The organism is Timonella senegalensis JC301, from assembly GCF_000312125.1.
In the GTDB taxonomy this organism is placed as follows: Bacteria; Actinomycetota; Actinomycetes; order Actinomycetales; family Cellulomonadaceae; genus Timonella; species Timonella senegalensis.
This window is the reverse complement of record NZ_HE978643.1, coordinates 379,546-433,921: the sequence shown is the minus strand read 5'-3', so window position 1 is coordinate 433,921 and position 54,376 is coordinate 379,546. Positions and strand designations below refer to the sequence as shown.

Annotated in this window: 45 protein-coding genes and 2 tRNA genes; 20 read left to right on the top strand and 27 right to left on the bottom strand. The window is 61.8% G+C overall.

What is annotated here, in order from left to right; genetic code table 11:
- The 12 genes from HGSM_RS09885 to ileS form a co-directional block, all read right to left on the bottom strand.
- On the bottom strand, window positions 1-316 hold a 316-nt coding region (locus HGSM_RS09885), incomplete at its 3' end, for a P-II family nitrogen regulator (protein WP_019148598.1).
- Entirely contained in the window at window positions 313-1,587 is a 1,275-nt protein-coding gene (locus HGSM_RS09880) for an ammonium transporter (protein WP_019148597.1), read from the bottom strand. The genes HGSM_RS09880 and HGSM_RS09885, both read right to left, overlap by 4 nt.
- Before the next feature lie 262 nt (window positions 1,588-1,849).
- Complete coding sequence (gene ftsY / locus HGSM_RS09875) at window positions 1,850-3,037, bottom strand: signal recognition particle-docking protein FtsY (RefSeq protein WP_019148596.1); 1,188 nt, start codon at window positions 3,035-3,037, stop codon at window positions 1,850-1,852.
- 81 nt (window positions 3,038-3,118) lie between these two features.
- On the bottom strand, window positions 3,119-3,577 hold the full coding sequence (locus tag HGSM_RS09870; protein WP_154646310.1) for a hypothetical protein: 459 nt from the start codon (window positions 3,575-3,577) through the stop codon (window positions 3,119-3,121).
- A gap of 109 nt (window positions 3,578-3,686) precedes the next feature.
- Window positions 3,687-7,295 carry a chromosome segregation protein SMC gene (gene smc / locus HGSM_RS09865; RefSeq protein WP_019148594.1) on the bottom strand — a complete coding sequence of 1,203 codons (3,609 nt, stop codon included), beginning with the start codon at window positions 7,293-7,295 and terminating at the stop codon, window positions 3,687-3,689.
- 467 nt (window positions 7,296-7,762) lie between these two features.
- On the bottom strand, window positions 7,763-8,188 hold the full coding sequence (gene ndk, locus HGSM_RS09860) for a nucleoside-diphosphate kinase (protein ID WP_019148593.1): 426 nt from the start codon (window positions 8,186-8,188) through the stop codon (window positions 7,763-7,765).
- A 187-nt stretch (window positions 8,189-8,375) separates the two neighbouring features.
- Window positions 8,376-8,810, bottom strand: a complete 435-nt coding sequence (locus HGSM_RS09855) for a DUF4233 domain-containing protein (RefSeq protein ID WP_019148592.1) — start codon at window positions 8,808-8,810, stop codon at window positions 8,376-8,378.
- 22 nt (window positions 8,811-8,832) lie between these two features.
- Window positions 8,833-9,564, bottom strand: a complete 732-nt coding sequence (gene dhaM / locus HGSM_RS09850; protein WP_019148591.1) for a dihydroxyacetone kinase phosphoryl donor subunit DhaM — start codon at window positions 9,562-9,564, stop codon at window positions 8,833-8,835.
- A gap of 9 nt (window positions 9,565-9,573) precedes the next feature.
- Complete coding sequence (gene dhaL / locus HGSM_RS09845) at window positions 9,574-10,206, bottom strand: dihydroxyacetone kinase subunit DhaL (protein ID WP_019148590.1); 633 nt, start codon at window positions 10,204-10,206, stop codon at window positions 9,574-9,576.
- A gap of 47 nt (window positions 10,207-10,253) precedes the next feature.
- The gene (gene dhaK / locus HGSM_RS09840; RefSeq protein ID WP_019148589.1) at window positions 10,254-11,249 is read right to left on the bottom strand and encodes a dihydroxyacetone kinase subunit DhaK; all 996 of its coding nucleotides are present in this window, start codon (window positions 11,247-11,249) and stop codon (window positions 10,254-10,256) included.
- A 176-nt stretch (window positions 11,250-11,425) separates the two neighbouring features.
- Window positions 11,426-12,817 (bottom strand): bifunctional folylpolyglutamate synthase/dihydrofolate synthase, encoded by a 1,392-nt coding sequence (locus tag HGSM_RS09835; protein WP_019148588.1) that lies wholly within the window; start codon window positions 12,815-12,817, stop codon window positions 11,426-11,428.
- On the bottom strand, window positions 12,814-16,080 hold the full coding sequence (ileS, locus tag HGSM_RS09830; protein ID WP_019148587.1) for an isoleucine--tRNA ligase: 3,267 nt from the start codon (window positions 16,078-16,080) through the stop codon (window positions 12,814-12,816). The genes HGSM_RS09835 and ileS overlap by 4 nt, the downstream gene beginning before the upstream one ends.
- Before the next feature lie 488 nt (window positions 16,081-16,568).
- On the opposite strand from ileS, the gene proC reads away from it, so the two are divergent.
- The 5 genes from proC (at window position 16,569) to HGSM_RS09805 (ending at window position 21,412) form a co-directional block, all read left to right on the top strand.
- Window positions 16,569-17,375: a pyrroline-5-carboxylate reductase gene (gene proC, locus HGSM_RS09825; protein ID WP_019148586.1), complete on the top strand. Its 807-nt coding sequence runs from the start codon at window positions 16,569-16,571 to the stop codon at window positions 17,373-17,375.
- 336 nt (window positions 17,376-17,711) lie between these two features.
- Window positions 17,712-18,827 carry a putative F420-0 ABC transporter substrate-binding protein gene (locus HGSM_RS09820; protein ID WP_019148585.1) on the top strand — a complete coding sequence of 372 codons (1,116 nt, stop codon included), beginning with the start codon at window positions 17,712-17,714 and terminating at the stop codon, window positions 18,825-18,827.
- A gap of 65 nt (window positions 18,828-18,892) precedes the next feature.
- Window positions 18,893-19,945, top strand: coding sequence for a putative F420-0 ABC transporter permease subunit (locus HGSM_RS09815; RefSeq protein ID WP_195891370.1), 1,053 nt, complete (start codon window positions 18,893-18,895; stop codon window positions 19,943-19,945).
- A complete protein-coding gene (locus tag HGSM_RS09810; RefSeq protein WP_019148583.1) occupies window positions 19,945-20,856 on the top strand; it encodes an ABC transporter ATP-binding protein in 912 nt (303 codons plus the stop codon). The genes HGSM_RS09815 and HGSM_RS09810 overlap by 1 nt, the downstream gene beginning before the upstream one ends.
- 127 nt (window positions 20,857-20,983) lie before the next feature.
- Window positions 20,984-21,412, top strand: a complete 429-nt coding sequence (locus HGSM_RS09805; protein ID WP_019148582.1) for a hypothetical protein — start codon at window positions 20,984-20,986, stop codon at window positions 21,410-21,412.
- 61 nt (window positions 21,413-21,473) lie between these two features.
- Here the strand turns inward: HGSM_RS09805 and HGSM_RS09800 are convergent, their stop codons facing one another.
- Both HGSM_RS09800 and HGSM_RS09795 read right to left on the bottom strand, forming a co-directional pair.
- Window positions 21,474-22,079 (bottom strand): response regulator transcription factor, encoded by a 606-nt coding sequence (locus tag HGSM_RS09800; RefSeq protein ID WP_019148581.1) that lies wholly within the window; start codon window positions 22,077-22,079, stop codon window positions 21,474-21,476.
- Window positions 22,079-23,293, bottom strand: coding sequence for a sensor histidine kinase (locus HGSM_RS09795; RefSeq protein WP_019148580.1), 1,215 nt, complete (start codon window positions 23,291-23,293; stop codon window positions 22,079-22,081). Before HGSM_RS09795 ends, HGSM_RS09800 begins: the two co-directional genes overlap by 1 nt.
- Window positions 23,294-23,457: 164 nt before the next feature.
- On the opposite strand from HGSM_RS09795, the gene HGSM_RS09790 reads away from it, so the two are divergent.
- Window positions 23,458-24,039: a hypothetical protein gene (locus HGSM_RS09790; protein WP_019148579.1), complete on the top strand. Its 582-nt coding sequence runs from the start codon at window positions 23,458-23,460 to the stop codon at window positions 24,037-24,039.
- 126 nt (window positions 24,040-24,165) lie between these two features.
- On the opposite strand, the gene HGSM_RS09785 is transcribed toward HGSM_RS09790, so the two are convergent.
- Together HGSM_RS09785 and cofE are read right to left on the bottom strand one after the other, a co-directional pair.
- Window positions 24,166-24,540, bottom strand: coding sequence for a hypothetical protein (locus HGSM_RS09785; RefSeq protein ID WP_019148578.1), 375 nt, complete (start codon window positions 24,538-24,540; stop codon window positions 24,166-24,168).
- An 88-nt stretch (window positions 24,541-24,628) separates the two neighbouring features.
- Window positions 24,629-25,390 (bottom strand): coenzyme F420-0:L-glutamate ligase, encoded by a 762-nt coding sequence (gene cofE / locus HGSM_RS09780; protein WP_040594932.1) that lies wholly within the window; start codon window positions 25,388-25,390, stop codon window positions 24,629-24,631.
- A gap of 185 nt (window positions 25,391-25,575) precedes the next feature.
- Between cofE and valS the strand changes: the two genes are divergently transcribed.
- The 5 genes from valS (at window position 25,576) to HGSM_RS09755 (ending at window position 32,839) form a co-directional block, all read left to right on the top strand.
- The gene (gene valS / locus HGSM_RS09775) at window positions 25,576-28,284 is read left to right on the top strand and encodes a valine--tRNA ligase (RefSeq protein ID WP_019148576.1); all 2,709 of its coding nucleotides are present in this window, start codon (window positions 25,576-25,578) and stop codon (window positions 28,282-28,284) included.
- A gap of 79 nt (window positions 28,285-28,363) precedes the next feature.
- On the top strand, window positions 28,364-30,181 hold the full coding sequence (locus HGSM_RS09770) for an AMP-dependent synthetase/ligase (RefSeq protein WP_019148575.1): 1,818 nt from the start codon (window positions 28,364-28,366) through the stop codon (window positions 30,179-30,181).
- A gap of 266 nt (window positions 30,182-30,447) precedes the next feature.
- Window positions 30,448-31,245 (top strand): ABC transporter substrate-binding protein, encoded by a 798-nt coding sequence (locus tag HGSM_RS09765; protein ID WP_195891369.1) that lies wholly within the window; start codon window positions 30,448-30,450, stop codon window positions 31,243-31,245.
- Window positions 31,245-32,084, top strand: a complete 840-nt coding sequence (locus tag HGSM_RS09760) for an amino acid ABC transporter permease (RefSeq protein WP_019148573.1) — start codon at window positions 31,245-31,247, stop codon at window positions 32,082-32,084. Before HGSM_RS09765 ends, HGSM_RS09760 begins: the two co-directional genes overlap by 1 nt.
- A complete protein-coding gene (locus HGSM_RS09755; protein ID WP_019148572.1) occupies window positions 32,081-32,839 on the top strand; it encodes an amino acid ABC transporter ATP-binding protein in 759 nt (252 codons plus the stop codon). Before HGSM_RS09760 ends, HGSM_RS09755 begins: the two co-directional genes overlap by 4 nt.
- Before the next feature lie 180 nt (window positions 32,840-33,019).
- Here HGSM_RS09755 and HGSM_RS09750 read toward each other — a convergent pair whose 3' ends face one another.
- From HGSM_RS09750 to HGSM_RS09720, 7 genes are all read right to left on the bottom strand, one after another.
- Window positions 33,020-34,312, bottom strand: a complete 1,293-nt coding sequence (locus HGSM_RS09750) for a polysaccharide deacetylase (RefSeq protein WP_081581409.1) — start codon at window positions 34,310-34,312, stop codon at window positions 33,020-33,022.
- Between the two features lie 191 nt (window positions 34,313-34,503).
- The gene (locus HGSM_RS09745; protein WP_019148570.1) at window positions 34,504-34,866 is read right to left on the bottom strand and encodes a chorismate mutase; all 363 of its coding nucleotides are present in this window, start codon (window positions 34,864-34,866) and stop codon (window positions 34,504-34,506) included.
- 5 nt (window positions 34,867-34,871) lie between these two features.
- Complete coding sequence (gene clpX, locus HGSM_RS09740; RefSeq protein WP_019148569.1) at window positions 34,872-36,155, bottom strand: ATP-dependent Clp protease ATP-binding subunit ClpX; 1,284 nt, start codon at window positions 36,153-36,155, stop codon at window positions 34,872-34,874.
- A gap of 186 nt (window positions 36,156-36,341) precedes the next feature.
- Window positions 36,342-37,052: an ATP-dependent Clp protease proteolytic subunit gene (locus HGSM_RS09735; RefSeq protein ID WP_040594931.1), complete on the bottom strand. Its 711-nt coding sequence runs from the start codon at window positions 37,050-37,052 to the stop codon at window positions 36,342-36,344.
- A 28-nt stretch (window positions 37,053-37,080) separates the two neighbouring features.
- Window positions 37,081-37,698: an ATP-dependent Clp protease proteolytic subunit gene (locus HGSM_RS09730; protein ID WP_040595065.1), complete on the bottom strand. Its 618-nt coding sequence runs from the start codon at window positions 37,696-37,698 to the stop codon at window positions 37,081-37,083.
- Window positions 37,699-37,976: 278 nt separating this feature from the next.
- On the bottom strand, window positions 37,977-39,317 hold the full coding sequence (gene tig, locus HGSM_RS09725) for a trigger factor (RefSeq protein WP_019148566.1): 1,341 nt from the start codon (window positions 39,315-39,317) through the stop codon (window positions 37,977-37,979).
- Window positions 39,318-39,844: 527 nt separating this feature from the next.
- Window positions 39,845-39,921: transfer RNA gene (locus HGSM_RS09720), tRNA-Pro, on the bottom strand.
- A 281-nt stretch (window positions 39,922-40,202) separates the two neighbouring features.
- Here HGSM_RS09720 and HGSM_RS09715 point away from each other — a divergent pair.
- From HGSM_RS09715 to HGSM_RS09685, 7 genes are all read left to right on the top strand, one after another.
- Window positions 40,203-40,276 (top strand) — tRNA-Gly (locus tag HGSM_RS09715).
- Window positions 40,277-40,897: 621 nt separating this feature from the next.
- On the top strand, window positions 40,898-41,833 hold the full coding sequence (cysK, locus tag HGSM_RS09710) for a cysteine synthase A (RefSeq protein ID WP_019148565.1): 936 nt from the start codon (window positions 40,898-40,900) through the stop codon (window positions 41,831-41,833).
- A gap of 226 nt (window positions 41,834-42,059) precedes the next feature.
- Window positions 42,060-42,647 carry a serine O-acetyltransferase EpsC gene (gene epsC, locus HGSM_RS09705; RefSeq protein ID WP_019148564.1) on the top strand — a complete coding sequence of 196 codons (588 nt, stop codon included), beginning with the start codon at window positions 42,060-42,062 and terminating at the stop codon, window positions 42,645-42,647.
- Between the two features lie 175 nt (window positions 42,648-42,822).
- Complete coding sequence (locus tag HGSM_RS09700; protein ID WP_019148563.1) at window positions 42,823-43,176, top strand: GntR family transcriptional regulator; 354 nt, start codon at window positions 42,823-42,825, stop codon at window positions 43,174-43,176.
- Entirely contained in the window at window positions 43,173-44,156 is a 984-nt protein-coding gene (locus HGSM_RS13810; RefSeq protein ID WP_019148562.1) for a DUF1648 domain-containing protein, read from the top strand. The genes HGSM_RS09700 and HGSM_RS13810 overlap by 4 nt, the downstream gene beginning before the upstream one ends.
- Before the next feature lie 194 nt (window positions 44,157-44,350).
- On the top strand, window positions 44,351-45,433 hold the full coding sequence (locus tag HGSM_RS09690; protein ID WP_019148561.1) for an LLM class F420-dependent oxidoreductase: 1,083 nt from the start codon (window positions 44,351-44,353) through the stop codon (window positions 45,431-45,433).
- Window positions 45,434-45,473: 40 nt separating this feature from the next.
- Window positions 45,474-46,772, top strand: coding sequence for a GNAT family N-acetyltransferase (locus HGSM_RS09685; RefSeq protein ID WP_019148560.1), 1,299 nt, complete (start codon window positions 45,474-45,476; stop codon window positions 46,770-46,772).
- A gap of 171 nt (window positions 46,773-46,943) precedes the next feature.
- Here HGSM_RS09685 and HGSM_RS09680 read toward each other — a convergent pair whose 3' ends face one another.
- Complete coding sequence (locus HGSM_RS09680) at window positions 46,944-47,966, bottom strand: Fpg/Nei family DNA glycosylase (RefSeq protein WP_019148559.1); 1,023 nt, start codon at window positions 47,964-47,966, stop codon at window positions 46,944-46,946.
- On the bottom strand, window positions 47,967-48,419 hold the full coding sequence (locus tag HGSM_RS09675; RefSeq protein WP_019148558.1) for a ribose-5-phosphate isomerase: 453 nt from the start codon (window positions 48,417-48,419) through the stop codon (window positions 47,967-47,969).
- A gap of 303 nt (window positions 48,420-48,722) precedes the next feature.
- Between HGSM_RS09675 and HGSM_RS09670 the strand changes: the two genes are divergently transcribed.
- Window positions 48,723-50,723 carry a M13 family metallopeptidase gene (locus HGSM_RS09670; protein WP_019148557.1) on the top strand — a complete coding sequence of 667 codons (2,001 nt, stop codon included), beginning with the start codon at window positions 48,723-48,725 and terminating at the stop codon, window positions 50,721-50,723.
- Between the two features lie 103 nt (window positions 50,724-50,826).
- Here the strand turns inward: HGSM_RS09670 and HGSM_RS13805 are convergent, their stop codons facing one another.
- Together HGSM_RS13805 and HGSM_RS09660 are read right to left on the bottom strand one after the other, a co-directional pair.
- On the bottom strand, window positions 50,827-51,489 hold the full coding sequence (locus tag HGSM_RS13805) for a hypothetical protein (RefSeq protein ID WP_019148556.1): 663 nt from the start codon (window positions 51,487-51,489) through the stop codon (window positions 50,827-50,829).
- Between the two features lie 130 nt (window positions 51,490-51,619).
- Window positions 51,620-52,225 carry a mycothiol-dependent nitroreductase Rv2466c family protein gene (locus HGSM_RS09660; protein ID WP_019148555.1) on the bottom strand — a complete coding sequence of 202 codons (606 nt, stop codon included), beginning with the start codon at window positions 52,223-52,225 and terminating at the stop codon, window positions 51,620-51,622.
- A 198-nt stretch (window positions 52,226-52,423) separates the two neighbouring features.
- Between HGSM_RS09660 and pepN the strand changes: the two genes are divergently transcribed.
- The coding region (gene pepN, locus HGSM_RS09655) for an aminopeptidase N (RefSeq protein ID WP_040594930.1) at window positions 52,424-54,376 on the top strand (1,953 nt) is incomplete at its 3' end.

Below are 54,376 nucleotides of genomic sequence, written 5' to 3'. Positions count from 1 at the left end.
CCCCCGTGCGGACGCGCGCAACGTCCTCAACCGGGATGGTCCAGACCTTGCCGTCCCCGATCTTGCCGGTCGCGGCCGCCTTGATGATGATCGCCGTGACGACCTGCGCATCAGGGTCGTCAGTCAGGATCTCGAGGCGGATCTTTGGCACCAGGTCGATCGTGTACTCAGCACCTCGGTACACCTCAGTGTGGCCCTTCTGGCGGCCGTAGCCGGACGCCTCGGACACTGTCATGCCGCGAACGCCAGCGGCCTCCAGAGCGGACTTCACGTCATCGAGACGGTGTGGAGCGATGATTGCAGTGACGAGCTTCATGACCGTACCTCCGGGGTTATGCGGGTTGCACCGAGGCTCTCGTAGGCGCTTTCGCCGTGTTCGTTGAGGTCGATTCCGGCAACCTCAACAGCCTCTGAAACGCGCCAACCGATCGTCTTCTTGATCGCGATGGCAATGATGAAAGTGAGAATTGCGGTGAAGGCGAGAGCCGCGATCGCGATGATTGCCTGGACCGCAAGCTGGGACAGACCGCCGCCGTAGAACAGGCCGCCATCAGCCGCGAGCAGACCAATTGCGAGCGTTCCCCATAGACCCGAGACTAGGTGGACACCCACCACGTCAAGCGAGTCGTCGTAACCGAACTTGTATTTCAAGCCCACAGCGAGAGCCGACAGAACACCGGCAACCGCACCCAGCAGAATCGAGCCGACAGGCGAGACCGAACCCGCCGCAGGAGTGATCGCGACAAGGCCAGCGACGATACCGGACGCTGCACCCAGCGAGGTGGCGTGGCCATCGCGCAAACGCTCCGTGAGCAGCCATCCGCACATCGCAGCACACGTAGCCACCGTGGTGTTGACCCAAGCAAGGCCGGCCAGGCCATTCGCGCCGTACGCCGAACCAGCGTTGAAACCAAACCAACCGAACCACAGCAGCGCTGCACCCAGCATCACGAAGGGCAGGTTGTGCGGGCGCATCGCCTCCTTGCCAAAGCCCTTGCGCTTGCCAATGACGAGCGCGAGGACCAGGGCCGCCATACCGGCGTTAATGTGGACAACCGTTCCACCAGCAAAGTCGATCGGGGTCGCGATACTCGCAAACGGACCGTCACCCGAAAGCAGGCCACCGCCCCACACCATGTGAGCGAGCGGGAAGTACACCAGAGTGACCCAGACTCCCGTAAACACCATCCACGCGCTAAAGCGGACGCGGTCAGCGATGGCACCCGAGATCAGGGCCACGGTGATAATGGCGAAGGTGGCTTGGAAGCCCACATTCACGAGGTCCGGAAGACCGTTCGTGTCGGTGAAAGTGAAACCCTCGCTCGTCATCTCGAAGAGGCCCTTCAGGCCCCCCATCTCAAACGGGTTACCGAACAGCCCTGCGATGTCGCTTCCAAACGACATCGAGTATCCCCACAGCACGTAGAGGATCCCGATGACGCCCATCGCGCCGAAGGACATCATGAGCATGTTCAAAACGCTCTTGCCGCGAACCATGCCGCCGTAGAAGAAGGCGAGGCCGGGTGTCATCAATAGGACAAGGGATGCTGACATCAGCATCCAGGCGGTGTTGCCTGTGTCGAGCATAGTTCTTACCTCCCATTGTCAGCCGGTCGGCTGATCTGGGTACAACTCTGCTGCTCGTTGATTACCGGGTGTGGCTTGTAACGTTTCGGTGAAGTAAGGAGGGGCGCGTTCGTGTAAAGAATGTGTTTCCGCTGGGCTGGTGGGTGAGCGGGTTTCCGCAACGCACAGGGCGGGCGCGATGCCTGCGCATCGCACCCGCCCTGTGTCTGGATTCGTCAGTGGGTTCGTCAGGGGTGCTAGTCACCCACGACGGCCTTCCAGATCAGTCCCCGAGGATTCCCCCAACGAACTGCTCTGGGTCAAACGGCGCCAGGTCGTCTGGCCCCTCACCGAGTCCCACGAGCTTGACCGGTACGCCGAGCTCGCGTTGAACTGCCACCACGATTCCGCCCTTGGCGGTTCCGTCGAGCTTGGTCAGGACGATTCCGGTGACGCCCGCGACCTCTGCAAACACGCGGGCCTGGTTGAGGCCGTTCTGTCCTGTCGTGGCGTCGAGCACGAGGAGAACCTCGCCAATTGGCGCTTCCTTTTCGACCACGCGAGCGATCTTGCCCAGCTCGTCCATGAGCCCGGTCTTGTTCTGGAGTCGTCCGGCCGTGTCCACGAGGAGTACGTCGATGTCCCGCAGCTTGGCCTGCATGGTGGCGTCGAACGCTACCGATGCGGGGTCGGCTCCATCGCGGTCGGAGCGCACGGTCTCCACGCCCACGCGAGCACCCCAAGTTTCCAACTGGTCGGCTGCGGCGGCACGGAACGTGTCGGCGGCGCCCAGCAGGACTGTCTTTCCCTCCGCCACGAGCACGCGGGTGAGTTTGCCCAGCGTGGTGGTCTTTCCGGTTCCATTGACACCCACTACCATGACGACAGCGGGCAGGTTCTCGCCCTGCTCGGCGTTCTGACGTTCGGTAGCAAGCGAGCGGTCCAAAGTTGGGTCCACCAGCTTGACCAGTTCACCGCGCAGCAACTCCTTGACCGCGGCTGGATCCTTGATGGACTGGACGCGGACCTGGGTCTTGAGCGAGTCGATAAGTTCAAGCGCCGGACCGGTTCCGAGGTCCGCCATGAGCAGCGTTTCCTCGAGTTCGTCCCAGTCGTTCTCGGTCAGGTGGTCGCGGGATAGCACCGAGAGCAGTTTGGTGCCCAGCGGCGAACCGGACGCGGCCAAACGTGAACGCAGCCGCGCGAATCGTCCACTCAGCGCCTCTGGAACCTCCACCTGCGGTGCCGGTTCCAGTTCCTCGGGCGTCTCAACGACCGTGCCGTCGGCGTCGACGGTTGGCGCCTCGGTGACTTCCGGAGTTTGCGGCTGTGGGGCCTGCGTCTCTGGGGTCTGCGTTGGGGTGCCCTGGTTGCGCTTCTTCTTGGCGGCAACGGTCCCCCACCAGCCCGCGCCTCCGAGGACTACGAGCGTTGGGATGAGATACGGGAGTACATCAATCAGTTCGTTCACGGCTCTAGTCTCTCAAGTATCAGAAAAATAAAGAAACGCCCGCTGTTGCGGGCGTCCCAGTTAGTTTATGTGCGCGTGTGACTACTTGCTCACTGCAGTTCGGTGGGATTCACGACGATCTTGGACCGATTCGTAGAAACTCTCCAATTTGTCCGTGAGGGCTTCTGGATCAAAGTATGCCGGTTCCTCAGTGCTCGTGGCGCGGAGGAACTCCCCTAGCGAGGAATTGGATTCGTCGCTGCGACCAAGCTGTGCCATCTTGGCGATGTCCCGGTCCTGGCGGCGTTCCTGGCGCATCGCAGCCTGCTGCTCGAGGAGTTCAGCGCGCTTGGCATCCTTATCGTCAGCCGACCCCAGAGCGGTGAGAGCGATCTTGATCTGCAGACCCAACGGCTCGATCGCGTAGGCAATGTCGCTGCCCCACGCAGCCCACATAGACGCTTCGGACGACGCGCTACCTCGCGTCACCCTGCCAGCAATTGCCAATACAAATCCTGCGCACACCAACGCAAGAACAATCCACACCAAAGCGAAACCCATAAATATGGTTTTAGCACAGCAATATTAGGGCCCCGGAAAAATCAGGGGATGAATTTAGGCTCGGTCAGTGAACGTTGTGTGCGCAGCGCGGCGGCGACCCGCATGAACTCTAGGCCTCCTGCGGTTGGAGCCGGGTTCCCATGACTGAACTCACACCGTTTCCGGCCATCGTGACACCATACAGCGCGTCCGCGATTTCCATGGTCCGTTTTTGGTGGGAGATCACGATGAGCTGCGAATCCTCCTGCAGTTCCCGGAACACTCCGAGGAGACGGCCAAGGTTGATGTCATCCAGTGCCGCCTCGACCTCGTCCATGACATAGAACGGCGAAGGCCGCGCCTTGAAGATCGACACAAGCATTGCAATGGCCGTCAGCGAGCGCTCACCGCCCGAGAGCAGGGACAGGCGCTTAACCTTTTTTCCGGCGGGGCGCGCCTCGATCTCGATACCCGTGTTAAGCATGTCGTCGGGATCGGTCAGGTACATCCTTCCCTCACCGCCTGGGAATAGGCGCGAGAACACGGACTCAAACTGCTTGGCGGTGTCCGTAAACGCCGACTCAAACACTTCAAGAACTTTGGCGTCAATGTCGTCGATCAGCCCTAGAAGGTCGGCCCGTGAGCGCTTGAGGTCCCCCAACTGTTCGCTCAGGAACCTGTGGCGTTCCTCGAGCGCCGCGTACTCTTCGAGCGCGAGTGGGTTGACCTTGCCCATGCTGGCAAGGACACGCACCGCCTTGTCGTGCGCCTTCTCCACCGCATCGCGAGAGAACACCACGCTGGGGTCGAGGTCAGCGGCGAGTGGGCTCTCCTCCTCGCCCACTCCACCACGAACTTTTGGAAACACATACGCGGGAACCAGTTCCATTGGGCCGTACTGGTCCGTGACCTGCGCCGGAGAGAGAGCGTAGTCGTCGACAGCGCGACGCTCCAGAGTGGCGGCGTCGGCGCGCAGCTCTGCGAGTGCAAGTTCGACCTCGTGGAGTGCGATTGTGTTAGACCTTGTGGCGGTGTCGAGAGTGTCCCTCGAGGCACGCAGGAGATTGCGTTGTTCGCTCTGCTCCTGCGCGTTGTGCTGAGCCTGGTCCCTCATCTGCGTGGCCTCGGCTAAAGACCGCTCTATGAGCGCGAGCCCATCAGTGGCGCGCGCTGCAACCTCGAGGGCCACCGCGCGCTGACGGGTGCGCTTCTCCGCCGCGGCCGCCGCAGACTTGGCGGCGGCTTCCTCGGCGCGAGCCGCGCGTTGGAGTCCGGCGAGGCGGTTCTCCGTTGTGGTCAGCCTCTCCTGTGCGGTCCGCAGGTCCAACCTGCCTAGGGTCTCCGCCTCGCGCGCACGTTCTAGATGGTCCTGTGCGAGGGACAATTCCTCGGCGCTGGGGGCGGGAGTGCTCCCCGATTGGGTGCTGCTGCCAGTGATCCGATCCAGTCGGTCGCGCGCCGTGGCGAGGGACGCACGCGCCTTGTCGATGGACTCCTTGGATGCCTGCGCGCGGGCGTTGAGGCGTTGCAGTTCGGCCTCCTGCGCGCCGATGAGGGCCCGGTGATTTGCCTCCGCGCTCCGTGCCTCGCTCACTGCGATGCGTGCGGCTGTGAGCTGCTTGGTGAGGCCGTCGAGTTCCGCGTCTTGAGCCTGGCTCTGCTCGAGCTCACGGGCAAGTTGGGCGCCGGTCTCGTCACGCTTAGCCGACAGCACCTCGAGCTCGTGCTTCAACTCTTCAGCACGCTTTGCGGTCTCGGCAAGGGAAGTATCGGCAGACACGACCTCGAGCGAATTTTCGCGGTGGACCACTCCCGTGGTCGTCACCACAGCGCCGCCTGCCGCGAGCACCGTCGAGGCGGAGTTGAGCGCCTGTTCGAGCGCCTCGGGCGTACACACCATTACACGACCCAGCAGCTGCTCTAGCGCCCCGGTGGAATCGTGTAGTTCCACTAGGTCGAGCGCCCGCCAGACGCCCTCCGGCAGTTCAGCGTTGGAGGGCCGTGCTGCGGAGTGCTCTGCGGGGAAGAGGAATGAGATAGCGTCGGCGTCTTGGGCCGCTTCACCAGCTGCCAACGCCGAGCGGGCATCCTCGCGCGACGGGGACAGCACTCCGTGGTTGAGTTCCCCAAGGACCGCGGCGATGGCCACGGAAAACTCGTCCCTCACGGTGAGGGACTCGGCAACATATGAGAAGCGAGAATCGCCCTCCACAACACGGCCAGCGGCGGAACGCATCCTCGCCAACTCTGCGCCAACGAGGTCACTCTGTGCGGACCGGCTGGCGACCTGGCGTTCAAGCTCAAGGTGTTCTGCGCGAAGCGCGGAGACGAGGAGCCGCTGGTCCTTGACCGCTTGGGCGGCGAGCGCGGCGCTCTGCTCCAGTTCTGAAGCACGGCCCGCAAGGTCCTCGCCCGGTTCGCTCATGGCGCCTTGGCCTGATTCGAGCGCACCTGAGCGCAATTGCTCGAGCCTCATGGCGGCCGACCCGATCTCCGCGCGTAAGCCGGCGGACGCCTGTTCGAGCGATTCCAACCTAGATTCGGCGGCCGCAACCGCCGATTGGGCTGCGGATAGTTCGGCGCGCCGAGCGTTTTCGGCATCCGCTGCGCGCTTGGATCTGTTGGCAAGCAGTGCCACATGTTCAGCGTTACGCGTGCGCTCCGACTCGAGCTCGAGCACCTGGGCTTTGAGTCGCGTGAGGGTAACCTGAGCATCGTCACGCTGGGTGGTGGCTCGCGCAATGTTTGCTTGAATGTCCTGCTGACCCTCAGCTCGCATCAACGGCTGGGATACGCCGAGGTTGCGTGCCCGCTCCTGCGCAAGCGAAGCGATCGAGCGTAATTGTTCGCGCTGGCGCTCAAAGGTGTGAACAAGCTGTTCCGCACGACTCTGCGCCGCACGTGTGAGTGCGAGGGACTGCTCGACCTGTTCAAGGTTCGCGGCTGTGTCTTCAAACTCTCGGGCATTCTGGGCGGTAGTTGCCTTCAGTTCGCGGTGTCGCCGCTCTGCATCCTCAAGACGCGCCCCGGCAAGTGTGAGGTCGTCCGCTAGGAGGCGCAGTCCGGAGTCGCGAACGATGGCCGCGATTGCCGCTGATCTGCGCGCGGCGTTTGCCTGCCGCCCAAGCGGACCGAGTTGACGCTGGAGCTCGGCGATCAGGTCACTCAGGCGCAGCAGGTTTCCTTGCATAGACTCGAGCTTGCGCTGTGCCTTCTCCTTGCGCTTGCGGTGTTTGAGCACCCCGGCAGCTTCTTCAATAAAGCCTCTGCGCTCGTATGGTGTGGCCCTCAGGATGCCATCGAGTTGGCCCTGACCCACGATGACGTGCATTTCCCGCCCCAGACCGGAGTCCGAGAGCAGGTCTTGGATGTCGAGAAGCCGGCAGGCAGACCCGTTGATCGCGTACTCGGACCCCCCGTTGCGGAAGAGTGTGCGAGTGAGGGTGACCTCGGAGTATTCGATAGGGAGGGCGCCGTCTGTGTTATCGATCGTCAGCGAGACCTCAGCGCGCCCCAGCGGTGCGCGTCCGGAGGTTCCTGCAAAGATGACATCTTCCATCTTGCCGCCGCGCAGCGTCTTGGCGCCCTGCTCCCCCATCACCCAAGCAAGCGCGTCCACAACGTTGGACTTTCCCGAGCCGTTGGGCCCCACAACGCACGTGATGCCCGGCTCGAAGTCGAACCGGGTTGCCGAGGCAAAAGACTTGAAGCCTCGGAGCGTTAGGGTCTTGAGATACACAACGCAAGAGTACCTAAGTTTGGCTGCGAAACCGCGCAATATCGCCTGCCAAATCCCCGTCCATGCACCCCTACACCCCTCATCGAACGGATGATTATTGATCCGTTGGGTATCGAACGGATCAATAATCATCCGTTCGACGCCCACCACCGGGATCGAGAGTATTCCTGAGCCCACTCTCGACGTCGAGAGTGGGCCCAGGAATACTCTCGATGGTGAGGGGTGGAAGGTTGGCGGGGTTGTGGAAGGTACGCACCAGCCCGCGCATGCGACACCGCCATCCCACACACCAACCACACCACCACTCGCGCACGACAAAGCCGCCCCCGGTATAGCCGAGGGCGGCTGAGTTGTGTTGCTTTGCCTGTGCGAGTAGCTGGGGTGCGATCCGTGCGGGAACAGGAACCGCTTCCACTTCGAGCATTTGAGGTGCGATCCGTGCGGGCAGCCACACCCCGCCTACGGTTCTAGAGGTGTGGGAACCAGAGTGCGATCTCGCGAGCCGCGGACTCAGGTGCGTCCGAACCGTGCACGAGGTTCTTCTGGACCTTTTCGCCCCAGTCGCGGCCGAAGTCTCCGCGGATGGTGCCGGGCGCTGCGGACGTCGGGTCCGTGGTGCCGGCGAGGGAACGGAAGCCCTCGATGACGCGGTTGCCCTCAGCCACTACGGCGAGGACTGGCCCCGACGACATGAAGTCGACGAGGGGCTGGTAGAAGGGCTTGCCCACGTGCTCGCTGTAGTGCTCGGCAAGCAGCTCTTGGGTGGGAACACGCAGCTCCACGGCAGCGAGACGGTAACCCTTCGCCTCGACGCGGCGCAAGATTTCGCCGCTCAGACCGCGTGCAACGCCATCTGGCTTGACCAGAATTAGTGTGCGCTCAGTACTTGTCATGGGGTTACTGTATCGCGCCATCACTGCGCAAAAGTGCCGTGGGACGCAATGTGAAACATGTCTCCCAGACGCACGGGCAGGCCGAGGAAGTGCAACTCCCAGCCCCCAAGAAATCGTTGCCGGCCCATCCATAACCTCGCCGTCAACGCGCGTGCGCCGGAGTCAAATGTCTCGCCAGCCGCGACTTTCAGGCGTTAGGAGCCTCATCTGGGTGCGCTGCGTCGTACTCTGCCCGTTCCCGGTCGATCTTTGCGCCGAGCCACCAGGACGCCACCCAAATGGCAACGAACACGATGGCGGGGATGATCATGAGGTCTACCACGAGGCCCATGGCAAGGAACGGAACCTGGAGGACACCGCCGAAGTAGCGGCCCATCTCGGTTTTCTGCAGGCGTGAAGCCACGATCATCATGACTGCAAGCGCGCCGCCCATGATCCAGAGTGAGGACGTGCCTGCCTCGAGTTTCAACTGTCCGACCTGCGCGAACTTGACGGCCACGACGGTTCCGAACATGACCACGATTGCCTCGAGGACGAGGTTCATGGAGAGGAACTGTTCGCGTGCGCCTCGCTTGGCCACGATGCGTGGCGTGGAGGTGGTTTCTGGGGATTGTGCAGTCACAATCCCCAGAATACCTGCCTTGTTACAACTCCCCGAATCCACCGTTAATGGCGTCGGACACCGCTGTCACGGCCGCGCTTGCTTGTTCGCCGCTCGCAGTGACCACTACCTCCTGGCCTCCGGTGAGGCCAAGCTTCATGATCTCAATGACGCTTGCGCCATTCACGCCGTTGAGCGTGACCTGGGCGTCGAAGCCTGCGACGAGCCGTGCAAGGACGGCTGCTGGTCGTGCGTGCAGTCCAAGAGCGTTCTTAATCTTGAGCGTCTTGGTAATTGCCCCATCTGCGTCGATGGTTTGCGTCGTTTCCGTGCCATGTGCTGGCGGGTGTGACGCCGTGAAGGTGTTTGCGGTTGCGTTCGCCGCATTCAATACAGTTTCAGCGTCCGATCCCGAAGCGGCTTCGACTGCCGCAGCAATCGCCCCTTCAACGAACGGTGCGTCCGCCATATACACGTGGCCTTCCAGTTCGGAGGGCAGGAATTCGAGCACAGCTTCAGTGCTCAGGATTGCGGAGCCAAGGTCGCATATGACAACCACGTCCTTGAGTTCTCGCTCGCTGTCGGATTCGGCGAATCCGGCGGCGTCCTCAATTGCTCCACTAATTCGATCGAATGACGTTCCGATCGACCCATCCTCGAGGCCTCCTGCGACCTCGATGTCAACGCCTGGCGCCATCTGTGCCGCCAGTTCTCGACTGCCTTCAGCCAACTTCTCTGAGTGAGAAACCAGAACAAGGGAGACGTGTGCACCCATTGTGTCCTCCTAATTGACTGTGTATGCTGCCGATTCCAGAATAAGCGCGGTTGAAGCCGCGCCGGGGTCCTTATGTCCCATAGATCGATCGCCAAGGTAGCTAGCGCGGCCCTTTGTTGCCTTCAGCGGGATAGTGTCCAGCGCTCCTTGGGCTGCAGCATCCGCTGCCGCCCGCAGGACCTCGCCGGCGTCACTACCTGCAGCTTCAGCTGCTTTTGCCGCTTCAAGTGCTGGGGTCCACGCGTCGATCATTGTCTTTTCCCCCACGGCAGCTTTCCCGCGGAGGACGAGTCCGCCCAGGGCGGATTCTATGACCGCGACAACGTCCGCTGGTGTCAGTTCGGGCGTGTCTGCCGCCTTTGCTGCCCGTAGGAACGCTGTCCCGTAGAGGGGCCCGGAGGCCCCTCCTACGGTGGACATAAGCGTGGTTGCGGCGAGTTTGAACACCTCGCCTACGGTCGCTGGCTCACTGGGCAGTTCATCCAGTTTTGCCAGCAGCGCCGTAAATCCTCGGTTGAGGTTCTCACCATGGTCACCGTCGCCGATTTCCCTGTCTAGGGTGGTCAGTTCCGCCTTGTGCTCCGCAATTTTTGCTGCGGTGTCGCGCATCCAAGCGATGGCCCATCGAACGTCAGCGGTCATGGCTTTACTCCGTGTGTTGTGGTGGTTGAGGGGGTGGTGGGCGCCTGTTACCAGTGCAGCGCCGCGGTGTGGACTGGTGCGTCCCAGAGCTCGGTGAGTTCTTGGTCGAGGCGCAGCACCGTGATGGATGCTCCCTGCATTTCCAGGGAGGTCACATAATTACCGACGAGAGAGCGGGTGACCTTCACTCCGTCACCTTCCAGCAGGTCCCGCGCGTGCCCGTAGACGATGTAGAGCTCGGAGGCCGGCGTTCCGCCCATGCCGTTCACAAAAAGTAGAGCGTCTTCGCCGCCTGTAATACCGAGGTCCTCGGTGACTGCTTTGAGGAGAAGGTCAGTGATCTCGTTGGCGCTCTTAAGCTTGACGCGCTCACGCCCTGGCTCGCCATGGATGCCGATGCCGATCTCGATCTCGTCGTCGGCGAGGTCGAAGGATGGGACTCCTGCGTGTGGGACGGTGCATGCGCTAAGCGCCACACCCATGGAGCGGACGTTGTCTGCGACCTTCTGGGCGATGCGTGCGACCTCGTCGAGTGAGTCTCCGCGTGCTGCGGCGGCGCCGGCGATCTTTTCTACCAGCACGGTTCCCGCAACTCCTCGGCGTCCGGCCGTCCAGGTGGAGTTTTCCACTGCAACGTCGTCGTTAACCAGAACGGACTTCACGGCGATGTCGTCGGCCTCGGCAAGCTCTACGGCCATCTCGAAGTTCATGACGTCACCGGTGTAGTTCTTGACGATGGTCAGGACTCCGGCGCCGGAGTCTGCGTGCTTGATTGCGGCTTCAATCTGGTCGGGGGTAGGGCTCGTGAACATTGCGCCTGGAACTGCGGCGTCAAGCATGCCGTCGCCTACGAACCCGCCGTGCAGTGGTTCGTGGCCCGAGCCACCGCCCGATACGAGTGCTACCTTGCCCGCGGGAGTGGGGGTTGCGCGGGAGATGAAGACAGGGTTGTCATGAGCGGCCACGATGTCCTCGTGGGCGCGAGTGAAGCCTTGCACTGTCTGTGCAAGAACATCGTTCGGATCGTTGATTAGCTTCTTCATTTTGATGCTCCTAACCGCTGACATCCTTGACTGCGATGGGGGCCAAGCGGCCCGACGTAGTTACATTCAAACACCTTGGCAACGAAAAATCCCTCGCCGTGGACAAACTCGTATCAAGTTCGTACACGGCGAGGGACTCACGGGTTGGAATCGCTAGCAAATTCCGGTCAAAGCGTTTAGCCGTGCCCGAGGAGGATTCGTGCCTCAGCCGCCAGAATGACGGATCCGGCGATGAGTACGCCCGTTCCGCTTCCCACTCCGGTGGTGTCGTAGTACTCAGCACGAGCGGCCGCTACGTCGATGGCTTCGTCGAGGCGTTCCTCTACGTGAACCCGCTCTTCACCGAATACGTCCCGTGCAATCTCTGCGAGGTCTTCTGCGTCGTAGGAGCGCGCCGAGGAAGATTGCGTGATGACGACCTCCGCGAGGACTGGTTCGAGAACGGAGAGTACGCCCTCCGCGTCCTTGTCAGCGAGGATGCCAACCACGCCGATGAGTCGCTCGAAGTCGAACGACTCATCGAGTGCCTTGACGAGCACCTCGGCGCCCGCAGGGTTGTGCGCTGCGTCCACCACGATTGTTGGGCTTCGTCGTACGACCTCGAGTCGGCCTGGGGATGTGGCACTGCCAAATCCTGCCTCCACGATGGGGCCTTCGAGGACCCCTCCCCCTGCGATGAGCGTCTCCACGGCGACGAGCGCGAGGAGCGCGTTGTGTGCCTGGTGTTCGCCGAACAGCGGGAGAAAGATGTCCTGGTAGGTTCCGGCTGGTGTGGTGAGCGTGAGCATCTGTCCGCCAACCGCCGGGATGCGGGACGCTACGTGCATGTCCCTGCCCTCGAGGATTAGGTGGGATCCGTGCTCGGCCGCCGCATCCACGATCGGCTCGAGCGCAGAGTCGGATTGCTCCGATACCACCACGGTTTTGCCGTCCTTGATGATCCCTGCCTTGTTTTCCGCGATCTCTCGCAGAGTATCTCCGAGCCACTTGGTGTGGTCGAGTGAGATTGGAGCGATGATCTGGACGTCGGAGTCGATCACGTTGGTGGAGTCCCACAGTCCACCCATGCCCACCTCAACGATGGCCACGTCAATCGGCGCGTCGGCGAAAGCCGCGTACGCCATGACGGTCAGGACTTCAAAGAAGGACAGGCGTGGTCCGCCGGCAGCCTCGGACTCCTGGTCCACCATGAGGATGTATGGGAGTACGTCCTCGTAGGTCTCGTTGAACCGTCCCACCGAGATGGGCTCGCCGTCGATCGCGATGCGTTCCGTGACAGATGTCAGGTGAGGGCTGGTGAATCGGCCGGTACGCAGACCGTACTCGGACACCAATGACTCGACCATGCGAGCCGTCGATGTCTTTCCGTTCGTACCCGTGATGTGCACGGAGCGGTAGGCGTTCTGCGGGTTTCCCAGCAGGTCCAAGACCTTGACCACGCGGCCCAGAGTTGGCTCAAAATCGTGTTCGGGGTTGCGCCCCATGATCTCGCCGTAGATTTCCCGCAGGCGGGCCGTCTCCTCGGGAGTCGGCCCTACCTGCGCGGATGCGTCCTTGCGCTTGCTCATGCGGACACCTTGGCCACGGAGACCTCACGCTCGTCGCCCGAACCCGCAACCACGGACAGGGTCACTGCGAGCGTCTCGGAGCAGATGAGCTCAGAGTTTGCTTCCACAGCTGCGACCTTGTCGGCTGGCACAGTGAGGGTTAGCTCGATGCGGTCACCCACGTTGAGGCCTGCGGCCTTGCGTGCGTCCTGGATGTCACGGATAGCGTCGCGGGCGTAGCCCTCGGCAACCAGCTCGCTTGTCAGGGCGAGGTCGAGGACCACGAATCCGCCGCCTGGCAGAACCGCGGCTGCGATCTCGCCGGCGTCCGATCCGCCAACAACAGTGGTGAGCTCGTACTCAGCCGGCTCAAGCGCGACGTCACCATCAGGCGTGTGCACAACCACATCGTCGTTAATCAGTTCCCAAGCACCCGACTTGGCGGCCTTAATGGCGGCCTGAACCCCACGACCAAGACGCGGGCCAGCGGCCCGTGCATTCACGGCGAGGTTCTGCGTGATGCCGTACTGGGCGGTGGTGTCCTCGGTGAGCTCGGTCAGGACGATGTCCTTGACGTTGAGCTCGTGCTTGAGGATGTCCACGTAAGGGGCCAGGGTGGCCTCGTCCTCGACCACGATGGTCAGGCGCGCCAGCGGCTGACGGACGCGCTGCTTGTTGGCCTTGCGCAGGGACAGACCCAACGACACTGCGTCGCGGACCTGCTCCATGGTGGCCACGAGGGCGTCGTCGGCAACGAGGATGTCGCCGTACACGCCGCTGAGCTCGGTCCAGTCCTCGAGGTGGACGGAACGCCCACCGGTCAGGCCGCGCCAGATCTCCTCGCTGAGCAGCGGCGCGAGAGGCGCCATCACTCGGGTGAGAGTCTCCAGAGCCGTGTACAGCGTGTTGAAGGCATTCTCGTCCTCTTCCCAGAAGCGGTCGCGCTGGGTGCGGACGTACCAGTTGGTCAGGGCGTCGAGGTACTCGCGCACCGACTCGGTGGCGCCAGCGATGTCATAGCGGTCCATCTGGTCCGTCACGTCGGCAACAAGGTTGCGCGTGCGGGCCAGCAGGTAGCGGTCCATGTCGGGCAGGCCAGCGACCTCGTCGGCCGTGACCATGCGGGCCAGGTACCCCTCTCCGCCACGGGCCGCACCCGCGTACAGCGTGAAGAAGTAGTACGTGGACCACACCGGCAGGAGCACCTGACGAACCGAATCGCGGATACCCTCCTCGGTGACGATCAGGTTTCCGCCGCGCAGGATCGGGCTGGACATGAGGAACCAGCGCATGGCGTCGGAGCCGTCACGGTCCAGAACCTCGGACACGTCCGGATAGTTGCGCAGCGACTTGGACATCTTGCGGCCGTCCGAACCCAGCACGATTCCGTGGCTGACGGCCGTGCGGAACGCAGGGCGGTCGAAAAGTGCGGTGGACAGCACGTGCAGTAGGTAGAACCAGCCGCGGGTCTGTCCGATGTACTCCACGATGAAGTCGCCTGGGAAGTGGTGCTCAAACCAGTCGCGGTTCTCAAATGGGTAGTGCACCTGAGCAAACGGCATCGAACCGGAGTCGAACCACACGTCCAGGACGTCGCTGATGCGGCGCATGGTGGACTGCCCGGTGGGGTCGTCCGGGTTCGGGCGGGTCAGGTCGTCGATGTATGGACGGTGCAGGTCAGGCTCGCCCTTTTCGTTGAGCGGAAGGCGGCCAAAGTCTGCCTCGATCTCAGCGAGCGAACCGTACACGTCCGTGCGAGGGTACTCGGGGTTGTCCGAAACCCACACGGGGATCGGCGTACCAAAGTAGCGGTTGCGCGAGATCGACCAGTCGCGGGCTCCAGCAAGCCACTTGCCGAACTGGCCGTGCTTGATGTGCTCGGGGGTCCAGGTGATGTCCTCGTTAAGCTCAACCATGCGGTCGCGGAACTGGGTCACACCCACGAACCACGAGGACACGGCCTTGTAGATCAATGGGTTGCGGCAGCGCCAGCAGTGCGGGTAGCTGTGCTGGTAGGTCTCGTGGCGGATGACCTTGGCGCGCTTGTCCGCGCTCACCTGTGCGAGCGGGCCGGTGCCATCCTTGAGGTCACGGATGACGTTCGGGTTGGCATCGAAGACCTGCTGGCCCACGTAGTCGGGCACGAGTGCGGTGAACTCGCCCTTGTCGTCTACGGTCACAACTGGCTTAATGCCGGCGGCGTCGCACGCGATCATGTCGTCTTCACCGAAGGCAGGGGCCATGTGCACGAGCCCGGTTCCGTCCTCGGTGGTGACAAAGTCGGCCACGATGATGTGGTGTGCTGCTGGGTTCTCTGGGTCGCTCGCAAAGTATGGGAACGCTGGCGTGTAGGAGCGTCCGGCAAGGTCCGAGCCCTTGACCGTTTCCAGCACGGTTGCGTCCTCGCCGAGTTCCTTGGCGTAGGCGCCCAGGCGCGATGCGCCGAGGATCACGCGCTCGCCGGCAAACTCCGACTCAGCGCCCGGTGCCACTACTACGTAGTCCACGTCGGGGCCAACGGCCACTGCGAGGTTGGAAGGCAGGGTCCATGGGGTGGTGGTCCAGATGAGTGCGAGCTCGCCTGACTCTAGGCGCAGACCCACGGTGAGCGCGGGGTCCTGGCGCGACTGGTAGACGTCGTCGTCCATGCGCAGCTCGTGGTTGGACAGCGGGGTTTCGTCGTGCCAGCAGTATGGCAGCACGCGGTAGCCCTCGTAGGCCAGGCCCTTGGTGTGGAGTTCCTTGAACGCCCAGATGACGGACTCCATGTAGGTCACGTCGAGGGTCTTGTAGTCGTTCTCAAAGTCGACCCAGCGTGCCTGACGCGTGACGTAGGTTTCCCATTCCTTGGTGTACCGGAGCACGGAGGTGCGGCACGCCTCGTTGAAGACGTCGATTCCCATCTCTTCGATCTGGGACTTGTCGGTGATGCCGAGGATGCGCTCCGCCTCGAGCTCTGCAGGCAGTCCGTGAGTGTCCCAACCAAAGCGACGCTCCACTCGCTTGCCGCGCATTGTCTGGAAGCGTGGGACGACGTCCTTGGCGTATCCAGTCAGCAGGTGGCCGTAGTGTGGCAGGCCGTTTGCAAAGGGAGGGCCGTCGTAGAAGACGAACTCGTTCGAGCCGTCGACACCCGGCTCGCGCTGTTCAACGGAGGCTTTGAAGGTGTTGTCGGCTTCCCAGTACTTCAGTACTTCCTGCTCGAGTGCGGGCAGGTGTGGGGATGCCTGGACGCCGCGGGTTTCGCGGTGCAGAGGATACGAGTTCTGTGGTTCGAGACTCATTGAGAGTACGCTCCCGGGTGGACCTTGATGTTCTCATCTGCGAGGACGATCCCTAACGCACGGGCGTTGGGCCGCGGTACCACCCCGCTTGTTGATGCTGCGTGTGCCCCGGTAATCGGGGTTTTCGCTCACCACTGCTGCATCAACCTCTCAAACGGCTGTGACGGGCCTACCCGTCCGGTTCTACTTGGGCTGTGCTTCGCGAGCATCATGCACCCGAGTGGGCGCACACACGATCCTTACGGGTTCCGTGTCGCGTGACTTAGCCGGTTCTTCCGGAGGCTCGCCGGTGATAGCCGGGTCAACGCCAAAATCTCTCCCCATCCTAGTCTTCCGATCCCCCGATGTCACATCTCTGGCACGGAGTCTTGCGCCGACGTCGGGTGATTGTTTTCCTAACCATCCTGTTCACCGGCCTTTTCCTGCGGGCTGCCCCCAAAAATGAGGGGTAACGTTGTGTCTACACCCACAAAACGTGAGAGGGCATCATGGCGACCATTGGCTTCATTGGAATCGGCAACATGGCGAGCGCCATCATCGGCGGTCTGATCGACGGCGGCTTGGTTTCCGCCTCGGACATTGTGGTGTCCTCTTTTACTGCCGCCAAGCGGCAGGCTTTTGCGGAGCGCACTGGCGTGCGCGCGCTGGACTCCAACTCCCAGGTCGCGGCCGAGGCTGACGTGTTGGTGCTTGCCGTAAAGCCGCAAAAGTTCGCTGAGATCGCTGATGAGATTCGCGACGATCTTGGCAGCAACCAGCCCCTTGTCGTGTCGATTGCGGCTGGACTTTCGCTCGCCCAGTTAGGCGAGTTGTTCGGTTCTGATCTGCGGATTACGCGGGTCATGCCGAACGTGAACTCCCGTATTGGTCAGGGCATGAGCGCGGTGTGCGCGAACGAGAACGCGAGCGAGTCTGACGTGGCCACGGTGGTGACGGCGTTCGAGTCCATTGGCGAGGTCGTCACGATTCCCGAGGCCCAGTTCTCGGCCTACACCGCCATCGCGGGCAGCTCGCCGGCGTTCGCCTTCCTGTTTATTGATGCGCTGTCTCGCGGCGCGGTCGCCGCCGGTATGCCCAAGGCCCAGGCCACCAAGATCGCAGCTCAGGCCGTGCTCGGCTCGGCGGCGCTGGTGAAGTCCTCAGACGCTTCCCCGTGGGACCTGATCGACCAGGTGTGTTCCCCCGCCGGCACCACCGTGGCAGGGCTGCTCTCCCTCGAAGGCGACGGCTTCCTCGCGAGCGTAGCGGACGCAGTGGCCGCGGTGATCAAGCGCGACCAAGAGCTTGCAGGTTAGTCCCCGCCCTACCGGGCGTCTTCCCCTGACTCCTTCGCGCCCTTCGCCCAGGCCTAGCACCGAGATGGGCCTGAGGTCTGCGAGATGCCCACTCCGCCGGGCTATCTCGCAGTCCCCGCACCCATCCGTCTCAGTACGGGAATGAAGCCTGGCAGCACGAGGTTCGTACGAGTGCACCCGGACCCGGTTGTAGACTTAACCTCGGATCGCGCCGCTGGATTTAGCGGCGTGGATGCAGGCTGGATTTGGCCTGCTGATCAGCACTCTTGGGTCAGTGCTCATCTGTCCAACGCAGCGCTGCTGCATGCGCGGCATTGTCCGCAAAAGAGGTTCTCTGTGTCTACTTTGCACAACCAACCAGTTTCATCGACCCCCACCCCCAAAACTCCACGTCGCACGGGCCATGCGCTCGTTGCACTGTCCGCTTCTGCGCTCATGCTCCTGGCGGGATGCTCCGCTGGTTCCGCTGGCTCCGAGGACTCGGGGCAAACCGCCACTCAGTCCCCCAAGCCAACCGCATCGAACTCTCCAAGCGACGCCACAACCCAGACCGCCTACCCGATCGACGTCGACACGTGCGGCACAACCACCACGTTCACCAAGGCTCCGGAGCGCGTTGTCACAGCCAAGTCCTCCACCATGGAGATGATGCTCGCGCTTGGCGTTGGGGACAAGATCGTTGGCACCTCCTACCTGGACGGCCCCCTCGCACCGTGGCTCGCCGCCGAGCCTGGCGCCACCAGTCAAGCGGTGACCACCCCACTGTCGGAGAAGCTCGCGGGTCAAGAGTCGCTCCTCGAGCTGGAGCCGGACCTTGTCTACGTGGGCTGGGAGTCCAACCTCTCGGCTGACGGCATGGGCGAACGCGCCTCCTACGAGAAACTTGGCGTGAACACCCTCGTTTCCCCGAGCGCGTGCAAGGGCTCGGACTACCAGCCCAATCCGCTGACCTACGAGGACGTATTCTCCGAAATCCAACTGATGGGCCGCGTGTTTGACGCGCAGGACCAAGCCAACTCGATCGTCGAAAATGAGCGCCAAGAACTGGCGAAAATCACCAAGGACACGCGCGGCTTGAGCGCGCTGTGGTACTCGTCGGGATCGAAGATCCCGTTTGTGGGCGGGGCCAAGGGGTCTGCCCAACTGACCATGGACACGATCGGGCTGAGCAACATTGGCGCCGATATCGATGACACGTGGGGGCAGATGTCGTGGGAGAAGGTCATCGAGGCGGATCCTGACGTGATCGTGCTGGTGGATTCGGCATGGGGTTCCACGGAGAAGAAGATCGGCGTGCTGGAGTCGAACCCTGCGACAGCCCAACTGACCGCAGTGAAGAACAAGAACTACCTCGTGGTGCCGTTCCCCGCCACGGAGGCGGGCGTGCGCTCGGTTTCCGCAGCAACTGACCTGTCCGCGCAGCTCGCCGAGCTCGAGAACGCCGGGCGGTAGAAGTGGAGTCTCGCGTCCTGACCCGAACGGACCGCGCGCCTGCGGGCGATCGCGCAGGTGATCGCGTGGGCAACCACGCCACGCGCACTGCCACGCTCGCAGCAACCCGCACCGCAACGATCGTGGGACTCGCCCTCGCGCTCGCGGCGAGCGTTGCCGTGGCGGTGGCGATCGGTCCAGCGGACCTCGCGCCAGGCGAGGTCGCGCGGTCGATCGCGCATCACCTGGGGCTTGGCGGTGCGCTCGGGTTTGAGCCGCTTACCCCGCTGCGGGACGCGATGGTGTGGGAGCTGCGCCTCCCCCGCGTGTTGACGGCGGGAGCGGTAGGCGCCGGGCTCGCGATTTCGGGTGCGGTCATGCAGTCGCTGACCCGTAACCCGCTGGCTGATCCGTACCTTCTCGGGCTCTCATCTGGCGCCTCGCTGGGTGCAGTTTCGGTTCTCGTGCTGGGCATGGGCGTGCTGCTTCCCGTGGCCGCGTTTGTGGGTGCGGTTGCGGCGTTGGCCGCTGCGCTGGGGCTCGCTGGAGCACTGGGTAAGCTCACCCCGACCCGCACAATTCTGGCGGGGCTCGCGGTGAGCCAACTCGCCGCGGCCCTGACGAGTTTCATCATCTTCTGGTCCGCGGATGGCGACTCATACCGTGAGGTCCTCTCCTGGCTGATGGGTTCCGTGGGAGCCGCAACCTGGCAATCCGTGGCGATTGCGGGTGGCGGAGTTCTGCTGCTCGGCGTGCCGTTGGCGTTGGCGGCTAACGTGCTGGACGCTTTCACGTTTGGCGACGATTCCGCACGGGCACTTGGCTTCAACGCCACCCGGTGGCGCTGGGGTCTGCTGCTCGTGGTTGCGCTGCTGACCGGCGCGATGGTCTCGGTTTCCGGCTCGATTGGGTTTGTTGGGCTGATCATTCCGCACCTCGTGCGGATGGTCTCGGGCACCGGCCACGCCCTCGTCCTCCCCATCTCCGCACTCGTGGGCGCCACGTTCCTGATCTGGGCTGACACGCTTGCCCGCACCATCTTTGAGCCGCGAGAACTCCCCGTTGGCATCGTCACCGCCCTCATTGGTGCGCCCGTGTTCGCGTTTGTTCTGTGGAAGTCCAGAGGGGCGGGCATCTGATGACCCAGTCACTGATTCACGACGATTCACCTCAGCCCCAGCACACCCCCACCACCGCTGGTGGTGCGACCGATCCCGCGAGCGCCGCAGCGCCCGCCCAGGCCGCGCCCATGGAACAATCGCATTCCGCAGCGCCGGAACTCGACCCAGTGTTCGCCTTCGAGGGCGTGTCGTGGAGTGTGGGCAAGGCTCAGATCCTGCGCGAGCTGTCCCACAGGGTTGCGCCCGGCCAGTTCACCACGCTGTTGGGCCCGAACGGCAGCGGAAAGTCCTCGCTGCTGCGGATCTTGGCAGGCGTGCAGGAACCCGATTCCGGCTCCGTTGAGGTGTTCGGTTCGAACTGGCTTCGCACCGGGGTCAAGTCGCGTGCCCGCACGCTCGCATTCGTGGAGCAGTCAGTGACCGCTGATCGGGCGCTGTCCGTGCTCGACGTTGTCCTGCTTGGGCGAATGCCACATCGTTCGATCTTCTCCTCGCCCACTGGCGCGGATGCCGTGGCGGCGCGCGAGGCCCTTGCCCAAGTGGACATGCTCGAGTTCGCGGACCGCGAGTTCGGGACGCTGTCCGGCGGGGAGCGTCAGCGCGTACTCCTGGCCAAGGCACTGGCCCAGGACACCGAGGTCTTGGTGGTGGACGAGCCCACCAACCACCTAGACATCTCCGCGCAACTCTCCATCCTGGCTCTGCTGCGGGATCTCGCGGACCATGGCAAGAGCATCATCACCGCGCTGCATGACCTGAACCTCGCGGCGGCATACTCTGACGAGCTTGTGGTGATGCAGTCGGGCCGGTTCGTCGCCTCGGGCTCCCCCACCCGCGTGCTCACCGAGCCTCTCATCAAGGAGGTCTACGGCGTGGACGCCACGGTGATGGAACACCCGCGCACGGGCCGCCCGCTGATTGTGTTCTAGGCGTTGCCGGAAGCCTCACCAGCGTGACTTCACTGCACGTTCCGCGCTAACTCGTTAGTTTTACGCTAGCCACGACATTATTTGGTAATACCCCGGAGAGGTTTCCTTCGAGCCTTAGGAACGTGCCGTGCCGATCCCCAAAGCGCTCCGGTTCATGACTGCCGCGACCACGATCATCCTGTGCGCGAGCGGACTCAACGCATGTGTGGCGAGCGAGAGAAACCCGGAAGGGCTCGTGCTGCGAACCGCGGGCACCGTGCTACCCGTCGCACCCGCCTCTGACGCCTACATGGAAGCGCTACTGACCGGAACCTTGATTAAGGGCCCGGGCGGTTGCCTCTTCGTCGAGAGCAACGGCGTTCGAAGCCTTGTGGTCTGGCGCCATGGCTCCACTCTAAGTTCCAACGGCCGGAGCGTGGTCAATGGCAAGAGCAGTCTTTCGGTGGGAGATTACGTTGAGATCGGGGGTGGCTTCGGCACCCCGCCAAAGTCCCTGCCCATCCCCGATGCGTGCCTCACAGAATCGCCCGAAGCGTTCTTCTCCAGCGCTCCCTAGCGGAAGCGGGAATCAGCCTCTCGGCACAGGTGACTGAGAAGTTGCTGCCCGATGACCTAGCTCAAAGCCAGCCGTTCTCTAGCGCGATATCCGTTGCTTGCTGTCTGGTGCGCGCACCAGTCTTAGCCAGAATCGTCGAGATGTGATTCCGTACGGTGCCCGGAGCTAGCAGCAGCGCCTTGCTGATCTGAGTCGTGGTCTCGCCTTTCTTGCCGGCCCGCAACACGTCGAGTTCACGCGCAGTCAGTGGCGAGGGCTCCTGGCTGAGCGCACTGGCCGCTATTTCTGGGTCGACGTACCTGGCGCCGTTGGCAACTTGTCGGATCACCTGAGCCACTTCGCCTGCTCCTCGAGACTTTGGTAGGAAGCCGGCCACCCCGGAGGCCAAGGCACGGCGCAACACACCTGGTCTCGCGTGACGGGTCACCACTACGCAGCGGGTGTTCACAAGTTTCTTATGCAGTTGCTCCACCACCTCAACACCATCGAGGCCAGGCATTTCTAGGTCAAGCAAGCAGACATCGGGCTTCACCTGTTGGATAGTTTCAAGTGCCTGGGCTCCATCTGCGCATTCAGCGATGACTTCCAAGTCAGGTTCAAGGTTCAACAACGCAACGAGCGCGGAACGAATCATTGCTTCATCGTCTGCAATGAGTACGCGAATCATCAGTGGATTTCCTTTCTGTGCGGCAAAACTACGGTGACTGTGTGGGTAGTGTCCGTACCCTCCACCGCGACTTGCCCATTGTGTTCACGGACTCGCTGCTTGATGCTCGCTAAGCCAGATCCGTTGGACCACTGTCGTTCCAGGTTTTCGGAAGTGTTGCTACAGTCCACATCGTTTTTCATGGCGTATTGCCATTGGTCGTGTTCAAAATCCAAGGCAACGTCAACCTTCTTACCCCCACCATGCCGCAGCGCATTAGTGGTGGTCTCCCGAATGACGGGTGCAAGAACCTCACTTGGAGCGGTAGCAACGTTCGGTGCAATTCTCATCGTCACCTCAGCCCCTGCTACACGCAGCAGTTCGGCTGCATTTTCCAGTTCGTTGCGCAGGTTGACGGGTCGCATTCGTTCCGCCAGATTTCGGGTCTCTGCTTGGGCCGTAGCAACGGTTCGTCGCGCCTCGTGTACGTGTTCGAGTCCAGCAGCTTGGTCCAAGGCAAGTACTCGCTCAGCGAGCTCAAGTTGCAGAGCTACCACCTGCAAGTGGTGACCTTGGAGGTCATGGATGTCGTTGGCGAGCCTCAGGCGCTCCCTCGTCGCTGCCAGTTCACCTTCCGCCAGGCGAGCCTGATCAAGTTCGACAACTATGTCCCACCACCACAGAGAGAAGACGGTGAATCCAGGGATGATCGCAGCGTACGCAAGTAGCAAGATGAACGTCGTAGGCGCGTCTGCGTTGAGTGCTCCCAGATTGTGGCGGTAATCCAGAATCGCAAGCGCAACCAGAACTGCCGTCAGCCCGAGCGCGAACCGCGACCGCACACCTGTGGACCATCGCAGCATCACCAACACTTGAGCAACTGGAACGATACTGGCTACAACGAGCCCAATTGAGATCCATGTGAGCACACCAAGTGCCACCGCCGCAGTCACAGCCGCAACCACAACCCATGGCCTGCACGTCCAAGAGCCTTCGGCGTGATCCGCATCAATGATCCACCGGTAGCGGTACATCATGACAACTGCGAGGCCCGCCCAGATGAGCCCCACTACGAGCACCATGAGTGCGCCCACTGTTCCAACCTGCACTGTGGCAGCACCGTGCCACAGGTAAACCAACGTCAGGTTGAAAAAGGTTATGCCTGCGAGGGTCAACTGCCACGTCGAGCTGATGTTTCGTGAAAGTTGGGACGTGGGGGCGGTGATGCGTTGCATGAGAACCAGAGTATCCGCATGACATTTGTCATGGGTCCACGTGACTACTTGCCGGACTTTGAGTGACGATTACTCACTTCTGACCTGCCCAAATCTCCAACAAACTTGAAGTAGTTCAGGCGAGAAGCACTCGGCGTCCCACCCCATTCAAGTAGGAGAACATCATGCAGGATCTACTCATCAAGCTTCAGTCCATCATCGCGGGTGCACCGGAACCACTTGCCGCGCTTGTTACAGGTCTTGCTGGGGCCATCCCGTTTGTTGAGGGCGAAGGGGCCGCAACCATTGCTGTCATCGCGGGCGTTAACCCTGTGCTTGCTGGAGTCTTTGCGGCACTGGGTAACTTCCTGTGTGTGTTGACAGTAGTCTTTGCCAGTTCAGGAGCGCGTCAGGCAGTAGTGGCCGGAATTACGCGCCGAAAGACACGTTCAGCACGCCGCGTCGAGGCTCCGGCGCTGGTGGGAGCGAACGAGCTCACGGAGCACTTGGATGCTACGGCCACCGCTTCTCAAGACGAATCTCCACGTGCCGCCGCACGCCGTCAAAAGTTCACGGTCGCGCTGGAAAAGTACGGGGTACCAGGGGTGAGCCTCCTCGGACCGCTGCTCCTTCCAACCGCTTTCACCGCAAGCATGCTGGTGGCAGTCGGAGTGAAAGCACGACGCGTAATGTTCTGGCAGACGATCGCCATTGTTGGCTGGACCACCATTTTTACAGTCTTGGTGACTGCTATCACGAATATCTAGTGGGCCCGATAACTCCTCATCTCCCCGGCCGAGCTCACGAGCCCGGTTAGAGGTGGGGAGTTTTCATTTTCGGAGTCGACTTGGTCAGCTAAGGCGGCCTTCACTAAGCTCTTGAAGAGCGTCCGATCAAGACTGGCTTTCGACCAGCTCCTCGACGACGCCGATCATTTGGGTTCCAATACCCTCGTATTCAACGCGCACAGCACCGGATTCCCGCGCCGGCAGTTCACCTGGAGCGTGGTCGTAGCAGTGCACAAAGGTGAACTTCGGCCACCACTTCTTGGGCCGGGCCGCCTCGGAATAACCGCAGACAACGCACGTGAGGTGAACCCAGACCGGGCGCTTTCCCGTACGGTTTGCCATCGACTGAACTAACCAGGCCGGCGGATCGGCTTGGATGGCCGCCAACTCAGCCTCACTCACGTGCGCTGGGATACCGTGTTTTTGGGCCATCTCCACAGGAATATCTAGGGCAATGGCGGCTTCTCGTCTGTTCATCATTGCAGTCAATTCTAGGCCACTGCCCCTCAACGCTGACCCGATCGACTGTGTGAGATCTCGCGCCTACTTTCGGCTTTCGCGCGGACCGCTAGCGGCCTTCCATTTCCAAACGCCGCCCAAGCGCAACCGCCTCCGCGGTACCCATCGAGAACAGGTCAGACTCCCCCACCCGCACCTGCGAGCGTGACCCAGGCCCATCGTCGTTAATTGGCAGAACCAGTTCCGAGCGGCCCCGCACCACCGCGAGCGGCCTGCCGCCGGTCTTCCCCTTGGCAAGTTCGGCCGCGCACACCAGTTCATCCGCGATCGCAGTGACCGACACAGCCAGTTCCCGGCCCGCGCTGTCGCGGTGCCCACGGAAATCCTCGAGCGGCAGAATCCCGGCGCTGCCAATCGCAATGTCCACCAGCCCGGCCCGCCACGGGCGGCCGGTCGTGTCCGAAATCAGGACCGCAACATTCACCCCACACCGCTCGAGCAGGCCCGCGCGCAGCGCGCGGGCCGACGCGTCCGGGTCGCGCGGCAGCAGGAGAATCTTGCCGCTCGCCACGTTGGAGGCGTCCACGCCTGCGGCGGCCATGACCAACCCCAAATGATTTTCGACGATCCGCAGCGGCGGTCCGTCTTCTCGCGTTCGCTGCGCCACCAGTCGGACGGTCTCGCTCGTGATCGCTTCCTCGCGATCCACGGCTGACACAACTTGGCCTTCGGCCTTAGACACAATCTTGGACGTCACGCACACGATGTCACCGTCCGCCAGATCCGGCAAGAACCGGACCGCAAGGTCAACGAGGTCATCGCCGGCACGAACCTCGCCCACGCCATCGGGCGCCCACACACGAAACTCCATGCCCCAACTGTTACATGCGCCGGGGTGGCTGCGCCGAAGGCGCGAGGCAGCGCAACCGGGCTGGAAGGTGCGTGGATAAGGGATAGTGACTCGATCGTCGAGAATCAAAACGCCGCCATGCAAAGGGCGAATGCCACACGGACAGGTGCAAGAACGGGCACGTGAATGTGAAAGAATAAGGGATTATGAGTGCCTTTGACGAAGCCGCTTCCCCTGAAACCTCCGCAGCCCCAGTACGCGCAACCGTGCGCCAGGTACCGGACCGCGTGAGCGTTGATGGCATTGAAGCTACATGGAACAACACGTGGGACGAGAACAAGACCTACGCATTCGATGAGAACACGACCCGTGAGCAGGTCTACTCGATCGACACCCCGCCACCCACCGTCTCGGGTTCACTGCACGTAGGACACGTGTTCTCGTACACCCACACTGACGTGGTCGCACGCTACAAGCGCATGCAGGGCAAGAACGTGTTCTACCCAATGGGTTGGGACGACAACGGCCTGCCCACCGAACGCCGCGTGCAGAACTACTACGGCGTCCGCTGCGACACCTCGCTGCCTTACGTTGAAAACTACGAGCCACCGTTCCAGGGCGCTGAAGGCAAGTCGGTCAAGGCCGCTGACCAGCAGCCCATCTCCCGCAAGAACTTTGTGGAGCTGTGCGAGCGCCTGACCGCTGAGGACGAGAAGCAGTTCGAAGCCCTGTGGCGCCACCTCGGACTCTCCGTGGACTGGAACCGCACTTACCAAACCATCGGTAAGGACGCGCAGCGCGTTGCGCAGACCGCGTTCCTGCGCAACCTTGAGCGCGGCGAGGCCTACCAGGCCGAGGCGCCGGGACTCTGGGACGTCACCTTCCAGACCGCAGTGGCACAGGCCGAACTTGAGGCTCGCGACTACCCGGGCCACTACCACAAGGTCAACTTCCACAAGGCTGATGGCTCGGGCACCGTCCAGATTGAGACCACCCGTCCGGAACTCCTCGCGGCATGCGTTGCACTCATCGCGCACCCAGACGACGAGCGCTACCAGGATCTGTTTGGCACCACGGTCATCTCGCCGCTGTTTGACGTCGAGGTACCCGTGCTCGCGCACCCAGCAGCCGAAATCGAAAAGGGCGCCGGAATCGCCATGTGCTGTACGTTCGGTGACCTCACCGACGTTCAGTGGTGGCGCGAACTGCAGCTGCCAACCCGCTCGATCATCCGCCGTGACGGCCGCATCATTGCAGATGTGCCAGAGTGGATCACGTCCGAGGCCGGACGCACGGCGTTTGAGGAACTGGCCAACAAGACCACCTTCTCCGCACGCAAGGTAGTAGTCGATGGCCTGCGTGAGTCGGGAGACTTGGACGGCGAGCCAGAGGCGACTCAGCGCAAGACCAACTTCTTTGAAAAGGGCGACAAGCCACTCGAGATCGTCACCTCACGCCAGTGGTACCTGCGCAACGGTGGACGTGACTGGGACCAGCGCCCACTTCGGGACGAGCTCCTTGCTCGCGGCGAGGAACTGGACTTCAACCCTGACTTTATGAAGGTTCGCTACGCCAACTGGGTTGGCGGCCTGAACGGTGACTGGCTGATCTCCCGCCAGCGCTTCTTCGGCGTGCCATTCCCTGTTTGGTACCCAGTGGACGCCGAGGGCGAGCCACAGTGGGACGCACCAATCGTTCCATCCGAGGCATCGCTTCCTATCGACCCATCGTCCGACGTGCCAGAGGGTTACACCGCTGAGCAACGCGGAGTTGCCGGCGGATTCGTTGGCGACCCGGACATCATGGACACCTGGGCAACCTCGTCGCTCACCCCGCAGATCGCCGGTGGATGGCTGTCCGACTCCTCACTGTTCAACAACGTGTTCCCCATGGACCTGCGCCCACAGGGCCAGGACATCATCCGCACGTGGCTGTTCTCCACGGTTGTGCGCTCGCACCTCGAGCACGGCTCGCTGCCTTGGGAGCACGCGGCCATCTCCGGCTGGATCCTCGACCCAGACCGCAAGAAGATGTCCAAGTCCAAGGGCAACGTTGTGACTCCGATGGGCCTCCTTGAGGAACACGGCTCCGACGCTGTGCGTTACTGGGCGGCCTCCGCTCGCCTAGGTACCGACGCAGCGTTCGAGGTTGGCCAGATGAAGATCGGTCGCCGCCTGGCGATCAAGATCCTCAACGCCTCCAAGTTCGCGCTCTCCTTTGCTACCGATGGCGAGATAGTCCTCGACCCAGCACTGGTGACAGAGGAACTCGACCGTGCCATGCTCGCGGGTCTCGCGGATGTTGTCGAGAAGGCCACCGCTGCCCTTGACGCCTACGACCACACTCGCGCACTCGAGCTCACTGAATCGTTCTTCTGGACCTTCTGCGACGACTACCTTGAGCTAGTCAAGGACCGCGCATACGCAGACGGTGCATCGGTTCCAGGTGCCGCGGCCGTCTCCGCACGCACTTCGCTGGCACTCGCCCTCGACGTGCTCCTGCGCCTATTCGCACCAGTCCTACCGTTCGCCACGGAAGAGGTCTGGAGCTGGTGGCGCGAAGGCTCGATCCACACCGCACCATGGCCAACCTCCGAGGTTCTGCGCGATGCCGCCGGCTCCGCTGAGCCAAGCGACCTCGCCGCAGCCGGAAACGCACTGGCCGTACTGCGCAAGATCAAATCCGAGGCAAAGGTCTCCATGAAGACCCCAATCCTCGCCGCGACTCTTGCAGTGCCAAGCGCAGCCCAGGCAGCCGTGAACCACTCCATGGTGGACGTCAAGGCCGCCGGACGCGCAACCGGCTCAGTCGAGATCGTCGACGCACCGGCGGATGCAGACCTCAGCACGCAGGGTGGCATCACGGTGGTGAACTTCGAACTCGGAGAACCACCGGTCAAGGCACCACGCAACTGATTTAGACCTAATGGCGGGCGGCCTTGGCTGCCCGCCATTACGCTTACCGTACGTAGCCCCCACACCCGAGGAGCGTGTCATGCAAGAATTCACCTCACCAAACCTGGTTGACGTGCCCCGCACGTTCAACATCAACGACCTTCTGACTAAGCGCGTCGAAGAGTCCGGCGACAAGACCCTCTTTGAGATCCAGAGTGGACTTGGAGGGAACTGGGTACCCGTCACCGCCCGCGAGTTCCAGAACCAAGTTACCGACCTGGCAAAGGGCCTGATCGCTTCCGGCATCAACGCCGGTGACACGATCGCCATCATGAGCCGCACCCGCTACGAGTGGACTCTCCTCGACTTCGCCATCTGGGCCGTTGGTGCACTTCCAGTGCCCGTATACGAGACCAGCTCCGCCTCCCAAGTCCGTTGGATCTGCTCCGACTCCAACGCAAAGATGATCTTTGTGGAGAACGCCGGCCACGCTTCCGTGGTCGCAGAGGCTCGGGCCGAGTTGCCTGAGCTCAAGGAAGTCCTCGTTATTGACGACGACGCGATCACAACGATCCATGAGCGCGGCGCGAACGTGGACAGCGCAGAGGTCGAAGCACGTTCTAAGGGCGTCAAGTCCGACGACCTCGCCACGATCATCTACACCTCCGGCACCACCGGCCGTCCAAAGGGCGTGGAACTCACGCACTGGAACTTTGTGTACTTGACCCGTAACGGTATCAAGGACCTCGACGCGGTGTGCGGCCCAGGCAAGCGCACCCTCCTGTTTATGCCGCTGGCCCACGTGTTCGCCCGCTTCATCCAGGTTGTTGCACTGACCGGCGGAGCGGTTCTGGGTCACACCCCAGACGCCAAGAACCTCATCCCGGACCTCCAGTCGTTCAAGCCAACCTTCCTGCTCGCTGTTCCTCGCGTGTTTGAGAAGGTGTACAACGCGGCAGAGCAGAAGGCCGGATCTGGCTTCAAGCTCAAGATGTTCCGGTGGGCAGCTAAAGTTGCGATCCAGAACTCCCGAGCTTGGCAGAGCGACAAAGGTGCGTCCTTCGTACTCAAGGCACAGCACAAGGCTGCTTCCGCAATCCTCTACAAGAAGCTCCGCGACACCCTCGGCGGCAACGCCGAGTACGCGATTTCGGGTGGTGCGCCACTCGGTGAGCGCCTCGGACACTTCTTCCGCGGCATCGGTGTGACCGTGCTCGAGGGCTACGGCCTGACCGAGACCTGTGCCCCGAGCGCAGTGAACCGTCCACACCTCATTAAGATCGGAACCGTTGGCCCTCCATTTGCTGGCACCTCGATCAAGATCGACACCGACGGTGAGATCCTCCTCAAGGGAGATCACGTGTTCCGTGGGTACCGCGGCAACCCTGAGGCAACCGCCGAGGCCCTCAAGGACGGCTGGTTCCACACGGGTGACATCGGAACACTCGATGACGACGGCTACCTGCGCATCACCGGCCGCAAGAAGGAACTCATCGTCACCGCTGGCGGCAAGAACGTGGCCCCAGCAGTTCTCGAGGACCGACTGCGTGGCCACCCCATCGTGTCCCAGGTGGTTGCAGTGGGCGACCAGCGTCCGTTCATCGGCGCGCTCGTCACCCTCGACCGCGAGATGCTCCCGGGCTGGCTCAAGTCCCACGGCCTTCCAGCAATGGAGGTCTCCGAGGCTGCGACCAACCCAAGCGTGCTAGCCGCTCTGGACCGCGCAGTCAACCGCGCAAACCAGGCAGTGTCGCGCGCCGAGTCGATCCGCAAGATCACCGTGCTCACCACCGACTTCACCGAGGCGAATGGGTACCTCACCCCTTCCCTCAAGGTGAAGCGCGCGCTGGTGCTCAGGGACTTTGCGCCAGTCATTGACGATCTCTATGGCGGTCCTCTCCAGAAGGAAAAGGACTGACGTAGCGAGCTAGCGAGCCTCTCTCGCGGCGCTGCCGCGCAGCTTTCCCCCGCATTACCACTAGCCGAGATCCTAGTTGCAGCGGTGAAATCCTAGATACGTTCTAGAAACTCACCGCCGTAGCTAGGATCTCGGCGTTTTTGCTCCACCGGGCGGAAGTACCCGTCAAGCGTTAACGTGAGCCAATACTCAACAACCGAGACTGGCAATGCATAACTATGCAGGGTTATGATTATTCATGGTTAACACACGTGAACACTAAGAGATTGAGGCAACACATGTTCTCCTCCAAGAAGCTCGCAGCAGCCGGAATCGTCGCAGCAGCAGCACTCGCCCTGACCGCTTGCTCGGACGACACCGCTCCAGTTGAAAACGCTGACGGACCGCTGCTCGTCACCGCTGGAACGCTCACCGTCTGCTCCAACGCTCCTTTCGAGCCATTCGAGTACAACGATGCTGACGGCAACTTGACCGGCATCGACATCGACCTCACCAAGCTCGCGGCAGAGAAGCTGGGCCTCGAGTACGTAGCCATGCAGTACGACTTCGACGCAATGTCCTCGGGCGCTGCATTCGAGTCCAACAGCTGCGACGTCCTCGCAACCGGGATGACGATTACCCCAGAGCGCCAGGCTAAGTTCGACTTCTCGGACCCTTACTACGACGCAAACCAGGGTGCGCTCGTGAAGACCGGCTCCACCGCCACCTCGCTGAAGGACCTTGAAGGCAAGAACGTAGGTGCGCAGGTCGAGACCACCGGTCTGACCATCGCCAAGGACGCTGGCTTTGATGTTCAGGTGTTCCCAGAGGTTGGCTCCCTCGTTCAGGCTGTAGCGACCGGACAGATCGACGCAGCAATCGCTGACATCGGTGTCCTCGAGTCCTACACCACCGACGAGCTGAGCATTGCTTTCACCGAAAAGACTGATGAGCAGTACGGCTTCGGAGTCAAGAAGGACAACCCCAAGCTGGTTGAGGCTCTCAACGCCGCAATCAAGGATGCCAAGGCTGATGGCACGTACGACGAAATCATCACCAAGCACGTAGGCGCCGCAGGTAACTGATGACTGCCGTCACTTCAAACGCAGGAGCGCGAACGGTGCGCAAGGCTCGGATGAGCCCCAAGCGCCGGGCCGCGCTCTCGCGCGCTATCCAATACGGTGTTCTGGTTGTCATAGCGGTAGCCCTCGGCTTTGCCGCCGACTGGGACCGCATAGCCAAGAACCTCTTCAACGTTGACGTTGCCAAGGATCTGCTTCCGCTCATCCCTAACGCCTTTGTCAACACGCTGACCTACACGGCTGCCGCATTTGCGCTCGCGCTCGTCCTCGGCATCGTCCTGGCGCTCATGCGTCTCTCCTCGGTGGGACTCTACCGCTGGCTCGCAACCGCGTACGTCGAGTTCTTCCGCGGAATCCCCGCGATGCTCGTTGTGTTCTCCGTGGCGTTCGCACTGCCGATCGCATTCAACGTGAAGATCCCCTCGCTCACGCTCAAGGCGGCCCTCGCGCTGGGAATCGTCTCCTCCGCGTACATCGCTGAGGTGCTGCGTGCAGGAATCCAAGCGGTACCCAAGGGCCAGATCGAGGCCGCACGCTCACTCGGCATGAGCCAGACGCGCGCTATGGTCACTGTGGTTCTGCCACAGGCCTTCCGCATCGTGCTTCCTCCAATGACAAACGAGATCATCCTGCTCACCAAGGACTCCTCCCTGGTGTTCCTCATGGGCATGGCTGCATCCCAGTTCGAGCTCACCAAGATCGGCCGAGACGCGCTCAACAGCGGTACCGGCGGCCTCACCGGCCTATTCGTAGTCGGTTTTGCCTACCTGTGCATCACCGTTCCATTGGGTATCTTGGCACGACACCTTGAGAAGCGCTTTGGCGAAGGGAGCCGGAAGTGACTGAACAACCAATAGTTGCAATCCGCGGTCTGCACAAGTCTTACGGCGAGCGCGAAGTCCTCAAGGGCATCGACCTTGACGTCCACGCCGGCGAGGTTGTGTGCATCATTGGTCCGTCGGGTTCAGGGAAGTCAACCCTCCTGCGTTGCGTTAACCAGCTCGAGACCACGACCTCCGGTTCCATCAACGTTCTCGGCGAGGAAACCACGGATGACGACGTGGACATCGACGCCCTGCGCACACGCGTGGGCATGGTGTTCCAGCAGTTCAACCTGTTCTCCAACATGACGGTGCTCAAGAACTGCACTGTGGCACAGCGCAAGGTTTTGGGACGCTCCGAGGCCGAGGCCAAGGAAGTCGCCCTGAAGAACCTCGAGCACGTGGGTCTCGCAGACCGCGCTAACGCGCACCCCAACCAGCTCTCCGGCGGCCAGCAGCAGCGTGTGGCAATCGCCCGCGCGCTGTCCATGAACCCAGACATCATGCTGTTCGACGAGCCAACCTCGGCGCTCGACCCTGAACTTGTGGGCGACGTCCTCAAGGTTATGCGTGAGCTTGCTGAAGATGGCATGACGATGATGGTGGTCACGCACGAAATGGCCTTTGCACGAGATGTAGCCGACAGGGTTATCTTCATGGATGACGGCGTCATCGTTGAAGAGGGCCCTGCCGCAGAAGTGATCAATGCACCGACCCAGGAACGCACCCAGCAGTTCCTCAAGCGCGTGCTTGACCCGACTCACACGGGCGAGTAATCGCACGGGTGTTAACCAAAAACGGTGAGAGGGCGAGTTCCATATGGAACTCGCCCTCTCACCGTCTATAGGCTTGACCCGCCAGTGCCGGACTGTGCCGGCCGGCGCCCACCATTGGCTACCAGGACCACCCAAGGCCCATCAGACCGCTCAATACCTACCAGGACCGCCCAAGGCCTATCAGGGCCGAGCAGGATCCATCACGGTCTTCACGTCAAAGAACGTGGACAACACGGGCCTGTCCCCCTTGAGTTCCTTGGCAAACTGCAGCCCGTCAATGTTGATGCGCATCTGCCGCTGATAGCCGGCGCCCTGCTGCATCCAGGCCGTGGTGGTTCCGTCCACACCGTAGAAGAACCGGAAGCCGTGCTCACGCAGGAGCTCATACCGCGGTCCTGAGTACGGTGGGACGCCGGAGATGTCCCCACCGAAGGCGTAAATGAACTGGTCGGTCTTCCCCAGGATCGGTCGGACTTCCTTGTCCCAGAGGTTCAGGTCAAACTTCATCTTGTCCATCGGGACTGTTCCCATGCTGCGGTGGCCCCACGAGTGAGAGGCCATGACCCAGCCATCTTCCTTCAGCGCATCAGCAATCTTTGTGGCCTCCGCCTTATCACTCTCAAGCGTTGGAGAGTCCCCATACTCACGGTCAGAAGTGCGGTAGCCGAACACTCCGTTATATCCAGTCAGGGCCAGAATGCCCTTGGATCCACGGTACGAGAAGTCCGGGTGTTCATCGACAAACTCGTCCACAACCGCCTGGACGTCGTACGCGCCGATCTTCACCTCGCCATCCGCCGTGGTGTACTCGTTCAGCACTCTCCCGTCCTCGGTGAGCACAGACTTGGTGGCAAAGCCATCCCCATCCATATACTCGTAGTAGCTCATGTCGTCAACGGAGATGACGAGTGGCTTCTTGCCCACCGGGAGTTTGATGTCCCGGTATGCCATTTTCTTTTCTTTGTTCAGGCCCGCAAAGTACTTGGGATTGACCAGCACGTAGTCACGGGCGTACAACTCGTCAAGGATGGCGTTGAACTCCGTAAGCGTGACCATGTAGTCGAGGTAGCCCTGCTGGCGATCGTCGCCGTCGAACGCGCGGTCGGTGTCGACCACGAGCGAGTGGAAGAACAGGTGCGGGATCTGGTTGGGCGTTGGCCATACCTTGGCAGCAGCCTTTGCTGACTCGATCTCGGTTCGGGCTGCGTCCGCTTCGGGGGAGCTAACATCCTTGATCTCTGCCAGGGCCGCCTTGTAGTCGTACCCTTGGGCGAGCACCGAGGCTCGGGCGATCAGTTCCTCGTCTGTGGGGCCTGCGGGCTCCTCCGGAGATTCGGTCTCCGTCGGAGCAGAGCTCGAGTTGGACTCCCCCGGACGGTTCGGACCGTCGTTCGGGCGCGGCTCTGGTGAACACGCAGCCAATGATCCCGCCAGCACAGTGGCCACAGCTCCAGCTAGTAAGCGCCTTTTCATACCGATCACTCCTTTGTCCCCGTATTCCACCCAGTGTTCCAGTGTTCGCTGAGATTACCCGCGTGTGACTCGCGCTTCCAACAAACTGTGTGAAATGTGTCTCAAACATGAAAACCGAAGGACCCGGCAACGGGTGCCAGGTCCTTCGGAAGATCAGTGGGATAAGGATCCTAGAAGTCAGATCCAGCCCTTCAATTGAACGTGTCGAGCGGGCGAGTATCCCCCAGCTCGGAGGCAATCCGCTTGTGGTGGCGAATCACTTCGGACACGATGAACTCACGGAACTGCTCAGCAAACGCGGGGTCGAGACCCGCCGCGTCCGCGATTCCGGTCAGCCGTGCGATCTGCTGGGCCTCGCGCTCCGGGTCCGCCGGTGCCACGCCGCCCATTGCCTTGAGCTCGCCAACGCGGTGAGTGAACTTGAAGCGCTCGGCGAGCAGATACATCAAGGAAGCGTCAATGTTGTCGATGGATGCGCGCAGGTCAAGGATTTCCTGACGGATCTGTGGGTTGGCCGTTGGATCGGACGGCTGGTGATCGTTGTCGATCGGCATGAGTGCTAAGCGCTCTTTTCTCGGGGTGTGCCCTTTTTGGATGTGGAACGAGGTACGAGCGTTGGAAACACGTTGTTCAGGACAACGCCCTCATCAACCACGACCCGTTCGACGTCATCGCGTGAAGGGATCTCGAACATGATCTGCTGGAGGACTTCTTCAAGGATCGAACGCAGCCCGCGAGCACCGGTTCCGCGGAGGAGCGCCTGCTCGGCAACTGCCTTGACCGCGCCATCAGTGAACTCGAGTTCAACACCGTCCAACTCGAACATCTTCTGGTATTGCTTGATCAGCGCGTTCTTTGGTGTGACGAGGATCTGGACCAGCGCGTCCACGTCCAGCGGTGAAACCGTGGTGATGACGGGCACCCGGCCGATGAACTCGGGGATTAGCCCGAACTTCTGCAGGTCTTCTGGGAGCACGTCGGCCATGACGTCCGTGCCCTCCTCCTTGAGCGCGAGCGGTGCACCAAAACCGATTCCGGACTTTCCTGCGCGCGAGGAGATGATGTCCTCAAGGCCCGCGAATGCCCCGGCAACGATGAACAGCACGTTCGAGGTATCGATAGTGATGAACTCTTGGTGCGGGTGCTTGCGTCCACCCTGTGGCGGCACAGAGGCAGTTGTACCCTCAATAATCTTGAGCAGCGCCTGCTGCACACCCTCTCCGGATACGTCACGGGTGATTGAGGGGTTCTCGGACTTTCGGGCGATCTTGTCGATCTCGTCGATGTAGATAATGCCGGTTTCGGCCTTCTTGACGTCAAAGTCAGCGGCTTGGATGAGTTTCAGGAGAATGTTCTCTACGTCCTCACCCACGTACCCGGCCTCGGTCAACGCGGTCGCATCCGCAATGGCAAATGGGACGTTGAGCATCTTGGCCAGCGTCTGCGCTAGGTAGGTCTTGCCGCATCCCGTAGGACCGATCATCAGGATGTTGGACTTGGAGATTTCAATGTCATCCGAGCCTGTGCCCACGGTCTTGGGCTCGTTGGACGCGGTCACTCGCTTGTAGTGGTTGTACACGGCAACTGCGAGTGAACGCTTGGCGTCCTGCTGGCCCACAATGTACTGCTCGAGGAAATCAAAGATATCGCGCGGCTTGGGCAACTCGCCGAGTCCGAGCTCGACAGCTTCCTGGAACTCTTCCTCAATGATCTCGTTGCACAGTTCGATGCATTCCACACAGATGTAGACGCCCGGTCCCGCAATCAGCTTTTTGACTTGCTTCTGCGACTTTCCGCAGAAAGAGCACTTCAACAGGTCAGAGCCATCGCCTAGACGAGTCATGTCTGCCTCCTTGGTACTGCCGAATGGGCATAGCGAACTGTGGGCACTGTACAGTGCGTGACTCCAATATTTCACACCTCCGGCGCGCGAGGGGATCTCGACGCACCGGAGGTGTGAAAGTCACGGCCAAGCGGAACTCACCGCAGGGCACCTACACCCCGCACACCCGTGCGAGGCCAGGCGACACTAGGACCGTGGAAGAGCCTTAGCCTTGCGGCTTTCGAGGACCTGGTCAACCAGGCCGTACTCGACTGCCTCGTGAGCTGACAGGATCTTGTCGCGTTCGATGTCTTCGCGAATCTGATCGGAGGTCTTGCCGGAGTGCACCGCGAGGGTGTCCTCGAGCCAGGAACGCATGCGCAGGATCTCGTTCGCCTGGATCTCGATGTCCGACGCCTGGGCGTACGCGCCACCCTCAAAGCGAGGCTGGTGGATCAGGATACGCGAGTTAGGCAGCGCCAGACGCTTACCTGGTGCACCCGCAGCGAGCAGAACCGAGGCTGCCGAGGCCGCCTGGCCGAGGCACACGGTCTGCACGTCCGAGGTGATGTACTGCATCGTGTCGTAGATGGCGGTCATTGCGGTGAATGAGCCACCCGGGGAGTTGATGTAGAGAATGATGTCACGGTTAGGCTCCTGGCTCTCCAGAACCAGAAGCTGCGCCATGACGTCATCCGCCGAGGCGTCGTCAACCTGCACGCCGAGGAAGATAATGCGGTCCTCGAAGAGCTTGGTGTAGGGGTCCTGGCGCTTGAAGCCGTACGCGGTGCGTTCCTCGAACTGAGGAAGAACGTACCGCGAGGATGGTGCGCCTTGTGCGAATGCTGCGCCACCCATCATTTGAGGTCCGCGGGTGCGCTGGGCGGCCGAGATGAACTGGGATTCCATGCTACTCATGAATGTCTCCTGAAATGACTGGTGGGTGTCAGGCGTTGTCTGCGGCCTCGGCCAGCGAACCGGCGTTGGTCACGACGTGGTCAACAAAGCCGTACACGAGGGCCTCGTCCGCGGTAAACCAGCGGTCGCGGTCCGAGTCACGGGTGATCTCCTCAGGAGTCTTGCCCGTCTGCTCAGCGATAAGGCCGGCAAGCTGCTTCTTCATGTGCAGGATGAGCTGCGCGTTGATCGCGATGTCCGTTGCCGTACCGCCGATGCCACCCGAAGGCTGGTGCATCATGACGCGCGCGTGCGGGGTTGCGAAACGCTTGCCCTTGGCGCCCGACGACAGGAGGAACTGCCCCATCGAGGCTGCGAGGCCCATTGCCACAGTGGCGACGTCCGGCTTCACAAACTGCATGGTGTCGTAGATGGCCATACCCGCGGTGATCGAGCCACCAGGCGAGTTGATGTACAGGTAAATGTCCTTCTCTGGGTCTTCCGCAGCGAGGAGGAGCATCTGCGCACAGATCGCGTTAGCGTTGTCGTCCCTTACCTCTGATCCCAACCAAATGATTCGCTCCTTGAGCAAACGGTTGTAGATGCTGTCGTTGAGTCCAAAGCCTCCGGCCTCCTGCGTGGCCGCGATTGGCATCTGCTCGTTCACGCTAACTCCCATCAGATATGTGCTTCTTGTTGCTTTGACCTTAACGCCAACGCCAAACTAAAAACTCCTCGAATACCCTTGTTTCGCTCAAGGCGCACACTGTCAGCGCTGATAGCGAACACGGGGCCCCGAACAGCCCGAATTACCGACGATTGTGCCAACGGGACGTCGACACGTCACGCTGGCACAATCGTCGAGAATCTGTGGCGCACAGCGCCAAAAAAGCGGTGGGCCGCGCACAGCGCGACCCACCGCCCAAGTGGTGCTCTAGAAGAGGATCAGTTCTCTTCGGTCTCGGCTGCAGCTGCTGCAGCCTCAACGATCTGCTCAGCGGCAGCGTCGTCCTCGTCCGTGCCGATGAACTCGGACAGGTCCACAACCGTGCCGGCTGCGTCCTTGACCTCGATCTGGCGCAGTGCAACTGCGAGCGACTTGGAGCGAGCGACCTCGCCGACCATCATCGGGATCTGACCCTGCTGGTCAAGAGCCGAGATGAACTGCTGTGGGTCCATGCCGTACTGGCGCGAAGCGGAGATCATGTAGTCGAGCAGCTCCTGCTGGCTGACCTTGATCTCGAGCTTCTCAGCAAGGGTGTCAAGAAGGATCTGGTTCTTGAGTGCAACGGTGGTGTCACCGGTGACCTCTGCGCGGTGCTCGTCGTCCTCGAGGCGTCCCTCGGACTCGAGGTGGCGGTGAACCTCAGCGTCGATGACGCCCTGTGGCAGTGGGAAGTCAACCTTGTTGAGCTCCTCGAGCAGGAGGTCGCGGGCAGCAACAGCCTGGTTCGAAACGGAGATCGATGCGGCCTGCTCGCGCAGGTCAGCCTTGAGCTCCTCAACCGTGTCAAACTCGGACGCCATCTGTGCGAAGTCGTCGTCAACCTCAGGAAGCTCGCGCTCCTTGACCGAGGTTGCGGTGACGGTGATGTTTGCTTCCTCACCAGCGCGCTCGCCGCCTGCGAGAGGTGCCACGAACGTGGTGGTCTCTCCAGCGGAAAGGCCGGTCAGTGCCTCGTCGAGGCCCTCAAGCATGTTGCCGGTGCCGATCTCATACGAGATGCCCGAAACGTTGTCGACTTCCTCGTCACCGATCTTTGCGGTGAGGTCGAGAACCACGAAGTCGCCGTGTGCGGCTGGGCGGTCAACACCAACGAGGGTGCCGAAGCGGGCGCGGAGTGCGTCAAGGCGACCCTCTACGTCCTCGTCGGTGACCTCAGCGGTAGGAACCTCGAGGGACAGGCCCTCGAAGGATGGGAGTTCGAAGTCTGGGCGAACCTCAACCTCAGCGGTGAACTCGAGGTAGTCCTCTTCGTTGTCCGCGATAGGCAGGACAGTGATCTCAACTGTTGGCTGACCAAGTGGACGCAGCTCCGACTGTGCGATTGCGTCACGGTAAAGGCCTGGCAGTGCCTCGTTGATTGCGTGCTCCAAAACAGCTGCACGGCCAACACGCTGGTCAATGATGCGTGGTGGCACCTTGCCCTTACGGAAGCCTGGGACGTTGATGTCCTGGGCGATGTGCTCGTAGGCGTGGGCGATCGCAGGCTGGAGCTCCGCTGCCTCTACCTGGACGGTCAACTTGGACTTGGTTGGGTCCAGGGTCTCGACGGTGCTCTTCACTTCGATGGTCTCCAACTTGGGTTGTCTCCCACCCCTTGGTTGTGGCGGGAATGTTCATGTGTTCGGTTCGCTGACCTTCTGCGCCGCACGCAGGGCTGTGCCTTCCGGAGGGTATCCGTTGGGCGCATTCTGCGGGTCGCGGCGAGTGTCTTGGCGACCTTGGGTACTACTTCTTGCCTAGAGTGCTGACAAGACTAACCGTAGAATCTTACGACATTACGCGGCGCCTAGTCATTGTCGCTTTCGTCAACGCCCGTTTGCGTCCGCGCATATGGCCCGCATCTGCCGGCGTTTCGGCGCGATTCCGCGCCCGCGGTGAGACAAGTCTCACCACCGCGGCACGGGACGTGGGGCTGGAAGCCGGCTGAATCGTCGTGAATTTTTGGGTTGTGGCGCCTACGGCGCCACTGATTATCGACGATTGTGGTCCCGACCCAGCACAACGCGGGCCCGTCCTCGCCAGCCCCAGGCGGGCAAACGCAAAAAAGGCGGGCCCGAGATTTCTCTCCGGCCCGCCTATTTGTATCTGGTCGGGGTGACAGGATTTGAACCTGCGACCTTCCGCTCCCAAAGCGGACGCGCTACCAACCTGCGCCACACCCCGATACCTGCACTCTCGAACACCTCGTGAGCACAGATAAGAACATTAGTGCATGACTTCAAGTTTGTGAAATCGCTTATCCGGCCCCCGCATTTTTGGCTCGATAGCGCGGTTGTTCGCCGGAACGCTGCAATAGGATCTGGGCCGATTTGCATTGACTCCCACTCATGCTGTTAAAGTTTTACTCGTCGCCAAGACCGTAAGGTTGAAGCGAATCGGCAAACAACGGCAAGATCCACTGATTTGGAAATGATCAGGAACTTCGCTAGAGTTTAACGAGTCAAGCGGGTGTAGCTTAATGGTAAAGCCTTAGTCTTCCAAACTAATGACGCGAGTTCGATTCTCGTCACCCGCTCCACGTAAAAGAGGAGAACCAATCTGGTTCTCCTCTTTTTGTTTTTCCGCATGGGCATCAAGAGTGAGGCGGGGCTGGGACGGGACCACGATCGTCGTAAATCAGGCGAAACATGGACGCTTTAGCGTCCACCATACGGACTTCGGTTAGACATAATCTTGAGACCCGACCTACGCTCATGGGTAGTGACCTGCTGGTGGCGTGCGTTTACCTAGGCAAACGCAGATTCCGCTCGGGCTCCAACACCGCGGCGCCGCTTGGTGCCAACCGGTCGACACATCTTCATGAGTACGCGCAACGAAAGGACGAGAACGGTGAACGCACGCAACGCCTCCACCGCCCCTTTCCGCGCACTCTCTTTTTCGCACCGCGTCTGTTGCTGTCTCTAGAGCATTGCTGACTCCGGCCTGCCCCGGATGCAATGCTCCATACCCCTACGCCCACAGTTCCACGCTGGAACGGCAGTAGATGAAACTTCAGCGAATGGACGCGCGCATTTCACGTTTCCTGTGTAATGTCGCAGCACCTGTGATGGGCACCAGCAGTACATTCAAAGTACACACCCCCTTCCTCGCACTCCCCGTAGCACGCGAGGACCCGCGCACAATCACATAAGGAAACATCATGGCTCGCATTTACGAAGACGTCACCAAGCTCGTTGGCAACACCCCACTCGTTCGCCTGAACAAGCTCACCGAGGGCGCCCACGCAACCGTCCTGGCAAAACTCGAGTTCTACAACCCAGCAAACTCCGTCAAGGACCGCATCGGCGTGGCAATCGTTGACGCCGCAGAGGCATCCGGCGCCCTCAAGCCAGGCGGCACGATCGTTGAGGCAACCTCTGGAAACACCGGAATCGCACTCGCAATGGTCGGCGCAGCACGCGGATACAAGGTCATCCTGACCATGCCAGAGAGCATGTCCAAGGAACGCCGCGCGCTTCTGCGTGCGTTCGGCGCAGAACTGGTCCTCACCCCAGGTGCTGCCGGTATGAAGGGCGCTGTGGACGAGGCTAACCGCATCGTCGAGGAGAACCCCGGCGCGATCCTGGCAAAGCAGTTCGCCAACGAGGCCAACCCCGCGATCCACCGAGCAACCACCGCCGAGGAAATCTGGAACGACACCGACGGCGCCGTGGACATCGTGGTTGCCGGAATCGGAACCGGCGGAACCATCACCGGAATCGGTGAGGTCCTCAAGGAACGCAAGCCAAGCGTCCAGGTCATCGCAGTTGAGCCAGCAGAGTCCGCAATCCTCAACGGCGGCGCACCCGGACCACACAAAATCCAGGGCATCGGCGCAAACTTCGTGCCAGAGGTCCTCAACACCGAGATCTACGACGAGGTCATCGACATCACCGGCGACACCGCTGTTGAGTACGCGCGGCGTGCGGCACGCGAAGAAGGACTGCTCGTTGGCATCTCGTCCGGTGCAGCGATCAACGCTGCACTCCAGGTAGCTGCACGTGAAGAGAACGCAGGCAAGACGATCGTTGTGATCGTGCCATCATTCGGTGAGCGCTACCTGACCTCGGTCCTCTACTCGGACCTCATGGACTGATTCCACGGAATCCCTTTCTCCGGACTCCCTGGGGGAACTAGCGAGTCTTAGCGTGGCCCGCGGTTGCATGGTCGAGTTGTGACGCTGTTACGCGACTCACAGCCATGAAATCGCGGGCCACGGGCATAAACTCGGGGCCGCGCGGGTTGTAGCCGTGGAAAAGATCGATCGCTGGTTTGATGGTTGGTTACCCCGCCCGCGTCACTAGTTCATACGAGAGGACCACATGGCGAACCGAATCGTTCGTGCCGTACGGCTCCTGCGCGAAGACCTTCAGGCCGCGCGAGACCGTGATCCTGCTGCGCGCACGACCGCCGAGATCGTCCTGGCATACCCAGGCCTGCACGCCCTGTGGTCGCACCGACTTACCCACAAGATGTGGCAAACGCGGGCACTCAAACTTCCAGCGCGCCTCATCTCCCAGTTCACTCGTTCCCTCACCGGAGTTGAGATCCACCCAGGGGCAACCCTCGGTCGGCGCATCTTCATCGACCACGGGATGGGCGTAGTTATCGGCGAAACCGCCGTGGTGGGCAACGGCGTAACCATGTTCCACGGTGTCACCCTAGGCGGGCGCTCCATGAGCCACGGCAAGCGCCACCCAACCATCGGCGACAACGTGGTGATAGGTGCTGGCGCCAAGGTACTGGGTGCAATCTGGGTTGGTGACGGCGCTCAGATTGGCGCTAATGCCGTGGTGGTCAAGGAAGTTCCGCCCGGTGCCGTTGCCGTGGGTGTCCCCGCCAAGGTAAAGGACCGCCCAAAAGCGGCCCCCGAGGTCGACCAATGCGAGGACCCTGCAATCTTCATCTGAGGTAGGCCTGCTCCTACTTAGAAGGCCCTGACATCACCCCCGAAATCGGCGGAGGATGTTGGGGCTTTTCTGCGTGGTGCGCCTGAGGGGTCGGGCGTGCGTGAGATATCAAGCGAGACTTGCTTCCCCGTCACGTCACTTGTTTTAGTTGCAATATAACAACTACAATTGGGGCATGCTTTACCGCGTTGATACGAGTTCCCCGGAACCGCTCTTTGAGCAGCTCGCGCATCAGGTTCGAGTGGCCATCCTTAGCGGCACCCTACAGCCCGGGGACAAGTTGCCGTCCGCACGCGAACTCGCGGCTGCGCTAGACGTCAACCTGCACACCGTCTTGCACGCTTACCAACTGCTGCGGGACGAGGGCAGCCTAGAACTTCGGCGCGGGCGAGGAGCAATCGTCACAGCACACTCAGCTGAAGTCCCTGAGCGTGTGAGGCGCGCAATCACAGCCCTCGTGGCAGAAGCCGACGCGGCAAACCTAGGACCCGACACAATCCTGACCCTGGTCAAGGAGGCACTCAAATGATGACCCACGACTCCCCCGCCCGCACCGCCCGCCCCGCTCGCGCCTTCTACTTGCTGGCGCTCTTGCCGAGCATCGCCATCCTCGCCGTGGGTGTGATCATGCCTCTGATCTGGCAGCCGGAGATGCCCGAGACCCTCCCCACACACTGGGGCACCAACGGGCCGGACGCGTTCGGATCATTCGCCTCTGCATTCATCATTCCGCTTGCCATCATGTTGGCTGTGATCATCATCCTCACGATCGTCATGAGGTTCGCGGGCAAAGATTCATCGGCCCAACGCATCGGCATCGTCACAACAACCACCCTGGCCTCGCTCGGGACTGCAATCACGCTAACGACCGGCTTCAACGCACGCGGCGCAGTGGATCCCACAAAGATTGATCTCCCGGACGCCGCAATCGCGACTGGCGTTGTGATCGGCCTTCTGCTCGGAGTGGTTCTGGCGGCTCTACTTCCCACCCCAAAATACAGCTTGGCCACAGCCCACCCGGATGTACTGGCTCCACGCACCCAGCTGGGTGAGCACGAAACCGGTGTCTGGCTTGCACGTCAGTTCTCCAAAAGCAACCTCATCGCCGGAGTCACCGCTGTAGTCGGACTCATCGTTCTGGCGGTGGTGAGCAAGGCTTACTTTGCTCTGGCCATCGCTGCACTGCTGTCCCTTGGCTTGCTCGCCATGTTCCTCTGGGACATCCGTGTGGACTCGAGTGGGCTGACAGTCCGCAGCTCCATCGGCCTACCCAAGAAGTACGTCCCTCTCGCGGAGATCGAGTCCGCGCAGGTCATCTCCGTCAGCCCTCTGACCGACTTTGGTGGCTGGGGATGGCGGACTGACCTCAATGGCACGCTCGGCGTGGTGTTGCGCAAGGGCGAGGCCCTCGAGGTCTCCATGTCTGACAACCGCAAGTTCGTAGTGACCGTTGACGATGCAGCAGGTGCGGCAGGCCTCCTCAATACGCTGGTTGAACGGTCGAGGTAGCGGAACCACCGCACATAGTCGCCCGGCTCCCATTCCATGCCCTTACAGCCGGGCAGGTCTCCCCATGACCTGCCCGGCTGTATTGTCTCGACGCTCGCTTCACAGGTATCCGATACCGGCCGTACCGAGTACTCTTGTCTGGCACGCACCTGCACTTGCTCGCAGAAGCACACTCAACGATGAGGGGTACCGTCATGCGCATTGGAATTAACGCCGGATACTGGCAGGCAGGGCCTCCGCCAGGGGTCCAGGAAGCGCTCACCCAGGCAGACGCTCTTGGCGTCGACTCCGTGTGGACCTCCGAGGCGTATGGTTCCGACGCTTTAACTCCACTTGCCTGGTGGGGCGCGTCCACGTCCCGGATCAGGCTTGGCACCGCCGTCATGCAAATGAGCGCCCGCACACCCACCGCTGCAGCGATGGCCGCAATTACGCTGGACCACCTGAGCGGCGGTCGATTCATCATGGGGCTCGGGGTTTCCGGCCCGCAGGTCGTCGAGGGATGGTACGGCCAGCCGTACGCACGCCCGCTCGCCCGTACCCGGGAGTATGTGGACATCGTGCGACAGGTCTTCCGCCGCGAGCAGCCCGTCACCGCGGACGGCGCGTTCTACCAGCTCCCACTCCGAGCACCCGAGGACCCCCTTGCCGCCCGCAAAGCGGGTATCACCGGGTTTGGTAAACCACTCAAGTCCACGGTCCACCCGTTGCGCCAAGACATCCCCATTCACCTTGCCGCCGAGGGGCCCAAGAACATCGCACTCGCAGCCGAGATCTGCGACGGCTGGTTGCCGCTCTTCTACTCCCCCAAGTTGGATGGGGAGTTCCGCGAACTTCTTGAGGACGGATTCTCGCGACGCTCCTCCGACCTTTCCCCCGCAAGCGAGTTCGAGGTCAGTGCCACGGTCCCAGTGATCGCGAGCGACGATCTCGACCGGGCGGCCGACGCCATCCGCCCGTTCCTCGCCCTGTATATCGGCGGCATGGGCGCCAGGGAAGCCAACTTCCACCGCAGCGCAGTTGAGCGCCTGGGATACGTGGAAGTCTGTGAGGACGTGGCCGATCTCTACGCGCGGGGCGAAAAGGAGAAGGCCGCCTCGATCATTCCGCTCGAGCTCATCGACGACGTCGCCCTCGTGGGACCGATCCCTCGAATCGCGGAGCGGTTGCGCGCTTGGGAAGACACTGCGGTGACTTCGATCCTCGTCCAAGGCGACGCACGCGGGCTACAGGCGCTCATGGCAGCCAACGCGCTGAACTCCCCAAACGGCGAATAAATACCGGGCGCTCCGGATACCGCGATGTCAGAATGAACCCATGACACTTCCAGATGGGTATACGTACGCCACGGCAACTGAGCAGGACAAGCGCGAAATCTACGACCTCGACCTGTGGGCGTTCCCGTCCGCTTTCTCTGTGGACAAGTTCATGGAGGCGACCTCTCCGCTGGATCCTGACCGCACGGTCTTGGTCCGGGACGACTCCGGCGAGCTGGCTGCCATGCACTCGTCCTACGCATTCGGCGAGTTTGAGGTTCCCGGCGCCACTCTTCCCACCGCAGGCCTCACGTGGGTTGGCGTCCACCCACAGCACCGGCGCCGCGGCATTCTGCGTGCGATGATTCAGCGCCACTTTGCGCAGTGCGTGGAGCGCGGCGAGGCGATCTCTACCCTTTTCGCCGCGGAGCCCTCGATCTATGGCCGCTTCGGTTATGGGGAGTCATCATTCGATCTGCGCGCGACCTTTAGTCGCGGCGCTGCAATGCGCACTACTTTTGGCGAAAGTGCGGATTCCGGCGAACTGACCGTCCGCATCGAGCGGTTTGATCGGGAGAAGCACGAGGAACTCGTGGAGACGCTGCACGTGGCCGCAGGGAGAAACGCGCTGGGCACAGGACTCAACCGCCCGGGCTGGGCCAAGCGCGAGACCCAGGCCCTGCGGGACATGACCCATGAAAAGGTCGACCTGTCAGGTGGCCGCGAGGATCTGCGCATCGTCATTGTGGAACGTGCTGGACAGCCTGTGGGCTACTCCACGTTCCGCCGCAAGACCCAGTGGACCGACACGGGATCGTCTGGGTCAGTGAATGCCGGTGAGGTTATCGCGCTCGACCCAGCCGCGGCCAAGAAACTCTGGTCAGTCCTGCTGGACTTTGACCTCACCACGGAAACTACGGCGTTCCTGGTTCCCGTCGATGACCCGATCGTTGGAATGCTCGTGGACAACCGGGCCATCAAGATGGTCCACGTGGATAACGTCTGGACGCGCATCATCAGGTTGTCGGAAGCACTCAAAAAGCGGCAATACGCCGCAGACATTGACGTGATCATCGAGGTCACGGACGAGATGCTCCCCGGTAATCAGGGCACGTGGCGAGTCTCGGCTCCGGCATTCGGCGGCCCCTCCGGCGACGAGGACGCCATGGTCGAGCCGTCGAACGAACCCGCGCAGTTGAAGCTCGACATCCGCGAGCTCGGCGCCATCTACTTGGGCGGAGTCACGCTGGCCTCACTCGCGGCGGCGGGCCTAGTAGAGGTGCGCGACCCCCGCGCCCTCGCACTCACCTCCGCGGCGTTCGGGTGGCCCGTGGCCCCCATGTCGAGCTGGGTGTTCTAGCCCGCATCAGCTCGACCCAAGCCCTCCAACTACGCCGAGCCCTTACCCACCCCGAGACCCTAGCTACAGTGGTGAGTTCCTAGAACGCGTCTAGGAACTCCCCGCTGTAGCTAGCATCTCAGCAGAAAAGGGGTGATGAAACGTGGTGCACCCGACAGTCGGGGCGGCGCGTCAGCGCTGGCAGCTCGGGCACCAGTACAGCTTGCGGGCTTGCATCTCCGCGAGCGCGATAGGCGTCCCACAGAGCCTGCAGGGCTGCCCAGCCCGGTGGTACACGTAGAACGACTCGTCACGGGGAACCGCTCCGGGCGTTCCATCCGTGTTTTGCCTCGTCACTGCCCTGTTCGCGGCCAACGCCACGGGGTCCATTCCCTTGTCCCGGTCCTCGGGCTGCGTGGTCACGATCGCGCCGATGCGCACGCCGTCCCGCATGAGTTCCACAAGGTCGTCCCACATGGCGCGCAGAGTTTCCGCAGGCACGGAGTTCCCGGGCGCGTACGGGTCAACGTTGTGCCGGAACAGCACCTCGGCGCGGTAGATATTGCCCACGCCTGCAATGACTTCCTGGTTCATGAGCAGCCCGCCCACCGCAGAACGGGTCTTGCGCACGCGCTCAATGAACCGCATCGGGTCGGCGTCCTCACGGATGGGGTCCGGTCCAAGCTTGAGCGCAGCGGCCCGGGCGGCAGGAAAGTCGATGACCTCGCAGGCCGTCGGGCCCGTTAGATCCGCGACCGCGTGTTCGCTGAGGATGCGTACCCGCACCTGCCCGCGCGGCTCCGGCGCCTCCCACTCGCCGCCATCCACGCTCCGTAAGGGGCTGGCCGGGGCGTGAGCAGAATCGTCTATAGTCTGGTCCGCAGCCAGCACGGTTTCCCGCTCACCAATGCGCTTACGTGGCGCGCCGATGGCGTGCGCAACGCGCACGGAATCGTCGCCGGCAAATGTCCACGAGCCGTACAGGCCGAGGTGGACGCGCAACCACCGCAGCTCCTCATCCGGCTGCGTGTCACCGGAACCGAATCCGAGGAACATCTGCTTACCAAACGCCTCGGAGCGTGCGAGAGTCAGGCCATTGATAAGTGCGGCGCCGGCGGCGAACCGGCCTTGCGGACTGGAAATAGCAACCGCCTCGCCCGCAAAGATCGAATCAAACGTGCGGGCAAGGCGGTGAACGGTGTGTCCTTCAGGCATTTAGGAGCGGTTCGCCTCGTATGCAGCGAGCTGGTCGATGCGGCGCTGGTGGCGCTCATCGCCCGAGAACGGCTCGGCGAGGTACGCGTCCACGAACGACGCTGCCTCTTCAACGGTGTGCTGGCGTCCGCCGATCGCGAGGACGTTTGCGTCGTTGTGCTGGCGGGCAAGCTTTGCTGTGTCGAGGTTCCACGCGAGCGCTGCGCGAGCACCTGCGACCTTGTTGGCGGCGATCTGCTCACCGTTACCGGAGCCGCCGATGACGATGCCAAGCGAGCCCGGCTCGGACACAACGGCCTCGGCTGCGTCGAAGCAGAACGATGGGTAGTCGTCGAGAGCGTCATACTCGTGTGCACCGTGGTCCACGACGTCGTGGCCGTTCTCGGTCATATAGGCGATGAGGTACGCCTTGAGGGAATATCCTGCATGGTCAGAAGCAATGTGTACTCGCATGCCCCTATTCTGCCAAAGTTTTGGGGCGCCTTGGGTAAACCGCCAGATTTTCGACGATTCACTCGCCACCCAGCGAGACCGCACGCCCCAGCGTGGCGGGGTGGGCACGGCGGGGAGCGCACGGCGGGGAGAGCACGGCGGGGAGAGCCTCGCGGCGTTGGTGGGGCCAGCCCGGGGCGGGCGGACGTGCCAACCGGGACGGGCGTCCGCGTGGTGGATTTGCCGCAACGGCCTGTGTTCACCGCTGGCCGAACTGGCCTAAATCGTGCGGGCGCTCTGCGCGGCGTGATCTAGTGTTGTGCCATGACACTTTCCTCAGATTCTCTGCGTTCGGGCATCAATCTGGATGCCCTGTCCTCGCAGGTTCGCCCGCAGGACGACCTGTACCGTCACGTCAATGGCGCGTGGCTCGACTCGTACACGATCCCGGATGACCGCGCATCCGACGGCGCGTTCCGCGGCCTCTTTGACCAGGCCGAGGAGGACGTGAAGGCCATCATTACGGACCTCGCTGCCAAGCCGGAGTCCGAGCTGACTGGAGTGGAACAGAAGGTCGGCGGCCTGTACGCCTCCTTCATGGACACCGACACCATTAATGAGTTGGGCGCGTCGCCACTCGATGAGGACTTCGCCCTCATCGACGGCGTGACCGAGCCTTCCGCGCGTGCCAAGGCCCTTGGCCAGTTGCAGCGCACCGGGGCTCTGGGCGCTTTTGCGTTCTTTGTGGACAACGATGCCAAGGACCCAGACAAGTACGTTGCGTACGCCTACCAGTCCGGCCTGGGACTGCCTGACGAGTCCTACTACAAGGAGGACAAGTACGCCGAGGTCCGCGACGCCTACGTTGCCCACGTCGCCCGCACCCTCGTGCTTGCCGGCCGCGCGGAGAACCTCGATGCCGCCACCGAGCAGGCCCAGCGTCTCCTCGCTCTGGAAACCAAGATTGCGGCCCACCACTGGGACGTCGTCCGCGACCGCGATTCCGAGCTCACGTATAACCCAATGACTTTCGACGATCTTGCTGCCTCGGCACCAGGGTTCGACTTTGGTGCATGGCGCGAGGGGCTTGGCGCCCCTGCTGGTTCGTTCGACACTGTTGTGGCCCGCGAGCCTGACTTCTTCACGGGCTTCGCGCAACTGTGGACGTCGGAGCCTGTGGAGGACTGGAACATCTGGTTCACCTTCCACATCATCTCGGGCCGCGCGTCCCTGCTGACCGACGCGTTTGTGGAGGAAAACTTCGACTTCTACGGCCGTACCCTCTCCGGGGCCAAGGTCGTGCGCGAGCGTTGGAAGCGCGGCGTGTCCATGGTTGAGTCCGCACTCGGCGAGGCCGTCGGCGAGGTCTACGTGGCCCGCCACTTCCCGCCTGCACACAAGGAGCACATGGACCGTTTGGTAGGTAACCTCATCGAGGCGTACCGCCAGTCCATCACACAGCTTGACTGGATGGGTGAGGACACCAAGGTCAAGGCCCTGGCAAAGCTCGACTCGTTCACGCCAAAGATCGGTTACCCGGTCAAGTGGAAGGACTACTCCGGTCTCGAGATCGACGCTAAGGACCTGGTGGGTAACTCCCGCCGCTCCTCAGCCCTGGAGACGGACCGCGAGCTGAACAAGATTGGCAAGCCAATCGATCGCGACGAGTGGTACATGACCCCTCAGACTGTCAATGCCTACTACAATCCCGGCATGAACGAGATCGTGTTCCCTGCCGCAATTCTGCAGCCTCCGTTCTTTGACCCCGAGGCCGAGGACGCTGCCAACTTTGGTGGCATTGGCGCCGTGATTGGCCACGAGATCGGCCATGGGTTCGACGACCAGGGATCCAAGTACGACGGCAACGGCAAACTCGAGGACTGGTGGACCGCCGAGGACCGCGCCGAGTTTGAGAAGCGCGCGGGTGCCCTCATCGAGCAGTACAACGCACTGAACCCGCTCCAGCTGGACGAGGAATACAAGGTCAACGGCGCGCTAACCATCGGCGAGAACATCGGTGACCTTGGTGGACTGACCATCGCACTCAAGGCCTACGCGATCTCTTTGGGTGGTTCGCTGGCCAACGCACCGGTCATTGACGGGCTCTCTGGCGCAGAGCGCGTGTTCCTGTCCTGGGCACAGGTGTGGCAGACCAAGATGCACGACGAGCTCATGATCCAGCGCCTCGCAACCGATCCGCACTCACCTGCGGAGTTCCGGTGCAACCAGATCGTGTCTAACGTGGACGAGTTCTACGACACGTACAACGTGGTTGAGGGCGACGCGGCATATCTGCCGCCGGAGCAGCGCGTTCGCATCTGGTGATGTAGACAAGCTTTCCATACAACAGCAATGGCCCGATGCTACCTCGAAGGAGGTGGCATCGGGCCATTGCCGTTGGCGCTTTGCCTGATGGCTGGTTTGTGCGCTAGAACGTGGTGATTCCCGCACGGGCTACGTTGAAGCCCCTGCCGGAGCCGGTGTCAGTACACTTGACACCGGTGCGGGTGGACTCGCAGCTGAAGTTGTTGAAATTCTGCGAGCTTCCGTAGTCCAGGACGTCCAGCCCACTTCCCGCACTGCCGGGGATGTCTTCCTTGGCGAGGCATGGGAGAGTGACGCCTGCAGAGTCGAGGCGAACCTCGTATCCCACGTAGCCCTTACAGTCGTTCTTGTTGGGCTTTGGCTTCTTGGCCAGTTGCGCAATAGTGCAGCTGGCGCCGTCGGGACCGATCTCGCAGGCGATGTTCCCCGTTGGGGTGGCGAACTTGGCGGGCTGTACGTCCTCGTTGGAGTCGGTGGACTCGTTATCAGTGGCCTGACCCGCGCCCTCCTCGGTTCCCGCATCCGTGCCTGTGTCGTCGGAGGTCTGTCCCTGTGTAATGGGAGTTTCGGCCTTGGCGTCGGGCGAGGAGAACCAGCCAAATGAGCTGGCACCGATGGCGAACACGAGAGCAATGAGCGCCGCGTCAACCGCCGCGAGCGCCGTGATGATGACGTTGTCTCGGTTGCTGAACCACCCGGCGAGGCCAGCCTGTTCGGCGCGTTGGGGCCGTGGCGGTTGCTGGTACGAGTTGTTCGGGGAAGTCATGAGGTACCGCTTTTCCTAACTTTGTGTGCTCACCTAAGGTACCCGCGTTACCTGAGATATCTTCCACGGAGAGGTGGGGCACTGGTCACCATGACGGCGAATAATTCACAGGGAAACCGTTCAATCGGGACTAATCAAACTGAGGCCCCTGGGTCCGCGTGCGCTTGAGTTCAAAGAACCCTGGGGTGCCAGCAACGAGCACGCAGCCGTCCCAGAGACGACCCGCATCCTCGCCCTTGGGCGCCGGGGTGACTACAGGGCCAAAGAACGCGACGCCGTTGAACGCAACCACTGGGGTGCCCACATCCTCACCCACTAACGCGATGCCCTCGGCGTGCGAGGCACGGAGCTTCTCGTCCCAGTCCTGCGAGTTGTAGGCTTCCATGAGTTCGACCGGCAGGCCTACCTCCGTGAGCGCTTCGGCCACGACCTCGCGCCGGTCCGTGCGGCCCTGCGGGTGGAAGCGCGTACCGATGGCGTCGTACAGAGGCTTGATCACTTCCTCACCGTGGGCATCAGCCGCGGCGATCAGGACGCGCACAGCGCCCCAACCCTCGTCCATAAGGTCGCGATACTTCGGCTCCAGATCCCGCCCCTCGTTGAGCACCGACAGTGACATGACGTGCCAGCGCACCGTCACGTCACGAACCTGCGTGACCTCCCCCATCCACCGGGACGTCATCCACGCCCATGGGCACATCGGGTCGAACCAAAAATCCGCAACGGCGCTGCTCACGTCATTCCTCGTTTCGTTTAGGTGGGGCGGCCCGTGGCCGCACCTTGATTATCGACGATATTGGAACGCCGCGAGGATCGCAGCCGTTTTCGCCGTGGACGTAGCGTCCGCGCTGCGCATAATCGTGGCTGCCGTGCGACCCGCGGTGTGTGGACGTGGGAGAATAGGCACATCTCTATTCCTTCTTAGGAGGCATCCATGCCCGCAGAAAATCTCACGCGCGCAGAAGCAGCTGAGCGTGCCGGTATTGTTTCGGTCGAGTCCTACAACGTTGATCTCGACCTAACAACAGGTCCTACCACCTTCAGTTCTCACACCGTCGTCACCTTTGGCGCCACCGCCGGCGCTTCCACATTTATTGACTTGATCGCGTCCGAGGTTGGAAAGGTTGTCCTCAACGGTGAGGAACTTGACCCAGCTGCCGTGTACGCCGAGTCGCGCATTGCGCTCGACAACCTGGCTGAGAACAACGTCCTCGAGGTCACCGCAACCTGCAACTACATGAACACCGGTGAGGGCCTGCACCGCTTCGTGGACCCAGTCGACGGCGAGGCCTACCTGTACTCGCAGTTCGAGGTTCCAGACTCTCGCCGCATGTTCACCGTATTTGAGCAGCCAGACCTCAAGGCGACCTTCCAGTTCACCGTGACCGCCCCCAAGTACTGGGAGGTTGTGTCCAACCAGCCCACGCCGGAGCCTGTAGCGGCAGGCGAGGACAGCGCAACGTGGACTTTCGAACCCACCCCACGCATCTCGTCGTATATCACCGCCCTTGTTGCTGGACCGTACGACGTCAAGCGCTCCGAACTGACCTCGTCCGACGGACGAGTCATCCCACTGGGCGTGTTCTGCCGTAAGTCACTCGCCGAGTACATGGACGAGGACTACATCTTTGAGAAGACCCGCCAGGGCTTCGAGTTCTTCGAGGCGCAGTTCGACTACCCGTACCCGTTCGACAAGTACGACCAGTTGTTCGTGCCTGAGTACAACGCGGGCGCAATGGAGAATGCCGGCGCAGTCACCTTCACCGAGACCTACGTGTTCCGCTCCAAGGTCACCGACGCCATCAAGGAGCGCCGCGTCGTCACCATCCTGCATGAGCTCGCGCACATGTGGTTCGGTGACCTCGTCACCATGAAGTGGTGGAACGACCTGTGGCTAAACGAGTCGTTTGCTGAGTGGGCATCAACCCTCGCCACCGCCGAGGCAACGGAGTGGAAGGAAGCTTGGACCACATTCAACGCCATGGAAAAGACCTGGGCATACCGTCAGGACCAGCTCCCCTCGACCCACCCAATTGTTGCAACCATCAACGATCTTGAGGACGTGTACGTCAACTTCGACGGCATCACCTACGCAAAGGGCGGATCGGTCCTCAAGCAGCTCGTGGCCTGGGTTGGCCTTGAGCAGTTCATGAAGGGTGTGTCCGCGTACTTCAAGAAGCACGCGCACGGCAACACCGAGCTCAAGGACCTGATGGCCGAGCTCGAGATCACCTCTGGCCGAGAGCTGTCGTCGTGGACCAAGCTGTGGCTCGAGACCGCCGGCGTGAACACGCTGCGCCCAACTATCGAGGTTGACGCAGACGGCGTAATTACCGCGTTCGGCGTCGAACAGTCGGCAACCGAGGAATACCCAACGATCCGCCCTCACCGTATGGCAATCGGCTTCTACAACTTCGACGACGAGGGCGCTCTCGTACGCACCAAGCGCGTCGAACTCGACGTGGACGGCGTACACACCGACGTTCCTGAGCTTGTGGGCATCGCCCGCCCTGCTCTCGTGCTCCTGAATGATGATGACCTTGCATACGCCAAGATCCGCCTCGACGAGGAATCCCTTGACGTCGCGCAGAGCTCACTCTCCGACATCAAGGACCCACTGGCACGCTCCCTCGTGTGGGCTGCAATCTGGGACGCTACTCGGGACGCAGAACTCCCAGCGTCCGACTACGTAGCGCTTGTGCTCAACCACATCGCACCGGAGACAGAGTCCACCACCCTGCGCACCACTTTGGGCCAGCTGGTCCAGTCCGCGCACTACTATGTAGCGCCTGAGCGCCGCGAGTCCGCAACCCAGCTCGTGGGTGAGGGCCTGTGGCAGTTGGCTCAGAATGCAGAGCCAGCAAGTGACGCACAGTTCCAGTTTGTG

Bases quoted from the DNA above. Each gene is read 5' to 3' on its own strand.
- HGSM_RS09880 (WP_019148597.1), bottom strand. From the start codon at position 1,587: ATGCTCGACACAGGCAACACCGCCTGGATGCTGATGTCAGCATCCCTT.
- HGSM_RS09870 (WP_154646310.1), bottom strand. From the start codon at position 3,577: ATGGGTTTCGCTTTGGTGTGGATTGTTCTTGCGTTGGTGTGCGCAGGA.
- ndk (WP_019148593.1), bottom strand. From the start codon at position 8,188: ATGACAAGTACTGAGCGCACACTAATTCTGGTCAAGCCAGATGGCGTT.
- dhaM (WP_019148591.1), bottom strand. From the start codon at position 9,564: ATGGGTGCACACGTCTCCCTTGTTCTGGTTTCTCACTCAGAGAAGTTG.
- dhaL (WP_019148590.1), bottom strand. From the start codon at position 10,206: ATGACCGCTGACGTTCGATGGGCCATCGCTTGGATGCGCGACACCGCA.
- dhaK (WP_019148589.1), bottom strand. From the start codon at position 11,249: ATGAAGAAGCTAATCAACGATCCGAACGATGTTCTTGCACAGACAGTG.
- HGSM_RS09835 (WP_019148588.1), bottom strand. From the start codon at position 12,817: ATGAGCAAGCGCAAGGACGCATCCGCGCAGGTAGGGCCGACTCCCGAG.
- ileS (WP_019148587.1), bottom strand. From the start codon at position 16,080: ATGAGTCTCGAACCACAGAACTCGTATCCTCTGCACCGCGAAACCCGC.
- proC (WP_019148586.1), top strand. From the start codon at position 16,569: ATGGCGACCATTGGCTTCATTGGAATCGGCAACATGGCGAGCGCCATC.
- HGSM_RS09810 (WP_019148583.1), top strand. From the start codon at position 19,945: ATGACCCAGTCACTGATTCACGACGATTCACCTCAGCCCCAGCACACC.
- HGSM_RS09800 (WP_019148581.1), bottom strand. From the start codon at position 22,079: ATGATTCGCGTACTCATTGCAGACGATGAAGCAATGATTCGTTCCGCG.
- HGSM_RS09795 (WP_019148580.1), bottom strand. From the start codon at position 23,293: ATGCAACGCATCACCGCCCCCACGTCCCAACTTTCACGAAACATCAGC.
- HGSM_RS09790 (WP_019148579.1), top strand. From the start codon at position 23,458: ATGCAGGATCTACTCATCAAGCTTCAGTCCATCATCGCGGGTGCACCG.
- HGSM_RS09785 (WP_019148578.1), bottom strand. From the start codon at position 24,540: ATGATGAACAGACGAGAAGCCGCCATTGCCCTAGATATTCCTGTGGAG.
- cofE (WP_040594932.1), bottom strand. From the start codon at position 25,390: ATGGAGTTTCGTGTGTGGGCGCCCGATGGCGTGGGCGAGGTTCGTGCC.
- valS (WP_019148576.1), top strand. From the start codon at position 25,576: ATGAGTGCCTTTGACGAAGCCGCTTCCCCTGAAACCTCCGCAGCCCCA.
- HGSM_RS09770 (WP_019148575.1), top strand. From the start codon at position 28,364: ATGCAAGAATTCACCTCACCAAACCTGGTTGACGTGCCCCGCACGTTC.
- HGSM_RS09760 (WP_019148573.1), top strand. From the start codon at position 31,245: ATGACTGCCGTCACTTCAAACGCAGGAGCGCGAACGGTGCGCAAGGCT.
- HGSM_RS09750 (WP_081581409.1), bottom strand. From the start codon at position 34,312: ATGAAAAGGCGCTTACTAGCTGGAGCTGTGGCCACTGTGCTGGCGGGA.
- HGSM_RS09745 (WP_019148570.1), bottom strand. From the start codon at position 34,866: ATGCCGATCGACAACGATCACCAGCCGTCCGATCCAACGGCCAACCCA.
- clpX (WP_019148569.1), bottom strand. From the start codon at position 36,155: ATGACTCGTCTAGGCGATGGCTCTGACCTGTTGAAGTGCTCTTTCTGC.
- HGSM_RS09735 (WP_040594931.1), bottom strand. From the start codon at position 37,052: ATGAGTAGCATGGAATCCCAGTTCATCTCGGCCGCCCAGCGCACCCGC.
- cysK (WP_019148565.1), top strand. From the start codon at position 40,898: ATGGCTCGCATTTACGAAGACGTCACCAAGCTCGTTGGCAACACCCCA.
- epsC (WP_019148564.1), top strand. From the start codon at position 42,060: ATGGCGAACCGAATCGTTCGTGCCGTACGGCTCCTGCGCGAAGACCTT.
- HGSM_RS09700 (WP_019148563.1), top strand. From the start codon at position 42,823: ATGCTTTACCGCGTTGATACGAGTTCCCCGGAACCGCTCTTTGAGCAG.
- HGSM_RS13810 (WP_019148562.1), top strand. From the start codon at position 43,173: ATGATGACCCACGACTCCCCCGCCCGCACCGCCCGCCCCGCTCGCGCC.
- HGSM_RS09690 (WP_019148561.1), top strand. From the start codon at position 44,351: ATGCGCATTGGAATTAACGCCGGATACTGGCAGGCAGGGCCTCCGCCA.
- HGSM_RS09685 (WP_019148560.1), top strand. From the start codon at position 45,474: ATGACACTTCCAGATGGGTATACGTACGCCACGGCAACTGAGCAGGAC.
- HGSM_RS09680 (WP_019148559.1), bottom strand. From the start codon at position 47,966: ATGCCTGAAGGACACACCGTTCACCGCCTTGCCCGCACGTTTGATTCG.
- HGSM_RS09675 (WP_019148558.1), bottom strand. From the start codon at position 48,419: ATGCGAGTACACATTGCTTCTGACCATGCAGGATATTCCCTCAAGGCG.
- HGSM_RS09670 (WP_019148557.1), top strand. From the start codon at position 48,723: ATGACACTTTCCTCAGATTCTCTGCGTTCGGGCATCAATCTGGATGCC.
- HGSM_RS13805 (WP_019148556.1), bottom strand. From the start codon at position 51,489: ATGACTTCCCCGAACAACTCGTACCAGCAACCGCCACGGCCCCAACGC.